Source organism: Variovorax palleresanus, from assembly GCF_051144945.1.
GTDB lineage: Bacteria > Pseudomonadota > Gammaproteobacteria > Burkholderiales > Burkholderiaceae_C > Variovorax > Variovorax paradoxus_S.
In genome coordinates this window covers 2843756-2900113 of sequence record NZ_JBJNVP010000002.1, presented here as the reverse complement: position 1 = coordinate 2900113, position 56358 = coordinate 2843756, and the positions used below count along the sequence as shown (strand labels likewise).

Annotated in this window: 54 protein-coding genes and 2 pseudogenes (2 of these 56 only partly in view); 28 read left to right on the top strand and 28 right to left on the bottom strand. The window is 62.3% G+C overall.

From position 1 onward, the window contains the following. The 11 genes from ACJ7Z0_RS17585 to ACJ7Z0_RS17535 all read left to right on the top strand — a co-directional run. Positions 1-512, top strand: the 3' portion of a protein-coding gene (locus tag ACJ7Z0_RS17585) for a Bug family tripartite tricarboxylate transporter substrate binding protein (RefSeq protein WP_434790855.1). 472 nt of this gene lie to the left of the window's left edge; 512 of the gene's 984 nt are visible here — the last part of the coding sequence; the start codon falls outside the window, past its left edge; it ends in the stop codon at positions 510-512. Between the two features lie 15 nt (positions 513-527). Continuing rightward, a complete protein-coding gene (gene hpaE, locus ACJ7Z0_RS17580; RefSeq protein WP_434790854.1) occupies positions 528-1991 on the top strand; it encodes a 5-carboxymethyl-2-hydroxymuconate semialdehyde dehydrogenase in 1464 nt (487 codons plus the stop codon). A gap of 327 nt (positions 1992-2318) precedes the next feature. After that, positions 2319-2654, top strand: a complete 336-nt coding sequence (locus tag ACJ7Z0_RS17575) for an aromatic ring-opening dioxygenase subunit LigA (RefSeq protein WP_434790853.1) — start codon at positions 2319-2321, stop codon at positions 2652-2654. Further along, entirely contained in the window at positions 2651-3478 is an 828-nt protein-coding gene (locus ACJ7Z0_RS17570; RefSeq protein ID WP_434790852.1) for a DODA-type extradiol aromatic ring-opening family dioxygenase, read from the top strand. The genes ACJ7Z0_RS17575 and ACJ7Z0_RS17570 overlap by 4 nt, the downstream gene beginning before the upstream one ends. 13 nt (positions 3479-3491) lie before the next feature. Next, positions 3492-3899 (top strand): 5-carboxymethyl-2-hydroxymuconate Delta-isomerase, encoded by a 408-nt coding sequence (locus tag ACJ7Z0_RS17565; protein ID WP_434790851.1) that lies wholly within the window; start codon positions 3492-3494, stop codon positions 3897-3899. A 10-nt stretch (positions 3900-3909) separates the two neighbouring features. After that, positions 3910-4713, top strand: a complete 804-nt coding sequence (gene hpaH, locus ACJ7Z0_RS17560; protein WP_434790850.1) for a 2-oxo-hept-4-ene-1,7-dioate hydratase — start codon at positions 3910-3912, stop codon at positions 4711-4713. A 10-nt stretch (positions 4714-4723) separates the two neighbouring features. Continuing rightward, entirely contained in the window at positions 4724-5545 is an 822-nt protein-coding gene (hpaI, locus tag ACJ7Z0_RS17555; RefSeq protein WP_434790849.1) for a 4-hydroxy-2-oxoheptanedioate aldolase, read from the top strand. A 20-nt stretch (positions 5546-5565) separates the two neighbouring features. Beyond that, complete coding sequence (ilvD, locus tag ACJ7Z0_RS17550) at positions 5566-7302, top strand: dihydroxy-acid dehydratase (RefSeq protein WP_434790848.1); 1737 nt, start codon at positions 5566-5568, stop codon at positions 7300-7302. A gap of 34 nt (positions 7303-7336) precedes the next feature. Continuing rightward, positions 7337-8326, top strand: a complete 990-nt coding sequence (locus ACJ7Z0_RS17545; protein ID WP_434790847.1) for a Bug family tripartite tricarboxylate transporter substrate binding protein — start codon at positions 7337-7339, stop codon at positions 8324-8326. Between the two features lie 18 nt (positions 8327-8344). Next, entirely contained in the window at positions 8345-9139 is a 795-nt protein-coding gene (locus ACJ7Z0_RS17540; RefSeq protein WP_434790846.1) for a class II aldolase/adducin family protein, read from the top strand. Positions 9140-9152: 13 nt separating this feature from the next. Beyond that, entirely contained in the window at positions 9153-10130 is a 978-nt protein-coding gene (locus tag ACJ7Z0_RS17535) for a 2-dehydropantoate 2-reductase (protein ID WP_434790845.1), read from the top strand. A 21-nt stretch (positions 10131-10151) separates the two neighbouring features. Here ACJ7Z0_RS17535 and ACJ7Z0_RS17530 read toward each other — a convergent pair whose 3' ends face one another. Next, positions 10152-11090, bottom strand: a complete 939-nt coding sequence (locus tag ACJ7Z0_RS17530) for a DMT family transporter (RefSeq protein WP_434790844.1) — start codon at positions 11088-11090, stop codon at positions 10152-10154. A 94-nt stretch (positions 11091-11184) separates the two neighbouring features. Here ACJ7Z0_RS17530 and ACJ7Z0_RS17525 point away from each other — a divergent pair, with 94 nt between their 5' ends. After that, positions 11185-12165, top strand: a complete 981-nt coding sequence (locus ACJ7Z0_RS17525; protein WP_434790843.1) for a LysR family transcriptional regulator — start codon at positions 11185-11187, stop codon at positions 12163-12165. On the opposite strand, the gene ACJ7Z0_RS17520 is transcribed toward ACJ7Z0_RS17525, so the two are convergent. After that, on the bottom strand, positions 12119-12856 hold the full coding sequence (locus tag ACJ7Z0_RS17520) for a hypothetical protein (protein ID WP_434790842.1): 738 nt from the start codon (positions 12854-12856) through the stop codon (positions 12119-12121). The two genes, ACJ7Z0_RS17525 and ACJ7Z0_RS17520, sit on opposite strands and share 47 nt — an antisense overlap. Continuing rightward, positions 12853-13953: an alanine racemase gene (gene alr, locus ACJ7Z0_RS17515; protein ID WP_434790841.1), complete on the bottom strand. Its 1101-nt coding sequence runs from the start codon at positions 13951-13953 to the stop codon at positions 12853-12855. Before alr ends, ACJ7Z0_RS17520 begins: the two co-directional genes overlap by 4 nt. 170 nt (positions 13954-14123) lie before the next feature. Here alr and lplT point away from each other — a divergent pair, with 170 nt between their 5' ends. The 3 genes from lplT (at position 14124) to ACJ7Z0_RS17500 (ending at position 16929) form a co-directional block, all read left to right on the top strand. Then, the gene (gene lplT / locus ACJ7Z0_RS17510; RefSeq protein ID WP_431125794.1) at positions 14124-15428 is read left to right on the top strand and encodes a lysophospholipid transporter LplT; all 1305 of its coding nucleotides are present in this window, start codon (positions 14124-14126) and stop codon (positions 15426-15428) included. Between the two features lie 112 nt (positions 15429-15540). Next, a complete protein-coding gene (locus tag ACJ7Z0_RS17505) occupies positions 15541-16431 on the top strand; it encodes a DMT family transporter (protein ID WP_434790840.1) in 891 nt (296 codons plus the stop codon). A gap of 9 nt (positions 16432-16440) precedes the next feature. Continuing rightward, the gene (locus tag ACJ7Z0_RS17500) at positions 16441-16929 is read left to right on the top strand and encodes a glutathione peroxidase (protein WP_434790839.1); all 489 of its coding nucleotides are present in this window, start codon (positions 16441-16443) and stop codon (positions 16927-16929) included. 9 nt (positions 16930-16938) lie between these two features. Here the strand turns inward: ACJ7Z0_RS17500 and ACJ7Z0_RS17495 are convergent, their stop codons facing one another. The 9 genes from ACJ7Z0_RS17495 to ACJ7Z0_RS17455 form a co-directional block, all read right to left on the bottom strand. Next, positions 16939-17370, bottom strand: a complete 432-nt coding sequence (locus tag ACJ7Z0_RS17495; protein ID WP_434790838.1) for a carboxypeptidase regulatory-like domain-containing protein — start codon at positions 17368-17370, stop codon at positions 16939-16941. Between the two features lie 89 nt (positions 17371-17459). Beyond that, positions 17460-18707 (bottom strand): glycolate oxidase subunit GlcF, encoded by a 1248-nt coding sequence (glcF, locus tag ACJ7Z0_RS17490; RefSeq protein ID WP_434790837.1) that lies wholly within the window; start codon positions 18705-18707, stop codon positions 17460-17462. A gap of 31 nt (positions 18708-18738) precedes the next feature. Beyond that, a complete protein-coding gene (gene glcE / locus ACJ7Z0_RS17485) occupies positions 18739-19863 on the bottom strand; it encodes a glycolate oxidase subunit GlcE (protein WP_434790836.1) in 1125 nt (374 codons plus the stop codon). Positions 19864-19875: 12 nt separating this feature from the next. Further along, the gene (locus tag ACJ7Z0_RS17480) at positions 19876-21378 is read right to left on the bottom strand and encodes an FAD-linked oxidase C-terminal domain-containing protein (protein ID WP_434790835.1); all 1503 of its coding nucleotides are present in this window, start codon (positions 21376-21378) and stop codon (positions 19876-19878) included. A gap of 117 nt (positions 21379-21495) precedes the next feature. Continuing rightward, positions 21496-22383: a LysR substrate-binding domain-containing protein gene (locus tag ACJ7Z0_RS17475; RefSeq protein ID WP_434792681.1), complete on the bottom strand. Its 888-nt coding sequence runs from the start codon at positions 22381-22383 to the stop codon at positions 21496-21498. Between the two features lie 362 nt (positions 22384-22745). Further along, complete coding sequence (locus tag ACJ7Z0_RS17470) at positions 22746-23678, bottom strand: SMP-30/gluconolactonase/LRE family protein (protein WP_434790834.1); 933 nt, start codon at positions 23676-23678, stop codon at positions 22746-22748. Positions 23679-23941: 263 nt separating this feature from the next. Continuing rightward, positions 23942-25474, bottom strand: a complete 1533-nt coding sequence (locus ACJ7Z0_RS17465) for an ammonium transporter (RefSeq protein WP_434790833.1) — start codon at positions 25472-25474, stop codon at positions 23942-23944. Positions 25475-25502: 28 nt separating this feature from the next. Next, positions 25503-25841: a P-II family nitrogen regulator gene (gene glnK, locus ACJ7Z0_RS17460; protein ID WP_007833403.1), complete on the bottom strand. Its 339-nt coding sequence runs from the start codon at positions 25839-25841 to the stop codon at positions 25503-25505. A 67-nt stretch (positions 25842-25908) separates the two neighbouring features. Next, positions 25909-26733, bottom strand: a complete 825-nt coding sequence (locus ACJ7Z0_RS17455; RefSeq protein ID WP_434790832.1) for a TorF family putative porin — start codon at positions 26731-26733, stop codon at positions 25909-25911. 214 nt (positions 26734-26947) lie between these two features. Between ACJ7Z0_RS17455 and ACJ7Z0_RS17450 the strand changes: the two are divergent. Next, positions 26948-27160: pseudogene (locus tag ACJ7Z0_RS17450) on the top strand (magnesium chelatase domain-containing protein); the annotation flags it as partial. A 100-nt stretch (positions 27161-27260) separates the two neighbouring features. On the opposite strand, the gene ACJ7Z0_RS17445 reads toward ACJ7Z0_RS17450, so the two are convergent. Then, positions 27261-27749 carry a hypothetical protein gene (locus ACJ7Z0_RS17445; RefSeq protein WP_434790831.1) on the bottom strand — a complete coding sequence of 163 codons (489 nt, stop codon included), beginning with the start codon at positions 27747-27749 and terminating at the stop codon, positions 27261-27263. Between the two features lie 41 nt (positions 27750-27790). On the opposite strand from ACJ7Z0_RS17445, the gene ACJ7Z0_RS17440 reads away from it, so the two are divergent. After that, positions 27791-28060 (top strand): helix-turn-helix domain-containing protein, encoded by a 270-nt coding sequence (locus ACJ7Z0_RS17440; protein ID WP_434792680.1) that lies wholly within the window; start codon positions 27791-27793, stop codon positions 28058-28060. 402 nt (positions 28061-28462) lie between these two features. Here the strand turns inward: ACJ7Z0_RS17440 and ACJ7Z0_RS17435 are convergent, their stop codons facing one another. The 6 genes from ACJ7Z0_RS17435 to ACJ7Z0_RS17410 form a co-directional block, all read right to left on the bottom strand. Continuing rightward, on the bottom strand, positions 28463-28627 hold the full coding sequence (locus ACJ7Z0_RS17435) for a hypothetical protein (protein WP_434790830.1): 165 nt from the start codon (positions 28625-28627) through the stop codon (positions 28463-28465). 353 nt (positions 28628-28980) lie between these two features. Further along, positions 28981-29457 (bottom strand): hypothetical protein, encoded by a 477-nt coding sequence (locus tag ACJ7Z0_RS17430; protein WP_434790829.1) that lies wholly within the window; start codon positions 29455-29457, stop codon positions 28981-28983. Between the two features lie 2 nt (positions 29458-29459). After that, on the bottom strand, positions 29460-30227 hold the full coding sequence (locus ACJ7Z0_RS17425) for a TIGR04255 family protein (protein ID WP_434790828.1): 768 nt from the start codon (positions 30225-30227) through the stop codon (positions 29460-29462). Positions 30228-30536: 309 nt separating this feature from the next. Further along, complete coding sequence (locus ACJ7Z0_RS17420) at positions 30537-31880, bottom strand: phospholipase D-like domain-containing protein (protein WP_434790827.1); 1344 nt, start codon at positions 31878-31880, stop codon at positions 30537-30539. Positions 31881-31916: 36 nt separating this feature from the next. Next, positions 31917-32156, bottom strand: coding sequence for a hypothetical protein (locus ACJ7Z0_RS17415; protein ID WP_434790826.1), 240 nt, complete (start codon positions 32154-32156; stop codon positions 31917-31919). Continuing rightward, a complete protein-coding gene (locus ACJ7Z0_RS17410) occupies positions 32156-33154 on the bottom strand; it encodes a chymotrypsin family serine protease (RefSeq protein ID WP_434790825.1) in 999 nt (332 codons plus the stop codon). The genes ACJ7Z0_RS17415 and ACJ7Z0_RS17410 overlap by 1 nt, the downstream gene beginning before the upstream one ends. A 402-nt stretch (positions 33155-33556) precedes the next feature. On the opposite strand from ACJ7Z0_RS17410, the gene ACJ7Z0_RS17405 reads away from it, so the two are divergent. Then, entirely contained in the window at positions 33557-33790 is a 234-nt protein-coding gene (locus tag ACJ7Z0_RS17405; protein WP_434790824.1) for a hypothetical protein, read from the top strand. A 323-nt stretch (positions 33791-34113) separates the two neighbouring features. On the opposite strand, the gene ACJ7Z0_RS17400 is transcribed toward ACJ7Z0_RS17405, so the two are convergent. The 9 genes from ACJ7Z0_RS17400 to ACJ7Z0_RS17360 all read right to left on the bottom strand — a co-directional run bounded on the left by ACJ7Z0_RS17400 (position 34114) and on the right by ACJ7Z0_RS17360 (position 43865). Next, the gene (locus ACJ7Z0_RS17400; protein WP_434790823.1) at positions 34114-34455 is read right to left on the bottom strand and encodes a hypothetical protein; all 342 of its coding nucleotides are present in this window, start codon (positions 34453-34455) and stop codon (positions 34114-34116) included. Positions 34456-34540: 85 nt separating this feature from the next. Beyond that, a complete protein-coding gene (locus ACJ7Z0_RS17395) occupies positions 34541-35479 on the bottom strand; it encodes a hypothetical protein (RefSeq protein WP_434790822.1) in 939 nt (312 codons plus the stop codon). A gap of 252 nt (positions 35480-35731) precedes the next feature. Beyond that, on the bottom strand, positions 35732-36049 hold the full coding sequence (locus ACJ7Z0_RS17390; protein ID WP_434790821.1) for a hypothetical protein: 318 nt from the start codon (positions 36047-36049) through the stop codon (positions 35732-35734). 157 nt (positions 36050-36206) lie between these two features. After that, positions 36207-37094 carry a DUF4238 domain-containing protein gene (locus ACJ7Z0_RS17385; RefSeq protein WP_434790820.1) on the bottom strand — a complete coding sequence of 296 codons (888 nt, stop codon included), beginning with the start codon at positions 37092-37094 and terminating at the stop codon, positions 36207-36209. Between the two features lie 150 nt (positions 37095-37244). Further along, positions 37245-38411 (bottom strand): hypothetical protein, encoded by a 1167-nt coding sequence (locus ACJ7Z0_RS17380; RefSeq protein ID WP_434790819.1) that lies wholly within the window; start codon positions 38409-38411, stop codon positions 37245-37247. A gap of 96 nt (positions 38412-38507) precedes the next feature. Then, positions 38508-39329 carry a hypothetical protein gene (locus tag ACJ7Z0_RS17375; RefSeq protein ID WP_434790818.1) on the bottom strand — a complete coding sequence of 274 codons (822 nt, stop codon included), beginning with the start codon at positions 39327-39329 and terminating at the stop codon, positions 38508-38510. A 47-nt stretch (positions 39330-39376) separates the two neighbouring features. Next, entirely contained in the window at positions 39377-41014 is a 1638-nt protein-coding gene (locus ACJ7Z0_RS17370; RefSeq protein WP_434790817.1) for an AAA family ATPase, read from the bottom strand. 92 nt (positions 41015-41106) lie between these two features. Beyond that, positions 41107-43353, bottom strand: a complete 2247-nt coding sequence (locus tag ACJ7Z0_RS17365) for an AAA family ATPase (RefSeq protein ID WP_434790816.1) — start codon at positions 43351-43353, stop codon at positions 41107-41109. A gap of 71 nt (positions 43354-43424) precedes the next feature. Beyond that, positions 43425-43865, bottom strand: a complete 441-nt coding sequence (locus ACJ7Z0_RS17360; RefSeq protein ID WP_434792679.1) for a helix-turn-helix domain-containing protein — start codon at positions 43863-43865, stop codon at positions 43425-43427. Positions 43866-44025: 160 nt separating this feature from the next. Between ACJ7Z0_RS17360 and ACJ7Z0_RS17355 the strand changes: the two genes are divergently transcribed. The 10 genes and pseudogenes from ACJ7Z0_RS17355 to ACJ7Z0_RS17310 form a co-directional block, all read left to right on the top strand. Further along, positions 44026-44412, top strand: a complete 387-nt coding sequence (locus ACJ7Z0_RS17355) for a hypothetical protein (RefSeq protein ID WP_434790815.1) — start codon at positions 44026-44028, stop codon at positions 44410-44412. Continuing rightward, positions 44409-45023 carry a BRCT domain-containing protein gene (locus ACJ7Z0_RS17350; RefSeq protein ID WP_434790814.1) on the top strand — a complete coding sequence of 205 codons (615 nt, stop codon included), beginning with the start codon at positions 44409-44411 and terminating at the stop codon, positions 45021-45023. The genes ACJ7Z0_RS17355 and ACJ7Z0_RS17350 overlap by 4 nt, the downstream gene beginning before the upstream one ends. A 275-nt stretch (positions 45024-45298) precedes the next feature. Continuing rightward, positions 45299-45640 carry a hypothetical protein gene (locus tag ACJ7Z0_RS17345; RefSeq protein WP_434790813.1) on the top strand — a complete coding sequence of 114 codons (342 nt, stop codon included), beginning with the start codon at positions 45299-45301 and terminating at the stop codon, positions 45638-45640. Positions 45641-45693: 53 nt separating this feature from the next. Next, a complete protein-coding gene (locus tag ACJ7Z0_RS17340; protein WP_434790812.1) occupies positions 45694-46725 on the top strand; it encodes a hypothetical protein in 1032 nt (343 codons plus the stop codon). A gap of 8 nt (positions 46726-46733) precedes the next feature. Continuing rightward, the gene (gene xseA / locus ACJ7Z0_RS17335) at positions 46734-48467 is read left to right on the top strand and encodes an exodeoxyribonuclease VII large subunit (protein WP_434790811.1); all 1734 of its coding nucleotides are present in this window, start codon (positions 46734-46736) and stop codon (positions 48465-48467) included. Positions 48468-48469: 2 nt separating this feature from the next. Further along, positions 48470-48805: an exodeoxyribonuclease VII small subunit gene (gene xseB / locus ACJ7Z0_RS17330; RefSeq protein WP_434790810.1), complete on the top strand. Its 336-nt coding sequence runs from the start codon at positions 48470-48472 to the stop codon at positions 48803-48805. Positions 48806-49048: 243 nt separating this feature from the next. Continuing rightward, positions 49049-51373 carry a CHAT domain-containing protein gene (locus tag ACJ7Z0_RS17325; RefSeq protein WP_434790809.1) on the top strand — a complete coding sequence of 775 codons (2325 nt, stop codon included), beginning with the start codon at positions 49049-49051 and terminating at the stop codon, positions 51371-51373. A 38-nt stretch (positions 51374-51411) separates the two neighbouring features. Next, positions 51412-55455 carry an AAA family ATPase gene (locus ACJ7Z0_RS17320; protein ID WP_434790808.1) on the top strand — a complete coding sequence of 1348 codons (4044 nt, stop codon included), beginning with the start codon at positions 51412-51414 and terminating at the stop codon, positions 55453-55455. Between the two features lie 367 nt (positions 55456-55822). Then, a pseudogene (locus ACJ7Z0_RS17315) lies at positions 55823-56053 on the top strand (phage tail protein); the annotation flags it as partial. Between the two features lie 150 nt (positions 56054-56203). Then, positions 56204-56358, top strand: partial view of a hypothetical protein gene (locus ACJ7Z0_RS17310; RefSeq protein ID WP_434792744.1) — the 5' portion only. The gene runs 4 nt beyond the window's last position; the window shows 155 of its 159 coding nt (coding positions 1-155); the start codon lies at positions 56204-56206; its stop codon lies off the right edge, out of view.

The window sequence follows — 56358 nt, the reverse complement described above, 5'->3', positions numbered from 1 at the left end:
GCATCGCCACGCCGGGCACCGGCAGCCCGCATCACCTGGCGCTCGAATTGTTCCAGCGCGAAGCCGGCGTCTCGATGCTGCACGTGCCCTACAAGGGTGGCGCGCCCGCGCTGCAAGACCTGATGGGCGGGCAGGTGCCGCTGATGATGCTCGACCTGCCCAGCGGCGTGAGCGCGGTCAAGGCCGGCAAGGTGGTGCCGCTCATGACCATGGGCGCCGAACGCATCCCGCAGCTGCCCAACGTGCCGACCGCGAAGGAGCTGGGCTACGCGGGCGTCGAGGCCTACACCTGGCAAGGGCTCGTGGTGCCGGCTGCCACGCCGAAGGAGGTGCAGGCCCGGCTCGGCGCCGACCTGCAGAAGACCATGGCCGATGCCGGCGTGCGCCAGAAGCTCTACGACGCGGGCTGGGAGGCACGCCCCGCCGACGGCGCGGAGATGACGCGCTTCGTCGATGCGGAGCGCAAGAAGTGGCATGCCTTGATCAAGGCCCGCGACATCAAACTCGACTGACCCTCAGGGGACCCCATGCAACAGATTCATCACCTCATCGGCGGCAAGAGCGTCGCCGGTACCGACTACTTCGAGACCGTCAACCCCGCCACGCAAGAGGTGCTGGCCGAGGTGGCCTCCGGCGGCGAAGCCGAAGTGAACGCGGCCGTGGCCGCCGCCAAGGAGGCCTTTCCCAAGTGGGCCGGCATGCCCGCGACCGAACGCGCCAAGCTGGTCCGCAAGCTCGGCGAGCTGATCGCGAAGCACTTGCCCGAGATCGCGCGGACCGAGACCGACGACTGCGGCCAGGTGATCGCGCAGACCGGCAAGCAGCTGATTCCGCGCGCAGCCGACAACTTCTATTACTTCGCCGAGATGTGCACGCGCGTCGACGGCCACACCTACCCCACGCCCACGCACCTGAACTACACGCTGTTCCATCCGGTGGGCGTGTGCGCGCTGATCAGCCCGTGGAACGTGCCCTTCATGACTGCCACCTGGAAGGTCGCGCCCTGCCTCGCCTTCGGCAATACCGCGGTGCTGAAGATGAGCGAGCTCTCGCCGCTCACGGCCGCGCGCCTGGGCGAGCTCGCGCTCGAAGCGGGCATTCCGCCGGGCGTGCTGAACCTGGTGCACGGCTACGGCAAGGAGGCCGGCGAGCCGCTGGTTGCGCACCCCGACGTGCGCGCGATCTCGTTCACCGGCTCCACCGCCACGGGCAACCGCATCGTGAAGAGCGCGGGCCTGAAGAAGTTCAGCATGGAACTGGGCGGCAAGAGTCCGTTCGTGATCTTCGACGACGCCGACCTGGACCGTGCGCTCGACGCGGCGGTGTTCATGATCTTCAGCAACAACGGCGAGCGCTGCACCGCCGGCTCGCGCATCCTGGTGCAGCAGTCGATCTACGCGGACTTTGCAGCGAAGTTCGCCGAGCGCGCCAAGCGCATCACGGTGGGCGATCCGCTCGACGAGAAGACCATCGTCGGGCCGATGATTTCGCAGGCGCACCTGGCCAAGGTGCGCAGCTACATCGAGCTGGGCCCGAAGGAAGGCGCCACGCTGCTGTGCGGCGGACTCGAGGTTCCGGGCAACCTGCCCGAGCGCGTTCGGCGCGGCAACTACGTGATGCCGACGGTGTTCGCCGATGTCGACAACCGCATGCGGATTGCACAAGAGGAAATCTTCGGTCCGGTGGCCTGCCTGATTCCGTTCAAGGACGAGGCCGATGCGATCCGCCTTGCGAACGACATCGAGTACGGCCTCTCGAGTTACGTGTGGACCGAGAACATCGGCCGCGCGCACCGCGTGGCGGCCGCGGTGGAAGCTGGCATGTGCTTTGTCAACAGCCAGAACGTGCGGGACCTGCGTCAGCCCTTCGGCGGCACCAAAGCCTCGGGCACAGGTCGCGAAGGCGGCACTTGGAGCTACGAAGTGTTTTGCGAGCCGAAAAACGTTGCGGTTTCGATGGGTTCGCATCACATTCCGCATTGGGGGGTGTGAGATGAGTCCCCGGTTTTCTGTTCAACGCGCTGTGGATTCGGTGCTTTGTTCGTGGGGCGCTCCCGCCGACGGGGTACCTTGCTCCGCGAATGTCCCCCGGCCTGCGGCCTCCTCCTTTATTTCGCTGCGCAAGGCACCCCATCGACGGGATCGTTGGGCAGAGCGGTCGTTGATCAGCCAGCACAACGACAGCGCCCGGTGGGCACAGGGCGCCGGGTGCTCCCCGCAGCGAAATAAAGGAGGAGGCCGCAGGCCGGGGGACATTCGCGGAGGGGAGTACCCGGTGGCCTTTGCACGCGCCCTGAACAAAGATACAAGGTCACTGCAATGAGCCTCTACGCCATGCAGAAATTTCTGTTCGCCCTCAACCGCGATGCCAACGCGCAGCGCCGCTACGCCGAAGGCGGTGAAACACGTGTCGAGTTGCTGGCTGCCTATGACCTCAACGACGAAGAGCGCGAAGCCATCGACAAGGGCGACATCGGCAAGCTGTACGTACTGGGCTGCAACGGACAACTGCTGATGCACTTCGCACCACTGCTCGGCATCGCATGGGCCGACTACCTCGAAGCCATGCGCGAAGGCGTGCGCAAGTACGGTCCGGTGCGTGCAGGAATTTATGCCATGACAACGGGCACAGACGAAAAGGTGGCAGGCGTATGAGTCTCGTATTCGCAGGCGTTTGCAGCCACGCCCCCGGCATCACCGGCCGCGCCCACCTGGCCGATCCGGCGGTGAAGGACGAGTTCCACGCGCAGTTCCATCGCTTCGGCGAAGCAATGCGCGCCACGAAGCCCGATGCAGTGATCGTGGTCGCGGCCGAGCACTTCGCGAACTTCTTCATGAACAACATGCCGGCGTATGCAATGGGCATGGCCGACAGCTACGAAGGCCCGATCGAGGACCCGAAGTGGCTCGGCATTGAGAAGACGAAGGTGCCCGGTGATGCGGCGCTTTCGCAGCGCCTCATCCGCGAGGTGATGCAGACCGTGGACGTGGCCTACGCGGAAGAATGGAAATTCGACCACGGCATCATGGTGCCGCTCCACTTCTTGACGCCGAAGTTCGACACCACGGTCATCCCCGTGAACATCAACTGCCAGGGCCCGCCGCTCACGCCGCTGCACCGCGCCTGGGCCTTTGGCGAGGCATTGCGCCGCGCCTGCGACAAGGCGCCCGAACGCATTGCGCTGGTGGGCACGGGCGGCATCTCGCACTGGCCGGCCACGCCTGATTCGGGCAAGGTCAACGCCGAGTGGGACGCGGAGTTCATGCGCCGCTGGTGCGCCAACGACCGCGAGGCGCTGCTCTCGCAAGCCGACTACAACGACGAAGCCACCTACCGTGAAGCCGGCCAGGGCGGCTTCGAGATCCGCACCTTCCTGAGCGTGGCCGCGGCCGCGCGCGGCAAGGGCGAGATCCTGCACATGAAGGCCATACCGATCTTCGCGGTGACATGCACCGCCGCGACGATGTCGATCGAATGAACGGAACACGCACATGCCGCACCTCGTGATCCTCTACACGCCCAACATCGAAGCCGAAACCGACATGACGGCGCTTTGCCGCACGCTGGCCGACACCATGCTGAGGCAGCGCGACGAAGCCGGGCAGCCGGTGTTTCCCGTCGGCGGCACACGCGTGCTGGCCTACCCGGCCGCGCACCATGCGGTGGCCGACGGCAAGGCCGACTACGCCTTCGTGTACCTCAACATCCGCATGGCGGCCGGACGCTCCGAGGCCGTGAAGAAAAATGCCGGCGACGAACTGCTGGCGGACGTGCGCGCACATTTCGAGCCCATCTTCAGCAAACGCCATATCGGCATCACGCTGCAGATCGACGAAAGTCCGGGCCAGGTGTACGACGGCAAGCACAGCAACCTGCATCCCCTCTTCAACAAGCAGTAGTAAAGAAACCATGCTCACCGCCGACACCATTGCCAGGCTCGCGGCCGAGCTGCACGAAAGCGAAAAATCGCGCGTGCAGGTCGAGCACTTTTCCAAGCGCTTTCCCGAGATGACGCTGGAAGACGGCTATGCCATCTCGCGCGAATGGGTCAAGGCCAAGATCGCCGAGGGCCGCACCGTGAAAGGCCACAAGATCGGCCTCACCTCGCGCGCCATGCAGTTGTCCAGCCAGATCACCGAGCCCGACTACGGCACCTTGCTCGACGACATGTTCTTCGAGCAGGGCAGCGACATTCCGTTCAAGCGTTTCATCGCGCCGCGCATCGAGGTGGAGCTGGCCTTCATCCTCGGCAAGAAGCTACAGGGCCCGAACGTGACGATCTTCGACGTGCTGGCCGCCACCGACTACGTGGTGCCCGCCATCGAAATCATCGATGCGCGCATCGAACAGTTCGACCGCCACACCAAGGCGCCGCGCAAGGTGTTCGACACCATCGCCGACAACGCGGCCAACGCCGGCATCGTGATGGGCGGCCGGCCGGTGAAGCCCGACGCGGTCGACCTGCGCTGGGTGAGCGCGCTGCTCTACAAGAACGGCGTGATCGAGGAGTCGGGCGTGGCCGCGGCCGTGCTCAACCACCCCGCCACCGGCGTGGCCTGGCTCGCGAACAAGCTCGCGCCGTGGGACGAACACCTCGAAGCCGGCGAGGTGGTGCTCGGCGGCTCGTTCACCCGCCCGACTACCGCACTGCCGGGCGACACCTTCCATGCCGACTACGGCCCGCTCGGCAGCATTGCCTTCCGTTTTGTCTGAAAGACCTTCCATGCAAACACCGCTCAACACCTTCAAGCAGGCCATGCAGGCCGGCGAGCAGAAGATCGGCCTCTGGGTCGGCCTGGCCGACGGCTACGTGGCCGAGATTCTTGCCGGCACCGGCTACGACTGGCTGCTGATCGACGGCGAGCACGCGCCCAACGACGTGCGCTCGGTGCTCGCGCAGCTGCAGGGCATCTCCAGCGCATGGTCGGCACAGCCCGAGGCCGAGCGCTCACACCCCGTGGTGCGGGTTCCGGTGGGCGACACCACGCTGCTCAAGCAATACCTGGACATCGGTGCGCAGACCATCCTGGTGCCGATGGTCGACACCGCCGAACAGGCGGCGCGAATGGTGCAGGGCATGCGCTATCCGCCCGAAGGCATCCGCGGCATGGGCAGCGCTCTCGCGCGCGCCTCGCGCTGGCAGGCCTATCCCGGCTACCTGCACGAAGCCAATGCGCAGACCTGCCTGCTGGTGCAGGCCGAGACCGTCGAAGCAATGAAGAACCTCGATGCCATCGCGGCCACGCCGGGTGTGGACGGCGTGTTCATCGGGCCGGCCGACCTGTCGGCGTCGATGGGTTTCGTCGGCCAACCGAACCACCCCGAGGTGCAGGCCGTGATCGCCGACGCCATCGCACGCATCCGCAAGGCCGGCAAGGCGCCGGGCATTCTCTCGACCACCGAGGAGCAGGCGCGCAAATGGCTCGCGGCGGGCGCGCAGTTCGTGGCGGTGGGCGTCGACACCATCCTGCTCACGGCGGCGGCGAAGCAGCTGGCGGCGAAATACAAGAACGCCGCGGGCACCGTCACGCCCAACGGCTACTGAAATTCTTTTCGCACCGCGTCATGACCTCCCCGACCGATCCGAACAGCAAGCGCTTCCGCTCCGCCACCATCCGCGAAGGCACGATCCGCGCGACCACGCGCAGCTTTCTGCATGCGCTGGGCCAGGACGACGAGGACATCGCTCGGCCGCACATCGGCGTGTTCCACACCGGCGGCGAGATGAGCCCCTGCAACCTCAACCTGCGGGAGCAGGCGCAGCACGCCAAGACCGGCATCTATGCCGGAGGCGGCACGCCGCACGAATGCCCCGTGGTGTCGGTGAGCGACGGGCTCACCATGGCGCATTCGGGCATGCGCTTCTCGCTGATCTCGCGCGAGCTGATTGCCGACAGCGTCGAGGCCTCGACGCGCGGCCACCAATGGGATGGCATCTTTGCCATCGGCGCCTGCGACAAGAACCTGCCGGGTTTGATGATGGGCATGGTGCGCTGCAACGTGCCGAGCGTGTTCGTGCATGGCGGCTCGGCGCTGCCGGGGCAGATGCCCGGTCCCGACGGGCGCGACCTCAACGTGGTCGACACCTACGAGACCATCGGCAAGGTGCTGGCCGGCACCGCCACGCACGACGAACTCGACGCCATGAGCCGCGCCTGCCTGCCCACTGCCGGCGCCTGCGCGGGCCAGTTCACGGCCAACACCATGGGCATGGTGTCGGAGGCACTGGGCCTTGCGCCCATCGGCTCGAGCATGGTGCCCGCGGTGTTCAGCGAACGCGCGCCGCTGATGCGCCGCGCCGCGAAGAACCTCATGAAGGCGGTGATGGGCGACAGCCCCTTGCCGCGCGACATCGTGACGCGCAAGGCGCTTGAAAACGCCTGCGCCGTGGTGTCGGCCACGGGCGGCTCGACCAACGCCGCGCTGCACCTGCCGGCCATCGCGCACGAGGCGGGCATCAGGTTCCACCTGGACGACGTGGCCGAGATCTTCGCGCGCACGCCGCTCATTGCCGACCTGCGGCCGGGCGGGCAGTATCTGGCGCGCGACGTGTTCTACATCGGCGGCGCGGGCGTCATTCTTCGCACGCTGATGGAGCAGGGTTTTCTGCATGGCGACGCGCTCACCTTCACCGGCCGCACGATGGCCGAAGAGCTGGCCGGTGCCGCCGCGCCCGACGGCCGCGTGGTGCGCGCGGCCGGCAACCCGATCACGCGCGACGGCGGCCTGGCGGTGCTCAAGGGCAACCTCTGCCCGGACGGCGCGCTGCTCAAGACCGCAGGCCTCCAGACGCTGGTGCACCGCGGCCCGGCGCGCGTCTTCGAGTCCGAGGAAGAAGCCCAGGCGGCCGTGCAGAACCGCCGCTACGAAGCCGGCGACGTGATCGTGATCCGAAACGAAGGCCCGAAGGGAAGCCCCGGCATGCGCGAGATGCTGGGCATCACCGCCCTGCTCTACGGCCAGGGCATGGGCGACAAGGTGGCACTCCTGACCGACGGGCGTTTTTCGGGCGCCACGCGCGGCCTGTGCATCGGCTACGCGGGGCCCGAGGCAGCCGACGGCGGACCGATTGCGGCGCTGCGCGATGGCGACATCGTCGCCATCGACGCGCGGGCCGAGGCGCGCAGCATTTCGGTGGAACTGACGGCGGAAGACATCGCGCGCCGGCTCTCCGAACGTCAGGTAAACGCGGGGGCGCCCCACCGCGGCTTGCTGGAAAAATATGCCCTCACCGTGCGCCCCGCCTACCAGGGCGCAGTGACCCATTCGGGCGCAGTCACCTGGCTGCGCGACGAGTCATAGCCGTGAAATCACTATCAACACCCGGAGACAAACCATGACCTTCACCCGCCGCCAGTTGCTGCAGACCACCGGCGCCTCGGCGCTGCTCGCGAGCCTGGGCCAGCACGCCTTTGCGCAAGCCAGCATCGAAACCGCCACCATCGTCACCGGCTTTGCCGCCGGCGGCACCTCGGACACCACCTGCCGGCGCATCGCGCAGAAGCTCAGCCCCGAGTACGCGAAATCCGCCGTGGTCGAAAACCGCACCGGCGCGGGCGGGCAGATTGCCGTGAGCTACGTGAAAGGCCGTCCCGCCGATGGCACCACCATCCTGCAGACGCCGACCTCGATCCTCACGATCTACCCGCACATCTACAAGAAGCTGCCGTACGACCCGATGGTCGACCTCACGCCGGTCAGCATCGCGTGCATCTTCGACTTCGGCTTTGCGGTCGGGCCCTCGGTGCCGGCCAGCGTGAAGACGGTGCCCGAGTTCCTGGCCTGGGCCAAGGCCAACCCGGCCGGCGCCAACTTCGGTTCGCCCGCCGCGGGCTCCACGCCGCACCTCATCGGCGCGCTGCTGGGCAAGAAGGGCGGCGCCGAACTCAAGCACGCGGCCTACCGCGGCACGCAGCCGGCCATGCTCGACCTGCTGGGCGGCAACATCTCGGCCGTGTCGGGCCCCATCGGCGACATCACGCAGCATCTGGCCTCGGGCAAGGTGCGCATCCTGGGCGTTTCGGGCGCCAAGCGCAGCCGCTTCGCACCCGACGTGCCGACCTTCGGCGAGCAGGGCATCCACGACATGGCGCACAGCGAATGGTTCGCCTTCTTCCTGCCCGCCAAGGCATCGCCGGAACTGGTCGCGCGGCTGAACACCGCGATGAAGAACGCGCTCGCGCAGAAGGACGTGATCGACGGGCTCGGCACCTTCGGGCTGGAAGCCATGTCTTCCACGCCCGCGGAGCTGACCGAGCTGCTGAAGAAAGACACCGCCAAGTGGGCGCCGATCGTCAAGGAAGTCGGCTTCACCGCTGAAGGCTAACCGTATGAAGGAACTGCAATGAACACACTCGCCACTCCCGTGCCGCCATCGGCGCTGGTCCATCCCTCGATCCATCCGGACGAGCGCGCCGCGCGCGAACAGCTTGCGGCCTGCTACCGCGTGTTCGCGATGCTCGGCTGGACCGAGATGATCTACAACCACATCACGCTGCGGCTGCCCGACAGCGTGACGGGTGGAGCAAAGCAGTTCCTCATCAACCCTTTCGGGCTGCACTACAGCGAGGTCACGGCCAGCAACCTGGTGAAGATCGACCTGCAGGGCAAGGTGCTCGACGGTTCGAGCCATCCGGTGAACCCGGCCGGCTTCACCGTGCATGCGGCCATTCACGACGGCCTGCCCGGTGCCCACTGCGTGATGCACACGCACACCACGGCCGGCGTGGCCGTGGCCTGCCTGCAGGGCGGCCTGCAGCAGACCAATTTCTACACCGCGCAGCTGCACGGCATGGTGGCGTACCACGACTTCGAGGGCATCACCATCCATGCCGACGAAGGCCCGCGCCTGCTCAGGAGCATCGGCAACCGCAACGCCGTGATCCTGCGCAACCACGGCCTGCTGGCCTGGGGACAGACGCTGCCGCAGACCTTCGCGATTCTCTGGACGCTGCAACGCGCCTGCGAGATCCAGATGGCGACCTTCTCGATGGGTGCGGCCATTCCGGTGAGCGAGGACATCGCAGAGCGCTGCACGCGCGATGCGCTGCAGTTCAGCCCCGAGCATGGCGCGGGGCAGGATGTGTTCGATGCCCTGGTGCGCCAGGTGGACCGCATCGATCCGAGTTATTGCAACTGAGGCAGCCTCTTTCATGAAAATTTGCATCTACGGCGCCGGTGCCATCGGCGGTTGGATCGGCGCCGGCCTTGCGCGGGCCGGTGAACGCCTCAACGTGGTGGCGCGCGGCGCCACGCTCGACGCGCTGCAGCGCGATGGCCTTTCGCTCATGCGCGGCGACGTACGCACGCGCGTGCCCGTCAACGCGCAGGCCGAGCCCGAGTCGCTGGGCGTGCAGGACCTCGTGGTCATTGCCGTGAAGGCGCCTGCGCTGGCCGGCGTGGCCGAGCGCATCGGGCCGCTGATCGGGCCCGACACCCTCGTGCTGGTCGCAATGAACGGCGTGCCGTGGTGGTTCCTCGAAGGCGGCTTCGGCGGCGCCATCACCGGCCATCGGCTGGCGGCGGTGGACCCCGATGGCGCGATCGCCAGGGCCATTCCCACCCGCAACGTGATCGGCTGCGTGGTGCACGCCAGCTGCTCGCTCGACGGGCCCGGCGTGATACGGCATCACTTCGGCAACGGGCTGATCGTGGGCGAGCCTTCAGGCGAGGCCACGCCGCGTGTGCAAAAGCTCGTCGAGCTGCTCAAGAGCGCCGGCTTCGACACCACGCTGTCGCCGCAGATCCAGAAGGACGTGTGGTTCAAGCTCTGGGGCAACATGACGGTGAACCCGATCAGCGCGCTGACCGGCGCCACCACCGACCTGATCATGGGCGACGACTACGTGCGCGGCTTCATCTCGGCCGTGATGCTGGAGGCGAAGGACATCGGACGGCGCATCGGCATCGAGATCACGCAGAGCCCGGAAGACCGGCATGCGGTGACGATGAAGCTCGGCGCGTTCAAGACCTCGATGCTGCAGGACGTGGAAGCCGGGCGATCGGTGGAGCTCGATGCGCTGGTGACCGTGGTGCGCGAGCTGGGCGAGCTGACCGGGGTGGCCACGCCGTTCACCGACGCGCTGCTGGGCCTTGCCCGCTTGAAGCTGCGGCAGCTTGGCCTGTATTGATTGGGCGCTTCACGTCCAACCTCAACCCATCACAGGTTTTCGCGGCATCGTCACCCACCAGGCCGCCACCACGATCAGCAACCCGCCGATCCAGCCCCAGGCCCCGACCGTCTCCCCGAACCCATACACCGCGATCAATGCCCCGAACACCGGCTCGCTCCCCATCAGCAGCGACACCCGGCTCGGGCTCGAACGCGAGGCCGCATGGTTCTGCGCGAAGAACGCGAAGACCGTGCACAGCAGCACGAGGTAGGCCATGCCCCACCAGAAGGAGGCCGTGGCAGGCGGTACGTGCCACGCGCCCTTCGACACGGCGAGCGACAGCACCGCCGCGCCGAGCGCCATCACGCCCGACTGCACTGCCGTCAGCGTCAGCGCTGGCATCGAATGGCGGCCGGCGAGCCGTCGCGTCATGCAGACCATCACGGCGCGCAGGAAAGCGGCGATCACCATCAGGCCGTCGCCCCACCCCACCGAGATGTCCGCGGGCGAGGTGGCCGACAGCATTGCGGCGCCTGCCGCCGACAGGCCCGCTGCCCAGAACACGCGCTGTTCCGGCCGCTGCCCGAGCAGCCACCATTCGACCAAAGGCGTGAGCGCCACGCACAGGCTGATCAGGAACGCGGCGTTGCTCGCCGTGGTGAGCGACACGCCGAACGTCTCGCAGACGAAGATCGCCAGCAGGTTGGCGCCGAGCAGACCGCCCACCGCAACGCCTTGCCGCCATTGCACGTTGAAGAGCGGCTTGAGCGCCGGCAGCAGCACGACGAAGGTCAACCCGAAGCGCAGCGCGATGAACTCCAGCACGGGCAGCTGCTGCGTGGCCTGCTTGGCCACCGCATAGCTGCCACCCCACACGGCCGCCACGAGCAGCAGCATGATCTCGGCGGCGCCGATGCCGGCCCACTTTCTCTCGCCCCACGCGACCGGGGCGATGCCGCACACCTGCTTTGAATCCATACTGTCGGCCCACCGTCCTGAACAACTAAAGAAAGAATTGTTCCGGGCATCACACGGGCCGAACAGCCTTCGGCCGGAACAGGACCCTTGCGCCGTGGGAACGAATTCATTTCTCAAAGTGCTGCCGGAGATGGTGACCTTCCTGCGGGTCGCCGAGCTGGGCAGCTTCTCCGCGGCGGCTGATCTGCTGGGCATGACGCCCTCTGCCGCGAGCCGGCAGGTGAAGCGCCTGGAAAAGGAAATCGGCGTGCAGCTGATCCAGCGCACCACGCGCCAGCTGCGGCTGACCGAGCCCGGCGTCGAGGCCTTCGCGCGGTGCCGCGAACTGGTGCTGGCGGCGCAAGGCACGATGGACATTGCGCAGCAGTTCTCGAAGAAGCCGAGCGGGCTGGTGCGCGTCAGCGCGCCGAAGGCCTTCGCGCGGCGCGTGCTGCATCCGCACATCCTCGACTTCCTGCAGCGCCATCCCGAGGTCGACGTGCAGCTCATCGTGGACGACCGCGACATCGATCCAATCCGCGAAGGCGTGGACCTGGTGGTGCGGTTGACGACGAAGCCACCCGAAGGGCTGGTGGCACGGCAGCTGATGCCGGTCGCGCACATCCTGTGCGCCTCGCCGCGCTACCTGGCAGAGGGCAACGCCATCGAACACCCGCGCGACCTGCTCGCGCACAGCTGCCTCTCGCTCGGCGAGCACGAGCGCGACAACCATTGGCGCTTCAGGAAGGGCGACGAAGACGAAGCCGAGGTGGTGGTGCGGGGCCGCTATGTCTCCAACCACAGCGAGGTGCGGCTCGAAGCCGCGCTCGCGGGACTGGGCGTGGCCTGCGTGCCGGCCTTCATGGCACAGGAGGCCTTGGAGGACGGCCGCGTCGTGCGGGTGCTGGCCGGCTGGGAGTTCCAGGGCAACTACCGCGGGCACGCCTACATCCTCTATCCGCCCAGCCGCTTCACCGTGCCCAAGTGCCGGGTGCTGATCGACCATCTGCTGGATGCGCTGGCTGCCCAGGACGGCGGCCGGAAGAAGCTCAGTGCTTCTTCAGCAGGGCCCGCACGGCCTCGGGCAAGGAGTTGACCTGGGGCATGAAGTGGTCGAGCGCGGCGCCCAGAGCCACGGCGCAGACCACCGCGCCGAGCAGCGGCTTCCAGGTCAGCCGCACGGCGGCCATCAGCCAGCCCTCGCGCGCCACGCGCACCGCGGCGCGGGCCGACACGTACGAGAACGCCACTTCGACGGCCACGGCCAGCAGCGCGTCCCAGCTGAAGTAAAGCAGCACGAGCGAGCCGGCGCCGAGCACGATGGCGGTGCAGATCAGGAAGATGGCAACCACCGGCACCACGATGACCGCGCCTTCGTCGGCGCCGCCCGCGATGTCGAGTGCGCCGCTGGCGGCGTCGGACAGCGCGCTTCCCTCGGCGCTGCTTGCCGGGCTGCTGCCGCCCGCATCGAGCGCGAAGTCAGCCGCATCGGCGATGTCGCCCCCGTCGACGTTGAAGTCGGACCGGTTCTCGACCAGACGCCTGGCCCACCAGCGCAGCACCAGCAGGTAGCCGAGGTATCCCACGCCCAGCGTGAGGAAATAGCGCACCGCCAGCGACTGCACGTCGAGCACATGCATCTGCAATGCAGAGGCACCCCACATCAGCAGCAGCGTGAAGCTGCCGATGAGGATGCCATGCGTGCGCAGGCTGTAGTTGCGGTGCAGGTCGCGCTCGAGCTGCGTCTCCCACAGGCGCACCGAGCGCCAGTTGGAGAGCACCTTCATTCGTGGTCGGCGGGAGCGAAGGGCACGCGCGGCGCCACCGCGCACATGAGTTCGTAGCCGATGGTGCCGGCCGCCTGCGCGACCTCGTCGATGGGCAGCACCGCGCCGGTCACGGCCGAGCGGCCCCACAGCGTGACCTCGGCGCCGAACTTCGCGTCGGGCACGGGCGTGAGGTCGACGGTGACCATGTCCATGCTCACGCGGCCCAGCATGCGGGTGCGAACGCCGTTCACCAGCACCGGTGTGCCGGTGTTGCAGTGGCGCGGATAGCCGTCGGCATAGCCGACCGCGGCCACGCCGATGGAAAGCGGCCCGTCGGCCGTGAAGTTGGAGCCGTAGCCGATGGTGTCGCCGGCCTGGAGCGTCTGCACGCCGATCAATTTGGTCGACAGCGTCATGGTGGGCTGCAGCTGCCAGTGCGCGCTGTCGTGCTGAGGAAAGTCGGGCGCGCTGCCATACAGCAGGATGCCGGGGCGCACCCAGTCGCCCCGGGTCTGTTCGGCGTGGCGGAGGGTGGCGGCGCTGTTGGCAATGGAGCGCTCGCCCGGCAGGTCGTGCGTGACGCGCTCGAACACCGCCAGCTGGTGTGCGATGCCGCGCGCGCCGTCGGCGTCGCTGAAATGCGTCATCAGCGAAATCTCGTCGACTTGCGGCAGTGCGTTCAGGCGCGTCCAGGCGGAACCGAAGCGCTCGGGCGCGAAGCCCAGGCGGTTCATGCCGGAGTTCATCTTGAGGAACACGCGCTGCGGCTTGAGCGTCTTGTGGGCCGCGAGCATGTCGATCTGCTCGTCGCAGTGCACGGTGTGCCACAGGTCCAGCCGCGAGCACAGCTCCAGGTCGCGCGCATCGAACACGCCCTCGAGCAGCAGCACCGGGCCGCGCCAGCCAAGTGCGCGCACCCGTTCGGCCTCGGCCAGGTCGAGCAGGGCAAAGCCGTCGGCACCGCGCAGGCCCTCGTAGACGCGCTCGATGCCATGGCCGTAGGCATTGGCCTTGACCACGGCCCAGACGCGGGCATCGAGCGCGGCGCGGCGTGCCCGATCGAGGTTGTGGCGAAGCGCTGCGGTGTGAACAGTGGCGAGAATGGGACGCGGCATGGCAAATGTCGGATGGTGAAGACGGGGTTTTAGCATCTTCGCAAGCAGGGCTGTCCAGGTTGGCAACGCTGATTTCGCCGTCGTACCCCCATGCTATAACCGCCCATTCGCCAAACGTCGCAACACTTTCTCACTACTGCCAGCAACCTTCCTGGCCAGCCAGCCCATCGATGAAGCGCGGTTTCTACACGATCATGTCGGCCCAGTTCTTTTCGTCGCTGGCCGACAACGCGATCTTCGTCGTGGCTGTCGAGCTCATGCGAAGCACGGGAGCGGCCGAATGGCAGCGCGCGGCGCTGGTGCCGATCTTCGCTGTCTTCTACGTGGTGCTGGCGCCGCTGGTGGGCGCGTTCGCAGACGCCTTGCCCAAGGGGCGGGTGATGTTCATCAGCAACGCGATCAAGGTTGTCGGCTGCCTGATGATGCTGTTTGGCTCGCATCCGCTTCTGGCCTATTCGATCGTGGGGCTTGGCGCCGCGGCCTATTCGCCCGCCAAGTACGGCATCCTGACCGAGCTGCTGCCGGCTTCGCAGTTGGTAAAAGCCAACGGCTGGATCGAAGGCCTGACGATCGCTTCGATTCTCCTGGGCATCGTGCTCGGCGGTTCGCTGGTGGGCCATGCGGTCTCGACCCAGCTGCTGTCCATCGACCTGCCGCTGATCAACACCGGGGTCGATTCGCCGGCCGAGGCGGCCATCTCGGTGCTGATCTTCGTCTATGCACTGGCGGCCTGGTTCAACACGCGCATTCCGCACACCGGCGTCGAGATGCGGCCGCTGCGGGCCGATCCGGCGCACGGCCTGGGGCGCAACATGCTCTCGCTGCTGCCCGATTTCTGGCACTGCAACGCGCGCCTGTGGCGCGACAAGCTGGGCCAGATCTCGCTGTCCACCACCACGCTTTTCTGGGGCGCGGGCGCCAATCTCAAGTACATCGTGCTGGCCTGGGCCGCGCTCGCGCTCAACTACAACACCACGCAGGCCACGGCGCTCACCGGCGTGGTCACCATCGGCATGGCGGTGGGCGCCATCGTCGCCTCGATGCGCATGCGGCTGGACATGGCCACGCGCGTGATCCCCATGGGCATCGGCATGGGCCTGCTGGTGATCAGCATGAACCTGATCAGCAATGTCTGGATCGCCGTGCCCTTCCTCATCCTTCTGGGCGGGCTGGGCGGCTTCCTGGTGGTGCCGATGAACGCGCTGCTGCAGCACCGCGGCCACAACCTGATGGGCGCGGGCCGCTCGATTGCCGTGCAGAACTTCAACGAGCAGGCCTGCATCCTGCTGCTCGGCGGCTTCTACAGCGCCTGCACCGGCCTGGGCCTGTCGGCCTTCACGGCCATCGGCGCCTTCGGCGGCGTGGTGGCCGGCTGCATGTGGCTCATCCAGCGCTGGCATCATCACAACCTGCGCAAGTACCCCGAAGAAGTCGAGCACCTGCTCGCCATCGCCCGTAGCGACAAGCATCATTGACCTCCCCCAGGCTGCGCGCACTTCGTGTCGCTTCGCCCACCCCCTCACCGGGGGCAACACCGGTGGCCCGGCAAAGCCGGTTCCACGGTGTTCCACGAAAAGTCCGCCTCCCATGCCTGCTTTAGCACTGATTTTTAATGCCTTTGTCTGGGGCGTTTCCTGGTTCCCGTTCCGGCACATCGAAAGCCACGGGCTGCATCCCGTGTGGACCACTTGCCTGATCTACGTGGCGATCTCGCTCGTGATGGGGTTCTTTCGCCGGCATGCCTGGCGCGGCTTCGCGGCGTTTCCGATGCTGGTGGCGCTGGGCCTGGCGGCGGGTTTCACCAACCTCGGTTTCAACTGGGCCGTGACGCAGGGCGACGTGGTGCGCGTGGTGCTGCTGTTCTACCTGATGCCGCTGTGGAGCGTGCTGCTGGGCTGGGCGGTGCTGGGCGAGCGGCCCACGGCGGGTGCGCTCGCGCGGGTGGCGCTGGCGCTCACCGGCGTGGTCGTGGTGCTGAAGGCGCCGGGTGTCGACTGGCCGGTGCCTTCGAGCCTGCCGGACTGGCTGGGCGTGGCGGCCGGCTTCAGCTTTGCCGTGACCAACATCCTGCTGCGCCACTTGCACGGCGCGCCCGGCGAATCGCGTGCGCTGGCGATGTTCTGCGGCTGCGCGCTGGTGGCGGGCATCGCCGCGGCGAGCGGCACCCTGCTCGGTGCCTTCGCCTCGCCCCTGTCGGCCACGCCGGGCTGGATCGCGTGGGCCGCCTTGCTGGGCGTCGGCTTCGTGGTGGCCAATGTCTGCCTGCAATACGGCGCGGCCCGGCTGGCGGCCAGCGCCACGGCGGTGATCATGCTGTCGGAGGTGCTGTTCGCCAGCGTCTCTTCCGTGGCGCTCGGCGCGGCCCAGATGGATCCGCGCATCCTGGCCGGCGGCGCACTGATCGTGCTGGCGGCCGTGTGGTCGGCGTTTGCGCGAACGCCGGCAGAGGGCGATGATCGCCTTTCGTCTCCCACTTGAGGTACTTCCATGGCCAGCATCTACGACTTCGAAGCCAACCGTATCGACGGCAAGAACGTGAAGCTTTCCGCCTTCAAGGGCAAGGTGCTGCTGATCGTCAACACGGCCAGCCAATGCGGCTTCACGCCGCAGTTCGCGGGGCTCGAGGAACTGCACGAAAAGTACGCCGACAAGGGGCTCGTGGTGCTGGGCTTTCCGTCGAACCAGTTCGGCTCGCAGGACCCGGGCACCAACGAGGAAATCGGCGCCTTCTGCACCACCAACTACGGCGTGAGTTTTCCGATGATGGAAAAGATCGACGTCAACGGCAGCAATGCCACGCCGCTCTACCAGTGGCTCACCAAGGAGAAGCCCGGGCTCCTGGGCAGCACCGCCATCAAGTGGAACTTCACCAAGTTCCTGGTCGGGCGCGACGGGCAGGTGCTCCGGCGCTATGCGCCGCTCGACACGCCCGCCTCGCTCACGCGGGACATCGAGGCCGCGCTGGCGGCCGGCTGAGACGCTCGCTCAGAAGCGGAAGCTGGCGGTCTTGGAGCCGCCGCCCACCGTCACCGATTGGCTCTTGGCGTCGCCGCCGGTCGTGGTGGCGCTGATGGTGTAGCGGCCGGCCGGAATGTCGACCAGGCAGACCGGCCCGCTGGCGCGCCAGGTCAATGAAGGCGCACCGTCGGCACCCTTGATGTCGACCTGCACGTCCGCCAGATAGGCGCCGTCGGCGCGCGCGAAAAGCAGTGCCAGCGGATGGTCCTTCATGGCGGCGCGAATGGCGTTCGATTCGTCCGAGCCGATACCGCCGCAGACATAGCGCACCGCACCCTCGCCCTTCCACTGCGGCATGGCCGACTGTGCCTGTGCCCCGAAGGCGCCGGCCGCGCAGGCGCAGGCCAGCAAGGCACGCCGCAAGTTCTTCGAAACGATGAAAGCTTGAACGGAAGACATGGGGCTGACTCCTGGGAAAAACGGTGCAGCCATGATGCCGTGCGAGCGGCCCCCGCGCGAGTCGGACCAGGGCGCTCTTCGGTGTGCGATCAGGCCGTCGCCAGCAGCGCAGCGTCCAGCAATTCGACCCAGTGGCGCACAGGCGTCTCCTGGCTGCCGCTTTGCAGATGCGTGATGCAGCCGATGTTGGCCGAAGCGATGACGCTCGGCTGCAGTTGCTTCAGATGCCCGAGCTTGCGGTCGCGCAGCGGGTAGGCCAGTTCGGGCTGCAACACCGAGTAGGTGCCGGCCGAGCCGCAGCACAGGTGCGATTCGTTCATGGCCACGCGCACGTCGAAGCCCAGCGCGCGCAGATGCGTCTCGACCCCGCCGCGCAGCTTCTGGCCGTGCTGCAGCGTGCACGGCGGATGGTAGGCCACCACGCCGGCCGGCGCACGCACGCGAGCCTTCAGCGCAGGAACGAGGTCGGGCAGCAGTTCGCTCAAATCGCGCGTCATCTCGCTGATGCGCGCCGCCTTGGCGGCGTAGGCCGGGTCGTGCCGGAGGATGTGGCCGTACTCGCGCACCGTGACGCCGCAGCCCGAGGCGTTCATCACGATGGCTTCGACGCCGCCGCCTTCCGGGCCGCGCTCGACCTCCGGCCACCAGGCGTCGATGTTGGCGCGCATCTGCGCCTTGCCGCCCTCCTGGTCGTTGAGGTGGAACTTCACGGCGCCGCAGCAGCCGGCCTCCTTCGCGATCACCGTCTGGATGCCTGCCGCATCGAGCACGCGCGCGGTCGCGCTGTTGATGTTGGGCATCATCGACGGCTGCACGCAGCCCGCGAGCATCAGCACCTTGCGCGCATGTGTGGCGGTGGGCCAGGCGCCGGCCTCCTGCTTCGCGGGCACCTTGGCCTTGAGCGCCTCGGGCAACAGCCCGCGCACCGATTGGCCGAGCGCCATCGCGGGGCCGAAGAGCGGCGACGGCAGCCCTTCCTTCAGCAACCAGCGGGTGGCCGATTCCATGGCCGGGCGCGGCACTTTCTCGTCGACGATCTTGCGGCCGATGTCGACCAGGTGCCCGTACTGCACGCCGCTCGGGCAGGTGCTTTCGCAGTTGCGGCAGGTCAGGCAGCGGTCCAGGTGCAGCTGGGTGCTGCGCGTCGGCGCCTTGCCTTCGAGCACCTGCTTGATCAGGTAGATGCGGCCACGCGGCCCATCGAGCTCGTCGCCGAGCAGCTGGTAGGTGGGACAGGTGGCGGTGCAGAAGCCGCAGTGCACGCACTTGCGCAGGATGGCTTCGGCCTCGCGGCCGTCGTCGGTGTCGCGGAATTCGGGGGCGAGCTCGGTTTGCATGGCGAGAAATGAGGTGTCGAGTCGCTGGGGCTCAGGCGTCCGCGAGAAGCCGGGCGCGGTCGAAGAGGCCGTGGGGATCGAACTCACGCATCAGGGCATGGTGGATGCGCGCGATGGGGGCGCTCAAGGCGTCGAAGCGCCGGGCGCCGGCGCTAGCTGCCGCGACGGAAGCAGGGGGCATCCTGAACAGCGTCGCATGCCCACCTGCCGCATGCGCCGCTTCGCGGATGAGCGAAGCCTGTTCGGGCGGGGCCTTGTACCAGCGCTGTCCGCCGTGCCATTCGATCAGGGGCGCGCCGCCATTGCCCAGGGCGAGCACTGGCGCGGTCTGCGGCACCGACAGGCGCCAGAGCGCGGCGCCTGCGTCATCGGCAGTGAACCAGGGATGCTGCTGGTCGCGCAGCGATTGCCACCCGGCAGCGGCGGCGGCGTTGTCCACGCGCTCGCCGCCCAGTTGCGCGCAGGCGGCTTCCACCGCCGCGGCGGCGCCACGCAGGCGCAGCCACAACGTGCCGCTGCGCGCATCCTCGAACCAGCAGCTCGCATTCAATGGCAACGGCCGGCCGCCCCACTCGTTGAGCAGGCGCAGCGCATCGGCCTGGCTGCAGGAAAAGGCCAGCGTGGCCTCGGCGGGCGCAACGGGGAGCACCTTGAGACTCACTTCGGCAATCACGCCCAGCGTGCCGAGCGAGCCCGCGAGCACGCGCGAGACGTCGTAGCCCGCCACGTTCTTCATCACCTGGCCGCCGAAGCCGAGCACCTCGCCGCGGCCGTTGACCAGCGTGGCGCCCAGCACGTAGTCGCGCACCGCGCCCACGCTGGCGCGCGCGGGGCCGCTGAGACCGGCCGCCACCATGCCGCCCACGGTGCCTGCGCCACCAGCCGCGCCGAAATGCGGCGGCTCGAAAGACAGGCATTGCCCTTTCCCGGCCAGTGCGGCCTCGAGTTCGGCGAGCGGCGTGCCGGCACGCGCGGTGATGACCAGTTCGCTCGGTTCATAGCTCGTGATGCCGGTGAGCCCGGCAGTGCTCAAAGCCTCGCCCTGCGGCGGCTCGCCGTAAAAATCCTTGGTGCCGCCGCCGCGGATGCGAAGCGCCGTGGCATCGGCGGCCGCGGCGCGAATGCGCTCGACGATCTGGCTGAGTGCGGGTTCCATGTCTTTTTTTGCTCAGAAGCGCGGCAGATCGGGGTGCGGCAGCCTGCCGCCGCGCACCACCTGCTTGCCGTATTCGGCGCAGCGCTGCAGCGTGGGAATCGCCTTGCCGGGGTTCAGCAGCCCGGCCGGATCGAAGGCGCGCTTGACGCCGAACATCTGCTCGTTCTCGGCCGCGGTGAACTGCACGCACATGCTGTTGAGCTTTTCCACGCCCACGCCGTGCTCGCCCGACACGGTGCCGCCCATGGCCACGCTGGTCTCCAGAATGTCGGCGCCGAAGAGCTCGCAGCGATGCAGCTCGTCGGGGTCGTTGGCATCGAACAGCACCAGCGGGTGCAGGTTGCCGTCACCGGCATGGAACACGTTGCAGCAGCGCAGCTTGTATTTTTTTTCCATCTCCTGGATGGCCAGCAGGATGTCGGCCAGGCGCTTGCGCGGAATGGTGGAGTCCAGGCACATGTAGTCGGGGCTGATGCGGCCCGATGCCGGAAAGGCGTTCTTGCGGCCGCTCCAGAACTTCATGCGCTCGTCTTCGCTGGTGCTCACCGCAATGGCGGTGGCGCCGGAGGAGCGCAGCACGGCAGTCATGCGGCCGATTTCTTCTTCGACTTCTTCGGCCGTGCCGTCGGATTCGCACAGCAGGATCGCGGCCGCATCGAGGTCGTAGCCAGCGCGCACGAAGTCTTCGACCGCGGCGGTCATGGGCTTGTCCATCATCTCCAGGCCCGCCGGGATGATGCCGGCCGCAATCACCGCGGCCACCGCGTCGCCGGCTTTGCGCACGTCGTCGAAGCTGGCCATGATGCAGCGCGCGAGCTGCGGCTTGGGCACGAGCTTGACGGTGACCTCGGTGGTCACGGCCAGCATGCCTTCGCTGCCGATGACCAGCGCGAGCAGGTCGAGCCCCGGGGCGTCGAGCGCCTCGCCGCCGAATTCGACGGGCTCGCCCTCGGCTGTGAAGCCGCGCACGCGCAGCACGTTGTGCAGCGTGAGGCCGTACTTGAGGCAGTGCACGCCGCCCGAGTTCTCGGCCACGTTGCCGCCGATGGTGCAGGCGATCTGGCTCGACGGATCGGGTGCGTAGTAGAGGTTGAAGGGCGCGGCCGCTTCGCTGATGGCGAGGTTGCGCACGCCGCACTGCACAACGGCCGTGCGGCCCACGGGGTCGATCTTCAAGATGCGGTTGAACTTGGCGAGCGAGAGCGTCACGCCCAGCGCGTGCGGCATCGCGCCGCCCGAGAGCCCGGTGCCCGCGCCGCGCGCCACCACGGGCACGCCGAGCCCGTGGCAGGTCTTGAGCACCGCCGCCACCTGGGCCTCGGTTTCGGGCAGCGCCACCACCAGCGGCCGCTGCCGGTAGGCGGTGAGGCCGTCGCATTCATAGGGCGTGGTGTCCTCGGCATGCCAGATGAGCGCATGCGCCGGCAGGTGGGCCTGCAGGGCGCGCACGATCTGCGACTGGCGATCGCTTTTCTGCGGCGAGTCGTGCTGGACGGCGGTGAGCGGCGCGTTCATGTGTTGTATGTCTCGTGGTGCTTCGCACTCTACGCAAATGCGACGGCGCCGGGTTGAAGCTTTTTCGCGTCGGGCTTGAGAGAACTTCGCCGTGCGGCACGGGCCCACACCTTCTTCTCAGCGCAGGCTCTGCGCCAGCCAGTCGACAAAGGCGGCGCACTCCCACCGATCGAGCGTGCCGGGCTGCCAGCAGATGGTGTGGCGGTGTGGCGAAGGCACGGGCCGGTCGGAGAGCGGCACCAGGCGGCCCGATTCAAACCAGGCGGCGCCCATCTTCAGGCGCACCAGCGCCACGCCGAAGCCGCTCGCGGCTGCGTCGTAGACAAGGCCAAGATCGTTGAACTGGGAGCCGACGTGCGGCTCGGGCTGGTCGATGCCGCAGCTCGAGAACCAGGTGCCCCAGGGCTCGAGCGGGCTGCGGATCAGCCGTGCGCTCGCAATCTCGGCCGCGGTGCGGAAACCATTGAACGGGCCGAACTCGTTGAGGTAGCTCGGGCTGCAGGCGGGCACCACTTCTTCCTCGAGCAGCAGGCGGTGTTCGCAGTCGGCGTACGCGCCGCTGCCATAGCGCACTTCGAGATCGGCTTGCTCGGCCGTGACGTCGAGCAGCGGGATCGACACCTGCAGCACCAGTTCGATGTCGGGGTAGATGTTGCGGAACAATTCGAGCCGAGGCATCAGGAACACGCGGCTGAAGGTGGGCGTGACGGCGATGCGCAGGCGTGTCGCGCGCTGCTGCTTCGCCGCGTTGCCTCCGGGCGTGGCCTGCAGCGCTGCAAGGCCGGTGCGCACGTTGGCAAGGTAGGCCGCGCCGTCGGCAGTGAGACTGAAGTCGCTGCGTCCAAAGAGCTTGAAGCCCACATGCGATTCGAGCTGGCGGATGCGGTGGCTCACGGCGCTGGGCGTGACACACAGTTCGTCCGCGGCGCGGCTTGCATTGCGCAGCCGGGCCACGGCTTCGAAGGTCAGGAGGCACTGGATGGGTGGGATGTGCTGGAGGGCCATGTCTTTACCCTCTTCTGTCTTGTTCTTGGCGCTGTTGTTCTTGGCGCTGTTGTTCAGGGCGCTGTTGTTCAGGGCGCGTGCACAGGCCACCGGGTACTCCCCTCCGCGAATGTCCCCCGCCTTCGGCTCCTCCTTTATTTCGCTGCGGGGAGCACCCGGCGCCCTGTGCACACCGGGCGCTGCCGTTGTGCTGGCTGATCAACCACCGCTCTGACCAACGCTCCCGCTGGCGGGGTGCCTTGCGCAGCGAAATAAAGGAGGAGGCCGCAGGCCGGGGGACATTCGCGGAGCAAGGTACCCCGTCGGCGGGAGCGCCCCACGAATCATCCCCAACGCAACAGGCAGAAAGACAAGGTTTCAACCTAGTCCTCGAAGAAGTTGACAGGTAACCCGGGCGTTGCGACGCGCGTCGATATCACTCTGCCCGAGGCCGGGAGCCGCTCGATCTCGCTGGCAGGCCGACCCTTGCGCCCGCTGGTGACGAAGAGCGTCTTCAGGTCGTCGCCGCCGAAGCAGGGCATGGTCGGACACTGAACGGGGACGGGCACCGAGGCGACGATCTCGCCCGACGGCGCGAAGCGCAGCAGCTGTGCGCCTTCGAACATCGCAACCCAGTAGTGGCCCTCCGCATCGACGGTGGCGCCATCGGGCCGGCCTTCATAGCGCACGGGCGATTCAGGCGTCCAGCTTTCGGGCTTGGCCTCGAACTGGTGGAACACGCGCGCATGCGAGAGCGAATTGGCCTCGGCGTCCCAGTTCCAGGCGCACACCACGTGCGCGGCGGTGTCGGCCCAGTAGAGGGTGCGGGCATCGGGCGAGAACGCGAGCCCGTTGGCGGTGGTGGCCTCGTTGGCCATCTGCGTCAATGTGGGGGCCACGCCGGTGTCGGTACGGGCATCGAAGCAATAGAGCGCGGCGTTGGCGCGGTCCTTGGCCTCGTTGAGCGAACCGCCCCAGAAACGGCCCAGCGCATCGCATTTGCCGTCGTTGAAGCGCATGGTGCGCACGTCGTGTTCGACACGCGCCATCGCGACCAGCTCACCGCCCCATTCGCGGGCCCGGTAGATGCCGTCGCGCAGCGCGATCACGAGGCCGCCGCTCCTGGCCGGCGCCATGCAGCCGGGTTCGGTGGCCAAGCCCCAGCGCTCCACCCTGGCCGACGGCGTGCCGATGTCGCCGCGCGTGCGCAGCACCGCGCGCCCCGGGATATCGAGCCAGTAAAGCGCGCGTTCGTGCGGGTGCCAGAACGGCGATTCGCCGAGTTCGCAGAGGCTGTCTTCGAGGGTGGTCCACATGATCTCCGGATTGTGCATCCGCTGCCCCGAAGACAAAAAAAAGCCCGCTGGCGCCGAAGCGCTCGCGGGCTGAACATCCAAAGGAGACCTTGCTGAAAAAGGATTGCTTCTTGTGGTTCTTATAACCAGCCTTTGCGTCGTATGCCTTCTTCGTGGAACACCGAGGAACCGGCTTTGCCGGGCCTCTGGTGTTGCCCCCAGCAGGGGGGTTGGCGAAGCGACACGAAGTGCGCGAAGACTGGGGGGTTGCCTATTGCTTGGGGTTACCTGTTGTATGCGGTCTCGCCGTGCGAGGAGATGTCGAGGCCTTCGCGCTCTTCTTCTTCCGACACACGCAGACCGATGGTGAGGTCGGCGATCTTGAAGGCGATGAACGCCACCACGCCAGACCAGACGATGGTCAGCAGCACGCCCTTGAGCTGGATCCAGACCTGCGCGCCGATGCCGTTGGACACCACGCTGGCCGTGACCCAGTCGCCCACGAGGCCGGGGCCGCCGAGAGCCTGGGTGTTGAACACGCCGGTGAGCAGCGCGCCGACGATACCGCCGACACCGTGCACGCCGAACACGTCGAGCGAGTCGTCCGCGCCCAGCAGCTTCTTGAGGCCGTTGACGCCCCAGAGGCAGGCGAAGCCGGCGATGAAGCCGATGATGATGGCGCCCATCAGGCCGACGTTGCCGGCGGCCGGGGTGATGGCCACGAGGCCTGCAACGGCGCCCGAAGCGGCACCCAGCATCGAGGCCTTGCCGCGCATCAGTGCTTCACCGATGCACCATGCGAGCACCGCGGCTGCGGTGGCGGTGAAGGTGTTCATGAAGGCGAGTACGGCGCTGGTGCCGGCTTCGAGGGCCGAACCTGCATTGAAGCCGAACCAGCCAACCCACAGCAGCGAAGCGCCGACCATGGTGAGCGTGAGCGAATGCGGCGTGAAGGCTTCCTTGCCGTAGCCGACGCGCTTGCCGATCACAAAGGCACCGACCAGGCCGGCGACAGCGGCGTTGATGTGCACCACGGTACCGCCTGCGAAGTCGAGAGCGCCCCATTGCCAGATCAGGCCGGCCTTGGCGTTCTGTGCATCCACCACGTTGGCGGCGGTGTAGGCGTCCGGGCCCATCCAGAACCAGACCATGTGCGCGAGCGGCGCATAGCTGAAGGTGAACCAGATCACCATGAACAGCAGCACGGCCGAGAACTTGGCGCGCTCGGCGAAAGCACCCACGATCAGGCAGCAGGTGATGCCGGCGAAGGTGGCCTGGAAGGCGGCGAACAGCAGCTCGGGGATGTAGACGCCCTTGCTGAAGGTGGCGGCGGGCGCGAACACGCCAGTGGCCGGATCGAAGATCCCCTTCATGAAGAGCCGGTCGAATCCGCCGAAGAAGGCATTCCCCTCGGTGAACGCAAGGCTGTAGCCATAGATGAGCCACAGCACCACGATCATCGAGAAGGTGACCATCACCTGCATGAGCACCGACAGCATGTTCTTGCTGCGCACCAGGCCGCCGTAGAACAGGGCCAGGCCGGGGACGGTCATCATGATGACGAGCAGCGTGGACAGCATCATCCAGCTGGTGTCACCCTTGTTGAAAGAAGGAGCGGGAGCCGCGGCGGGCGCTGCCTCGGCGGCGGCAGGGGCTGCTGCAGCCGGGGCGGCAGCAGCAGGCGCGGCCGCGGGTGCCGGAGCAGCGGCAGCCGGTGCCGATGCAGCCGGCGCTTCCGCGGCGGGCGCGGGCGCCTGTGCGAAAGCGGCAGTGAGCACGCTCAAGCCGAGCGCAAGAGAGACAAGCAGTTTTTTCATAGTCGTTGTTCTTTCGAGCCTGGGCTGGTCAGAGGGCTTCGCGGCCCGTTTCGCCGGTGCGGATGCGCACGACCTGCTCGAGGTTGTAGACAAAAATCTTTCCATCGCCGATCTTGCCGGTGCGCGCCGCACCCTCGACGGCTTCGATCACGCGGTCGACGAGGTCGTCGGACACCGCCGCTTCGATCTTGACCTTGGGCAGGAAGTCGACCACGTACTCGGCGCCACGGTACAGCTCGGTGTGGCCCTTCTGGCGGCCAAAACCCTTGACTTCCGTGACCGTGATGCCTTGCACGCCGATGGCCGACAGTGCTTCGCGCACCTCGTCGAGCTTGAACGGTTTGATGATGGCTGTGACCAGCTTCATGACTTTCTCCTTCTTGGATGGAATGAATGGTGCGGCAGCTTGGGCCGCACCTTGTTCTTGTGCTTGTTTACAGCGTCTTGCTGAGCGTGACGATGAAGCGCGCCTTGTTCGGCGAGTAGGTCTGCTGGCCGAAGGTGCCGAAGCCGAAGTCGACGCCCGGGTTGCTCACCGCCAGGTAGGAGCTCTTCTTGTTGGCGCCCTGCACCGAGCCGGCCAGTGCCAGGCCGTTGCCGAAGTCATACGACACGCCCACGTTGTAGTCCACGTAGCTCTTGTAGCCCAGGCTGCGGATGTCGCTGGACATGCGGGTGTAGCCCACGGCGGCCTTCAGCGTGAGCTTGGGCACGATTTCCTTGCTGTAGGCCAGGTTCAGGTAGCCGGTGTTGCGGCCCTTCAGGCCCGAACCCGACTTGTAGCCGGCGTAGCCGAAGTAGTCCTTCGACACCGTGTGCGAGTACTTCAGGGTGAACGAGCCGACGGCTTCGTCGGCCCAGGTGCCCGCGCCGTACAGCTCGGTGGTGTTGCCGATGGAGTTGCCCGGGTAGATGTAGGTGAGTGCGCCCACGTCCAGGTCGAACGGGCCGGCCTTGAACTTGTAGCCGCCGTAGAGGTCGCTCTCGATGCTGTTGCCCTGCAGCCAGTTGACGCTGGAGTTCCAGTTGCCGACGTAGAAGCCGCTTTCGCCGAACGCGTAGTCGAAGCCGCCCTGGATGGCGGGCTTGAAGCCCTTGGTCTTCGCGTAATCGTTCTTCCCGATCATGTCCTGGTCCTGCCCGCGGAACTTGTAGTTGCTGGTCAGGGCCACGTTGCCCGTAAGTTGGGCGCTCGCCAGCATCGGCAGGGCGGCAAGGGCGGCCACGGCCATTGCCTGGGCGAATTTACGGTGCATCATCGAGACTCCTCGGGGTTGGTTGGAAGTTGGGGGGACACCGTTTCGTAGCAGGGAGCGTGCCAAAGTGCTCGTTCACCCTTCGAAGCGCCTGTGGCCCGCCGATCCACAAACCCCGATGAAAAATTACAAACGTTTCATGTGCGGGGCTTCCAGGCCCCGGCGGTGCACGAGCCCAACCCAAAATGGGAGCACCACAATGGGGAGAGTAATAAAAATGAGCCTGTCTTTGGTGCAAAGCCGTGCTTTGCTTGGGCTGGAAGCGGCCAGTGTCACGGTTGAGGTGCATTTGGCCAACGGCCTGCCGAGCTTCACGCTCGTCGGGCTGGCGGAAACCGAAGTCAAGGAAGCCCGCGAGCGCGTGCGGTCGGCCATCCAGAATGCCGGCCTCGAATTTCCGAACAACAAGCGCATCAGATGTAGTCAAGCGCTTTTTTTCTCAGCTGAGCAAGGTAGCGTCGTGACTACGCTTTCCCTCCCGTTTTGGGGTACGGAAAAACTTGGCCAATCGAATGTGGATAACTCTTGACCTAGGCGCGCTTGCTTTGCGCATGTAAATCCACGCCGGCAATCTCCGAATCCCTCCATCTAACTGCGGTTCTCTGCACGTTGGCCGTTTCGATCACCTCGAACTCCGGGTCGACGAATGACCCCAGGCTTGTATCGAACATCAGAGCAGCTGAGTTGCTCTGACCGTTAACCCTGCACTCCCAAAGCGCGCTGCACCTAGCCAGGGCGATCGAGTCCGTGCGGATCAGGTATTGCGGTAGGACAACATGGAGCTTGCTGCTCTCCCATCGCTGTCCCAGCAAGATACCCAGCGCGTCGCTGGCGCGCGTCGCCAAATAGCAGTTCCATCGCTGGAAGTCATCCTCGCCGACCGCCCTTGGAAGTACTTGGATATGCCACAACGGCACATTGAAGCACTGCTCGACGAAATGAAACTGCTGCACCTTCTGACCTTGATCCCCAGGAAACGGAGGAATGTGGATCTCAAAACGACTGTCGACACGAAACATTGGGAGGCCCTTATGTGGAAGATCGTCCGTGGTGCGATCGTATGCATTCGCGGACGATTTTGTCCATGCCGACCCCTTCGCCCCAACACGCGCTGGATCCTGCGCTGGTGGCGCTGGGAATGGCTATTCGCGCGACCCGCCAAGCGCGCGGACTCACGCAGGAGGAGTTAGCTCATAGGAGCAAGGTCGATAGGTCTTACATGAGCAGCATTGAGCGAGGGACTCAGAACCCCGGCGTCATGGTTGTGGTTCGCATTGCTGCCGGAATCGGGATTTCCGTGGCAGAACTGGCCGCAGAAGCCGGGCTGTAGAACAACCGCGGTCAGCCGGGCGCCTTAGCTCTTGAATTAGAGAAACGTGATCTCCCATGCGTTAGTCACCATCAGCGCCCGCGAGAAATCCGGGGCGAACGGCATAGCTTCCGCAGTCCTGGCCTCTGGTGGGAAAAAGCGGCCACAGTCAACCAGCGTCCTGTCGCTTGGCGATGCGGTCTCGCAAGAATGACCACGTGTGCTTTTCCGGCCCGCGAACCGGACTCCTTTGGGACTGTCACGGACTTCAAGCCACTTCAGCGCCGCGGCGGTCGGTGACAGGATACCGGTGGAAGGCGGCCCCTCTTCGCCAGTCAACGCCTTGCTTTGAGAGGGCACCGATTCAGTGATCTGCGAAACCCGCCGCGCAACGGCACGTCATCGATGACGCGCACTTCTTCCTCAGGCGCGACCGGCATCCTGCCAGTAGAGCCCGTTCTGGTCTTTGCTAGCGACCAGCCTCGAAATGGCAAACGGCCTGAAAGAGGAACTGCTGAACGGCAAGTCGGCCCGGCGCATCTTCTTGGCGGGGCCACGTTTCAACACCAGGCTGAGGCCGAATTCCACTGTGGGGATCGCCTTCGTGACGAGGCTCGTGCGCGCAGTCAAGACTGCCGTTGGCCGCGGATAGTGGCATTCCTTGGACGGCTTGGACAGGAAGGACGGCCAGCACACCATTCTTTGAAGGGGCAATCACTTCGCCCTTCGGCCGAGCCAGCAACCATTCCCGAAGCACTTGCAGCTTGGTCTGGTAGTCGGCAGCCCCCTGATGAAGGAATTCAAGCCAGTTCACAGAAACATAGGCTTCGTGGCCCGCCTCTGTGTAGCGCAATTCGAATGCCGCCGGAGTCGGCCTTCCCCCATCAACCTGAGCTGCACGGCATGTGCGAGCGACCGAATCAGTGAGTGGCAACGGCACTTCAGCGCGAGATGATTCTTGCTGCCTGCGTATGCTCCGCAATGAAGAAAGCAATCTGGCTCTTTCCCCAATGCCTCTGTGCACCTTCACCAGTACCAACGGAGATCGCAAAGTCTATTTCGTACCGGTTAGCAAAGCGAATGGTCAAACATGCACCATCCCTTTCCCAGGTGGCGATCAAACTTCCATCGGATTCGGCGCCCAGCAACGGGAGACTGGCCCATGGCTGGTGGCGCATGAATACTGAAAATGCCTCTCTGGAGAAATCATTCAGCGACTTTGAATAGTCCTCGAAGAACGCGTAATCCAGGGCAAGCAGCTTCCGTTCGACCGCTTGGAATCGATCCAACTCCTCCAAACCATTTCCGATCACGGCACCCGATGGCGGCACGCCGAACGCGCGAGGATCTTGAAAGGGCTGTCCAAAATTGGAGAGGCCACGTGAGGCAGGGTTGGGGAGCACCGCTTCGTATGTCATTTCTACTCCTGGAGTTCCCAAATCTTATGCATTTGACTGGATGTCAGGTCCTTGAACGCAGCAACCAAGAAATCATGGGCCACATTGATCCAGTCTTCGTACGACTCACCTTCGACCAACGCCGCGTGGGCAGTCAGCTCCAGCCTGATGGCATCATTGCCCGTTTGCACGTTTTTCGCGATTCCCAGTTGGACATCAAGTACCCCCTTTGCCTCTGGCAGAGGAAAATTCAGCATCCTGGAAAAGCCACTCGGCGGAGGCAAAAAACGTTCGTTTTTATTCCAGAAGAAGTCACACAACGATTGTTGCGCAATTTCCGTTGGCGAAGCTTCCTTTATTTCGATGAAATTGACATACGTGATTTCACCACCCGTCGTCTGGAAAGGACGACCCGTGAGCTCGACGGCGACCTCATTCAACAGCTCCCAGATGTCCAAACTCTCACGAAGCAAGGCCGGAAATCGGCCATATTGCACTCCGGCCGGCCGTTGCCGCCAGTTGTAATAGAAGCGATTTTGTTGGAGCTGAACCAGCATCGCCTGGTCGGCCGACACATACCAAACCCGTGGCTGCACGGTGCCTGGGTCCAGGAAAACAATCTCTTGGGGCGAGAACACCGGTTGGGTTTGCTCAACTTTCGGGAATCGATCACGGATCTTGCTCCAGAACGTTCCAAAGTAGGGCGCGACGAAGTCAGGCCGCTGGAGGAAGTGCCTTCCGAGCACAACTTCATTGACCGGCGGTTTTCCGAAAGTGATTTGGTCGGCCACGAGTGTCCCCATGCGGGCAACTGTAGCAAGAATTTTCGCGGAAGCTGAGAGTGCTTTAGAGCGAGGGCTGAGCGACCACCCCTCAATGCGCCTCGGCACATGCCGAACGGATCGCCCGAACATGGCCAAACCGATTCCATCCTCCATCGAGACCAATCGGATCCGGCTGGCTGTACCGCCCCGATGCGGCTGTTCAGGGGTGCGTGGAAAGGCGCGTGAGCGCAATCCAGCGTTTGAAGCTGGAGTCGGTCTCCTTGGCTGTCGCAGAACCAGTTCAGGACAGGCTCCTGAGCGATACCTGTAGAAAGCTCAGACTTCGCGATAGTCGGCAGCGGCGACCTGGATGTAGCCGCCCTTGCGCACCGTCTCCGGACCGATGGTCTTCGCGCCTGGAGACGGCACCTTGGACGCGGCGGTCGCCCAGTCGGACTCAAAGATCTTGGTGAAATAGTTCGCGATCGGCTTGTTGGTAAGCAAGATTCCGGCCTCTCGGTTCTTGCTTACTGCCGAATCCGACCAGTTCTGCGAGCTCACGAGCACGGTGGCGCCATCGACGATGATCATCTTGTTGTGGCAGTGGACGAACCGGTCCTCGTTGATAAACCGGATGTTGGCGCCGAGCATCAAGTTATACGTGTCTTTCAGGTGCTTGAGATTCAACTTCTCCTTGGGCACGTCTTTGGCGTCGAACAGCTTGCCCAGCACGATGCGGATGTCGAGGTCAGGATTGGCCTCGACAGCCTCGGCCACGGCGTCCAGCAGGATGGTGATGTCGGCCTGCGCGCCGCGGATGTACTGCTGCTCGATGAGGATGGATTTCCTGGCTGTGCGCAGGACGTCCGGCATCACGTCCATGTAGTTGTCGGGACTGAGCACGGGAAGGATCGGCAGGGGCTTATCCGCGCTGAACTGGAAACTCTTGCTCTTGAACAGGTCCTTGGGGATCTTCGTGGGCGCGGCCTCAACGAGGAACATCGGCTCCTCCGCACGGACCGCGCCTAGGGCTTCCGGGCCACTCAGCTCGAGCTCGATGTCCGAGCGCAGCACCTTCGTGAAGAAAGTGGCGAGCTTGCGTGACTTGATGGCCAAGCCCGTATCTCGGTTACCAGTGCGGAAGTTGTCCGGGTCTCCGCCGTCGAGCTCATTGAGAGGAATGCTGTGGTCGGAGTAATTGCCGCTTTGCACGAGCGTCCAGACGTCATCGATCACTATGAATTTCTGGTGACACGACGAGAAATACTTGGACCGCTGGCTGGAGCAGGCGGGTGCGGGCACACACTCAGCGCCCATTTCCTCCAGGGATTGCACAACTCGCTCTTCCTTCTGGCCGTCCAGGTCCAGCATGAGCGTGACCTCCACGCCACGTCCCAGGGCGTCGAGCACCAGCTTTTTCATGTACGTCGACGAAAAGTCGTAGATGCCGATGCGGATCGACTTCTTAGCAGCGTCGAAGAACTTCTTCGTCACCGCGTATGTGGAGTCCGGGGAAGCGTACGCGATGACTTCGTCGGTGACGTTCACCGGGCGTATGTTTGCGAGCCGCTCGTACTGCGACAACCTGCAGTTGCGCGGCACCAGTTCCAGTTCGAACTCCGCGGCCCTCACGGCCTGGGGGCCATCTTGCGGGAGCTTGCGTTCTACGAATGCGGGCATGTTCATCCTCTTCCTGCCATTGGCGGGTAAAAAGCGTCACTCCGGCTTGAAGGGTTCTGACTCCCGGACGACGAGCGGTACTTCTACTTCCTTGGTGCCCAGACTGACCTTCAGCTGGTTGGGCAAGCTTTTTCCGAACTTCTGCGGAACGTGAGCGATGAGGCAGAAGGCCTTGCCACCCTCCAGCGCGTCGACCTGCAGCGCATGCACGCCCTGGTCGAAGAGTTCTTGAGCGAACTGCTCGCGCGCCTTGTTGGCAGCCTTCTCGGTAGCCATCAGATCGGAGCTACGAATCGGAACCCCAGTGCCTTCTTCACGACACCGATGGGGTTGAACACGCTTCCATTGTTCGCACCCGCGAAGTGCAGGCCGACGATCTTTCCCGTGTCCTTGTCCACGACAAGCGATCCGGAGTCGCCCCCGCCCGTGTACCGGGTACACAGAACCTGATCGAGGAAGCCGATCTTGCCTACGCCCGGATACGTCAGCAGCACGCGGAAGTTGACGTCGATCACATTTCCTTCGGACTTACCCGTTGTTCGTCCTGACTTGACTACCGTCATTCCGCGTTTGGCGACCGCCATCTTCAGAGGGTAGGCCGCGCGATGGATCGCGAGGTCAAGATTCGGTACCTGCGCTTCATCGATCTCGGCGAGCGCAGCGTCCATCTGATTCCCGTAGCTGCCGCTCTTGTCGAACGGGAAAAACTCCGCAAGCCGTGCCACTTGGCTGTGGGCGAGTGTTCCGCCGTCATCGGGGCCTGGATATAGGACCGCGTCGCCGGCGGAGCCTTTGCCGCTATCGGCGAGCACGTGCGAGTTGCTCAGAATGTGGTACCTGCCGCCCTTGCGCACGATGGCGCCCACGGTGCCTGCGGTGATCTTGAAATGGCCAACACTGAAACCGCTCTGGATCGGCTTTTTTTTTCTTTGGGGAAGCGCCATCTCCGGCACCACCTCGCCGAGTTCCTTGACATCTGTGAACACAGCTTCGTCGCCAGGCATGTTGATGACGCCAGGAATAGCCTTGTCGACAGAGACCCGACTGGGCGGTTGCTTCTTCTTCACGTAGAAGCAAAGCGTGAGCTCTCCGGATGCGCGGTTCTCGACGAACTTCTCGCTAATGCCGATGGCGACGACGTTGTCGTCTTCGGCGGCGTGATTGACCTTCCTGAAGTGCGACGCGCGAACCGAACCCAACGTCTCGATCTGTGGGCCGCTCCCCATGGTGACGTAGTCGAGCGCCTGCAGAAGTTTTCGTTGAGTCGCAGCCATCGTTGCCCCTCCTGTCATTCTGCAGAGAATAGTACGAGCAGCGCGACCTGCTGTCTATCGCACGGCCGCACCCAGCTTTGTTGCCTGCGGTGATCCGTTTCAGCCGAAGGAGCATGGAGTTCCACGGCTCCCGCTCCACCAACGTGAGAAGCAAGGGCTGCAAGCGTTCAGCACCTCTACGCGGGCCGCATCTCTATCGACGAACCTCTGTGTTGGGGTGACTGGACGTGGACAAAATGGTTCCACCCTGAGTACGATCAGCCCACGGACGTTCTTTCACACCACAAGTCCAATGTGCCTTTACCTTGTTGCCTTGTGCAGGCTGGTCGTTTTCGCGGTGTTGGCGATAGCTATCGGCATGGTCGGGTACACCGTGGCTGATAACAACTAGCAGGAACAGTCATGCCCCCACGCACGAGCAAAACACTTCCGCCTCCACCAGGGGGATATGACAACTGGCTTGAGTACGCAATTGCGACGTTCGACGGGCACCGCGCTTCGCTGAATTTCATGTTTGACGATGAGCCGACCACAAAACAGGAGATCGAGGCGGCGGTCATCGAGGAATTCAATCTGCTGCGGCTTCGCGCAAACCTCCCCGCATTTGATTCTGCCGGTTCAAGCCGTGGCAAATGAAGGCTGCCTAACTAAGGGCGAAACTCTCGCCTCCCACACACCGTTTTCCGACGAGAAGCTACAGATCGCTGCCAACACACCTGGCGCGACTCGGCGAGCTGCTGCCCCATCGCTGGGCGCCAGGCAGCTGAAGACTGGGCGCTTCGACGTCAACACGCGTTCGCTACTATCCGGCACCAACGTTCCAGCAGAACGATCATTCCGCACGTCAGGGGCTGCAGAGTTACCCTCACGAAGCATCACGCAGTGATCAAAACGCAATTTGCACCGAAGCTGCGCGCCGATCTTCGGGAAGCCTCCAGGGAAGAGACTCGAGCGACAGGTTATTTCGGCGGCTTTGGCGACCCGTTTGTTTGTTCATCACCAAAGTACGCCGCTAGTTCGCGAGGTGTCAAGATCCTGCCATATTCGCTAATGACGAAGCGAGCCAACCAGTTCGTTTGGCCATACAGCCAGCTCGGAGCGAGTTTGCCCGCAATCCGTCCGACGAGGAACTTCAACCTACGCTTCTCGACCTGCCGCTGCACCCGCCATAGCTGCTCGCGGCGCTCCTTCGGAAACTCGATCCCCAAACGGTAGTCGATTGTGAGATCCAACTCTCGGCGCTCGATCACCTCTTCATCCAACGTCCCCCCCTCAAGTCGCGCACGGCTGTGCAGATCCACCACAGCCAATTCGTACTGTCGCTGTGTGAGACGCCGGCCATATGGGCCATGTTCCCCTGCCATGCACAACTTTCTACCAAAGAACTCAGCGAGTCCCATAGACTTTCGCTGCGGTACCCACGCCAAATGCTGCGTCGACAGCGTCTGGGTCCGCAAGTACTAGGCGCTCATCACGTCGGACGGCAAACATAGTTTCATAGGCGCCCTCGCTTAACGTGTTCGCGCAGTTATCCTGAAACCTCATGGTCATCTCGTTGAACGCAAGGACGAAGTCATGCGCTTTGAGCAGGCCGCGCAAGAACGCCCGCGACATCTGATAGTGGTCCATCTCAACTTCCACTTTCGCAGCCTTTAACTTAGCCATCGTCCCAGAATCTAATTTTTCTCTAAACTGAAGCGAAACCTCTCGTTCAAAGAGCCGGACATTGGCTTTCATCCAATCCAGCACAGCAACAGGGTCAGCCGGACGTTGTGAAGGACTGAGGCGATCATGGCTCCTGCTGGTGTTTTTCAACAGCAAGATGTCCTGTTTGCTCATCGCTTGAGCTGCAGACAGTCCGCCAGATTGACCACCCTTCTGCGGGACCCCGAGGCACGCCGGCAGATCCCCACTTACGTGGGCATGGTGGTTGAATAGCGAAGGTTTTCCGTAGGAGCCGAAGATCGATCGAGACAGAAAGTAGCCTCGGGCATTGCTCACTTGAATTTTTGCAGGGAATAGGATGCGGTTTGCCGCTTGATGGCAGACACCATTCACTAGGTAAGTTGTAATGCCTGCTCGCTCATTGGGTTCGGCAATCGCATCAGCGCGCTTGGTACTGCCTGTTCCGGTATTGAAAGGGGTTCCTCCTGCTTTCCCCCCCCAACAGGACCACCCCGTTGCGCCCGCCCCGCACTCGACATAGGTGTGATCTGCAGCTTTCAGGAACAACCTTGTCGGATATTTACTGGCGACCAAAGCTCCCATTGCATCCTCCGCTTGATGATCGGGGTGATATTGCACCAGATCCGGTATCAAATCCATCACAGACTGATTGATGGCACGGGCCCTCACCAAGGGTGAACCCACGGTTCGCCGCCGCCACGCTCCGGAATCGCCGCGGCGATCTTCCCCATTGCAAGATAAGCGCGGCCTCAAGGCCCTCCTGACACGAACGGCTTGAAAAGATCGATGGCGCTCAGACGTCAAGCACATGGCGCAGCGCATAGAACGGTATCCGACAAGTTGCGCCATCGCCTGTGCCGAGTTGGCCGGGCGTTGGTTTATGCCACACGATCACGTCACGCCAGTTGTGACTATCTCGGTCGTGAACGTCACGGTGCCTCCGCGTTGCAGCTCGCGCGTATGGGTTATCGCCCGGGCGGGTCCTGGTGGCGGCTCATAGGAAGCTTGCTCATCGTGCTGTTCCGCACGGTGATAGCCCTGCAGCGCCAGCCAGGGGATGCCTTCTTCCAGCGCCGTCGCCTGCATGCCCCTCATGGCGATGATCTTGCCGCGGCGCGCTTGACAGTCGTGGAAGTCCACGAAGTGCGCAGGCTGGCCAAGATTGAGTTTCGCGGGAGCGGCAATGCAACGATGGCGGTCGACCAGCATGCTCTCGATCAATGCCTTGAGCTGGAGAACTTGGGGGGCTGCTCGTGCCCTCGAGGGTTTCGATCAGCCGCGGGTCAGCGACCCTCCCTCGATCGACTGGTGCCCATGCGGCACACGGCGCCCAGCCTATGTCGCGTTGCTCCAAGCGTCTAACTCTTTAAGACAAACCCGCTCCCTTAGAGTGTTGTTCATTCAGAAGTCGACGCCCTCTCCCCAGATGCCTTTCAATTAGTGGCCTATGAGCTTGATCGACGGCGTACACATAATCGGCCGCGTGCTGCACCATCCTCTTGTTCGTCGCCTTGAGGAGTGCCTTTGGCGTCATCCCTTCGAGGAGCGAGTGGTAATGGGCGTTGCTGGTGCAGGAAAAAAGATGCCTTGGAGATATGGGTGCGACTAGGGCAAATGCGTTTTCCATCAGCTCACCGAAGTAGGAGACGGGTGCATCGCCAATGATGGTGCTCTCAACTTTCGCAGGCAGGGTAACAAGCGACCAGGCTGCCTCGTTAACCCACCGAACGTATTTCTCCGACCGAATTGCTTTGACGAATGTTTCCATTCCGTGGTCATCAAGCACATCCTTGAAGCGCGGTTGCAGCATCGTTTTGGCAGCTTCAGGTCGACCTGCGTGAGTGGCCATGCTCTCAAACTGAGTCAACAATTCACGACGTCCGATGTCACGGAACTGCTCGATCATCCAAGGTATGCGAACCAGTCCGGCCACCAAGAATCTCGCCCAGTCGTCACGCTGCTCTGCAGTTAGGGATGCCAGACCGCTCTTCAGCATCTGAGCATGTGCAATGGCTGCCGGGCCATCAACCAATTTCGCCAAAAACTCATTTTCGATCCTCGTATCAGGGTCGCTCTCGGAACGGCGCAAGGAGTAAAGATGCGCTTCGTGTGCCACTGCCCTTGAGCCAAGCCGATCATGTCGAAGACGCCCATCAGGCAAGATTTTGAAGACGCTTAACTTCTTGTCGGGGCCGCTGAGCCAAGTCTTGAGAAGAAAATCTGGAATGTAATGATGGTTGACATGGGTGGCCATGCAGCAATCCTAGCTTCACGCGCGATTGCGGACAGAAAGTTCATGAGCAATCAATCAGCCAAGCATGAAGGTAGATCGGGGTAATTACATGCCGAATCTCCGCCCGCCGCTGAAAAGACTTTAGCAACCGGGCATCAACATCAATGGTGACTACTTCACGCGGGAATAGTACTTTCCGCGCAAGATGTCTCGAACTTGTCGTGCGCTTGCACCCGACAGACTAGCGATCACCTCGGGAGCTCCGTTCCAGTTAAGGCCGTATTGGCGAATGCTAAGGATCTGTTCTCGACTGAGAGTTTTTGATCGATTGAGCACAACCCTCTCGTAGTACTCATCCGTTTGCCATCGGTCAGAGATCCAAGGTGCCGGGCTGCTTATCCGCTTTTTCTGAAGGACGTAATTCGTCGCTGCAAGGTTTCTCTCCTCAGCGGTTGCCGTAGATCGCTTTAAGAAGCCGAGTTTGTGAAGCAACTTGATGCCCGCAAACCCTCCTGGGATCATGTTCAGTCCCGCAGGATTGAGTGTCCGCTCGACAAGTTGCTCTTCAACCTGCATGGCTTCCCCGTATGTCAGATTTACATACTCAAGCTCGGAAGTAAGGCACAACCCGCATCGGACAATTTCAAACGATCCCATGCCCGCCTGGGCGATGCCTCCCTCGGGAAAGACAGATGCCAACGTGGTGTGAAAGAGCAACTCACTTCCTGTCAAAGCGTCACGTTGATGCTCTCGATAACGGGTTTGCCAGTTTCGTGAAGTTAGACCAATGTATCTCGCAGACTTGAACCTCTCACGTAGTTCTGAACCTGCGTGGTCCATCGGTGATATGTCATGTTCATAAATCATGTGCCCCTTCGTTGGATCACCCCAATGCTTCAGCACACACTGCAGCGGTAGGGAGATAACGCGACGGGAGAGCACATAGGTGTTTCCCGGTTCGGCCAAGCTCGTTGGTCGTGCGCCCGAGCAGCGGTCAAAGCTAACCAACAGCATTGGAGCCTGCGTGGACGTGTGACAGAAAGCGCAAAATGAGACCACGTGGTCTGCGGGGTCTGCTTCTTCATCGAAAGTTATGAACGAATAGGAAACAGCAGTTTTCACGGACGCGCCCTGCTTCAATCGACCCCACGACTTTGTATTGAAGCGAGTCGCCTTGTTGATGCGCGTCAGTCTTTCAATCGACCCGGCGATTCCTCCATTCTCACCTTGGTTGAGCCTATGAAGCGCAGCATCAATTTTCTCGACGCTAGTTGAAGGAACAGGCAGCAGGGCTAGCGCATTTTCACGCGATAAGAACTTGAGATTTGGGAGGATCACGCGCGGACTACCGGATGGAGTACTTGCAAAAGGCACGACGATTCCCGTTCTGGCGAATGAAAAGAATCACCGCAGATCCTCCCATTGACGATGGGTTTACGCATCGATCAGAGGCCCAGAGACTAGCCGCCCGGGTCGATTCAATGCCGTGTAAAGCCATGCGATCACATGACTGTCAAGCAATCCAGCAACGAACACTGATTTCCAGTTGTTGCGTCCCTCATGCTCTTCATCAAGCTCGCGCAGTTCGAGGACAAGTGTCCTACGCAAAGCCTTCGGAGAAGGCGGGCGCACTCTGAAATCTCGGATGATCGATGCGGGACGTCGGCACATCTTGGTCCATCGGGTCGCCAAGAAGCCCTGTATGTCCGTCTTGCTGATCACTGTCTCCAAGTGAAAGGCTACCGCGGCGTGCTCGGGTCTGGCCACTGGCAAGCGCAGCCTAACCGTCACTTTTGGCACACGGCCCAAATCATCAAATCGCGCCGCTATCAACCGTGATGCCAAGCACTTGTCGTAATAGGGATGTAGTACACGCTGCCCCGCGAGAGGACCAACCGTGTTCGTAGCGCGCTTCGTATTGCAGTTGCAAGCAGGAACCAGATTGCGCGAAAAGACAGCGAACTCTGGAGAACCGTCCTTTGGAAGCAAGTGATCTAGAGTGCCGCGATGTGTCGACCCGCACATCGGACAGATTTTGTGGGAATTCTCAGCTCTCAGCGTCTTGATAAATCCAAGCGCCGTTGGCGGGCTCTTGTAGTGCGCGCGCAAAAAGTCCTTCTGCTGATTCGTGAGACCAATCTGCTGGACAAAGTGGGCATTGCCCGACACAGCCTCATACTGTGCATACGCAGCAAGGAGTGCTGGTAGCGCCGGTAGGAGCTCAGGATAGCTCTTTACCTGGGTGTTGTTTGCCACGGCCGTCAAGGCACCGAAATCGTCTACTGCTGGTAGAGGTACAGAATTCACGAACCACCTCGCTCTTCGTTCGTCGCCCTGAGAACGTTCAGGAACTCCGAAGAGAGTTCGTTGCGGTAGCGTTCGTAGATCTCCTGCCACTGCATGTTCTGCGAGAGCAGCCGTTCTCGCAGGTCCGCGGCATGATCTGATTGGTCTTCTTCACCGAAGACGAAGACTGAGATCTCGCCGACATCGGCACCAAACGTCCGAAGCCTCGGCTTCTCCGCGGTGACGAATCGGCTCTCGTCAACCCTAAGCACAGTGACCTGCTCCGCGAACACTTCACGAACGAAATACGCTGAGTGAGTAGCGATGATTGCCGCCGACCCTGTCCGCTCCAACAACCCGTCGAGCAGCTTCACAAATCGGCTTATGAAGTTTGGGTGCAGATGCGTTTCCGGCTCGTCAAGCAGGATCAGCGATCCGTTCTCAATGTGGAGACTGACTTGAGCTGCAAACTTTATGAACGATATCTCGCCGCTGCTGAGCGGCAGGCCTTTCGCGCCGATCAAGCGCACCGGCTCCTTGCGTGGGTCGATGGACGCGAAACGCCTCAAGACCGTTGACTCGTTCCCGTTGCGGAATCCAGAGACGGGTTCAAAGGGTTGTTCTCCGCTGCGTGTAGGCAAGCAGATTTCCTCAGGCTTCGCCAACGCCTTGAGTGAGTCGAGAAAGATCATCCACCGGTCGAAGCCCTTTATGGACTCATCGGAGCGGGCGAGTTGAATCACGAGATCGCCGGCGTATTCGTTTCGCCTTGATCGTCTGGATCGATTGAGCGAAAAGCGTTGGTACTGAATCCTCGCGTGCTTCAGACGGTCAGAGGGAAACACCGACTCTGCCTCATTCGTCGGCGCGAAAGCAAGCAAGCGACTAACAGTGGGTCGCCCTCCATTTTTCTCTGTGAGTTCAGGTCCGCCCTTCAACGCCGCGCGAGCAAGACGTCCTAACGTTTGGCTCTTTCCAACGCCGTTCTTTCCGATTACAACAGCCATGCGCTTCGGCAATACTCCGCTATGGTCGAAACTGAACTCCAATTGATGCTCATTTTCATGCCCAGGCAACTGGAATCGCACGAATAACTCCTCTGACAGCCGCCCCAGTGTTTCAGCTTCCAAGCCTCGAAGAATGGAGCCCGCATTCTTGAAAGCGAAGAATGATTCGGCGTCTCGAACAAACGAGATTGCGAACACTTCAGTTGCGGCGGCCAACTCAAGGATCTGTGCGGTTGGATCGAACTCCCCGATCGCCACTAGATCTCTTACAGCTCGCAAGGCCTCCGAGCCATCTTCTGGACCAAAGGTCTGAACGACGGTCCGATAGGCTTGACTGTCTCGAAGCATGGTGAAGAATCGATGCTTGTCAGGGTCTGCGGGAACGACCAAGCGCGGCGTGCGAGCAAGTAGGTCTTTGAGGGTATCCGCCCCACTCGCTGCACCGCTGAGAAACCCAACAAAACCCGCCACGACCGCTTTCGCAGAGCCCTTTTTGCCCCGAATGGTGATGGTGACGTGAGACTGGTGCCCAAAGTCGTTCCATTCCTGCTGACTTGGAACTATGGAAATAGAGTAGGCAGGGCCGTCGTCATCCGGCCTGCCACTGAAGACAACACTGAATCGCCCTTCGCTCCCGGAACTAGCCACCTCGTCCTCCTCAAAAATCTAGCGGTTGTTGCAGCAGCAATGAAACTCGCAACCGTGACCTGAGTCGGCCATTGTCGTGGAATGTGCCATGCCTACAGCGCAGCTTTCAGGGCTTCGAAGTGCAGCGGGTCTTTCGATTCGATTAGCGATATTAGCTCGTCAACCGCGGCCTCGATGTCGCAGATCAAGTCCGTGTTGGTCGCGATGCGCTCAATGTTGTTGGCATGCGAGAAGTAGTGCAGCACTTTCAAAATGCGCTTGGCTTTCTCGATTCCGAATAGCTTCTCGGCTCGTTGATCCACGGTTCCACCGATGCCGTCGGGATACTTGGAATAGGTATAGAGCTCCACGAAGCGCCGCACGGCGTTGGGAATGTGCATCAGCACCTTGTAGTCCGACTTGTCCGTCGCGTTCCTGAATTCGTCGAGAACGGAGAACAAGAAGTGATATTCGGACGCATACTTGGACATTGAAACAGGCATGTTCTCAAAGGTCGACGCATCGGGCGAGATCCGCTTGACCAGATAGTTCGACGTTTTCTTTGGATTGATTGGTAGCTCGCGAAGTAGTCCGAAGAACTCAAAGTTGTGGGTCGAAAAGAAGACCTGTCGGCACTTTGTCTTCCACTCCCCGCCGGGGCCTCCAGCCTGCTCGAAGAACACCTCCCGTATCGTGGCAGCCACCTGGAAGATGTGGTTGCTGTCCAAGCTTGAGATCGGATCGTCGATGTAGACGATCGCCTTGTCGAAGTCCTTGAGTTCTTGGAGCTTGGTGAGGAAGAACGAAAAGGCGATGGCCGTCTTTTCCCCCTCGCTCAGATGCTTGGCGACGCTGCCGTCGCGACGCACGAGCTGAAACCGCTCCTCGCCTTGGAGCTCTATGACCTTGATCTGCACGCTGTCCGAGCCCAGCAGGTTATCGATGCGTCTGTTGATCTCCTCCCGGCCTTTCTGCGATTGACTAATCGTGGCTTCGAGCTCTTGCTTTTGCTTTTCCACCGCTTCGCCAAATGCTTTCAGCTTTCGCGCGCGTGCGTCGAAGCGCGCTCGCTTCCTCGCCCGGTCTTCCAGACTTTCTTTCTCGTGGAGTACCTGCGCGTAATGCAGCCTGGCGCGCTTGATTGCGTTGCGCTTCTCCTCCGGGAAATGACTCGCGAGTTGGTTGTGCTCGTGGATAATCTCATCTAGTGATGCGCCCGCGTTGATCCAAGCCTCCACGGCGGTTTGGTCAAGCGCCGCGTGTTCGCGGGACACGAAGAGCGCCGAGATCTTTTCTTGAAGTTCTTGTACAAGTCGAGCGGCGAGCTTGTCGTGGTCTTCGCTTGCTGCAAGGGCCGCATCGACCGCCGCCGCGTAACGATCGCGGAACTGAGCATTGAGAGCCAGGGAACTAGGCGGCGCAAACGCAACCCGCTGCTCGGAAACCCGCAGCATGAGCGACTCGAGTTTGCTTTTGAAGTCCGCCTGGTCCTTGGAGAAGTGATCCCGAAGCACCTTTACTCGCGCGGGATCCAACGGGTTGCCGCAGAACTCGCAGTTCTGCTTGTGCTCATGAAAAGGAAGCCCCGTCTCGATCCAGCGAGCAATCGCTGGATGCTGCGTCAGATATTCGATAGCGTTGGCCATCTCCGGCTTCTGCGCGAGCAGCTCTCCTGCTTCCTTCCACAGTTCAGGCAACATGCTCTTCGCGTCGAGAATGGCCAGCTCAGGCAATGCGTCGTGCTCCGAAGTCCGGACAAGCTTCGTGTCGGCCTCCAACTGCTCGTTCGACAGTTTGCAGTCGATGCCGAGGTTTACTACTGCCAGATCCCGTTCGAGTTGCGTCGCCGTGTAGATCTCCGTGAGCTGCAGCACCTCCTTGGTCACCGCCGCGGCTTTCTTCTTCAAGTCGGCCAATGCCTTGTCGTCCGCCGCGGCCTTGTTCTCCTGCTTTGCAGTCGCCTGATGGACCCGCTTCCGCAACTCGGCCAGATCGACGATCTTTTTCTGAGCCTCTTCAGACTCGGCCCCCAGAAGCAGGATAGGGCGGGCCATCGAGCCGCCGAAATTTAGATTGTCGTGGACGAAGTCCGAGTTAAAAACTCGAACGACGAGGCCACTCGTCTTCGCGTTGGTTTCGGTGACTTGCCCGACATCAGTGTCGACGCCGAATGCATAACCGCCGAGATCAAGCGGAAAGTCGCCCCGCTCTAAGTGAGAGAACACGCGCGACAGTGTCGTCTTGCCGGAGTAGTTCCATCCGTAGATGATGTTTTTAACCCCGAAGTCAGCAGTCCCCGAGGGCTGGGAATAATCGCCAAAAACTCCTAGCCGCTTGATCCTCTTAATGCCTTTGAACATCTCACTCCCTCCGCTTCGATAGGAAGCCGTTGAGCGCATGGCCCCGCATTGGCTTCGAGAATGCTTGCCTTCTATAAGCCTTCGAGCCTCTCAGAGACTTCCCTAGCTTTCAGTTCTCGCACAGACGCAAGGCTCTCAAGTTGTGCTGCACGCGGGCGGGCCTTCCCTTGCTCCCAGTGATAGATCGTCTGCCCCGAGACTCCCACCAGCTTGCCGTAGATTGCTGCCGATAGCCCGAGCCTGCTCCGGTGGGTGGCTAAACGCCCGGCGCTGAACCGACGCGCTATGGGGGCTGCAGACTCCTCGATGACCTCTTTTTTCAAAGCGCGCCACGCAGAGCCTTTGACGGTGAGTCGCAATTCTTTCTCCAGTGCCTCCACCCGTCGACGCAACGCGGCGATTGACGAGCGATAGTTCGCTGAGGCCTTCTTGAGTGCTTCGATTTCCGCGCGAACTTCTTTCCGGGCAACGCGCGAGATTTCGGCTTTGAGGATGGTCGCAATATTTGGCATGCCGGCATTGTGCATGCCTCATACTCGCAGCCTCGGCGTCGCATATGTCTCGTTCAAATGGACCCGGGGGCATCTGAGGGTTCACGCGCATGATTGCCTGCGAGTCGAGCGTTAGGATGCGCCCTGCATATTCCTCGTACGCCTCTCGAATGGAGCCAGCATGATCGTTGAATGCAGTTGCAATGCTGCCTTACCTCAGGGCGAGTCTTGGGCGGAACGATGGAACGGCCCCGACAAAGGCCTCATTTGCTCATGGCTCAGGGGAATCGAGAAGGCGAACGAATCTCCCGAAATGGCCGCACAGGCTTCGCGTGGTGAATTGCCAAGCCTCCCGTGGGTAGGCGGAGGAAAAGCCATCAAGGCGGGCAAGCGTGTAGGGACGCTGCACTACCTGGCCATGTGGCAAGGGCTACGTGGCGAGGACCTTTCCATCGATCTTGTTGCTGGAGACACGCGCACATGCACCTTGACCGGGATGGCGGTCACATTCACTGGCGATACCTCTGTAATCTGGAAGGCAGCAAGCGAACCCGGGGGCATCGAGTGATCAACATCTATCAGCGCCAGGCGACAGCCTTCCGAAACGAGATGCGCACCTCATGTGCGGCGCTGGTCGGCATCGTCCAGGGCATCATGTCTGACGGACATCTCAACGATGCGGAAATCGAGTTCCTCAAGTCATGGCTTAGCGGCGCGGAAACAGTTGCCCTGACGTGGCCAGGCACGGTGATCAAAGCCCAGGTCGAAAGCATCCTGGCGGACGGGCTTGTGACCGAGGAAGAACGCAGCCATCTCGCCGAGACCTTGCGTCAGCTTGTCGGCGGCAAGCTGGACGAGATTGCGGATGCGGGCTTCGTGACCGAGTTGCCAATCGATCGCTTGGAAGGGATCGAGGTTCCCAACAAGCTTTTTTGCTTTACCGGCGACTTCGTTTTCGGGCCGCGCAAGCTCTGTGAGCAGGCCATCGAGACGCGCGGCGGGACGATTGCAGGCGTCAGCAAGAAGCTGCACTACCTTGTGGTCGGTGGCCTCGGCAGTGCGGAATGGAAGCACGGTAGCTTCGGCACCAAGATCGAGAAAGCCATTCAGCACAAGGAAGCCGGCGTGCCCCTGTTCATCGTGCATGAAGACACTTGGGCCGCTTCATTGCGCGGCTGACAGCTGTATCAAGAAGCCAGCCTTGAGTCGGTACTGAATATCGACTGGATTCTCAACCCCGGTGGCAGTTCAGCGACATGGCCAGAGGCAAGGTGGTCGCCCGCGAGCTCACGTCTGTCACCCACTGTCCAATCCCCCTCCGAGTGAAAAAGCGAATGCTGCTCGGGTGACTGCGGGAGACCTGGCCCGGCCCAGTCGAGGACCGGCAGCGGCTGGCGGCGGGTTCGCGAGATCACGTGCCAAGAGCGCACTTCGACCCAAGGGAATCCCGCCGCATGAAAGGCCGCCTTCTTTTTCGCGCTGACTGTGTGGGTATGCCATATCTCGACCACCAGCAGGATCCGATGGGTGCGCATGCATCTCACGACAAGGTCGGGCACGAACCGGCTGCTTCCGATCCTGAGAGACTTCTCGGTCTCCACGGCAACCGCAGTGCTCAGATTCACAAGACAGGCAAAGGCTCGCCACGTGACCCCGGCATGGAACAGACCCATCAATCCTTCGCGCGCCTTCAACTCCATTGCAAGACGTTGGATCGCGCGCTCGTGCGGGGTACCACGCGGATCACGTGGGCGGGGATTTTGCTGCGTGCGCCGTGCCCGGTGCCGTTGGCGTGAATGTCTGAAGATTCGCGATGCCATGAGAAATCCTTGAGGTGCTGGAGGGCCTTATGCTCGGCACCATGACGATCGCTATGCAGTCCGAAACCCTCCCGGGACCCTCTCCGGAGGTCGTGCTTGACCCACAGGCGCAGGCTGCAACGGTAGTGCTCGCTTACCTCACGAACACGCAGTTGCCGCTTCGGCACAAGGCGTTCGAGGTCCTCAGAGAACTGGCAATCCAGACCATCGCGCGTGTGCAGGAAGGCAAATCGACCGATATCACGACACTGAATCTCAAGAGCGGTGTTGCACCTGAGGCCGCAAAGGAAGCCAGCGCATGGCTGAGCCCTCACTGGGCACGCCTGGTCAAAGAGGAAAAAGGCTGGACCGAGGGCATGATCGAGGCTGCTCGACGCAAGGGGTTGCAGTACATCCCGCGGCTCGAAAAGGTCCAAGGCAGCCCTTCGGTCTACCGAATCCAAGCTGATCCGGTCCCCCACGATGCGGCGCCGGAGCCGGTGCCGGCGATCCCCGAAGGCGGCATCTACTACACGACAGAAGCCGTCGCGGCGCCAGGCGCATTTCTTAGCAAGGCGCTGCGGACCGGCTTTGTTCGCTGGTCCGCTCCGATCCGGTGGTCGATCATGATTGTCATCATGTCGGCATTGATCAGCGTCCTGCTCCTGGCTTGGCTGTTGCTCTATGTCGGCGTTCGGATCTCTCGCCCTCTCAGTCCGGCCGACCTGACGAGCGTGGCTAGCGTTCTGCTGCTGGGACTGGGCGTCGTCTCACTGTTTCGCTTCTTCGGCGAGCTTTTCGAGCTGAGGATCGTGATGGCGCCCACATTGTTGATTCCCCTATCGAAGGACAACGTGACGCTGGAACTTCGGCGATCGGCCGACGGCGGCGTCGGCGGACTGATGTTCGCTCGCTATTCGTCTTCGTGCCCTGCCTGCAATGCTAGCGTCGAACTGTTCGATGGTGGCAAAGACTTCCCAGGGCGGATCGTGGGTCGTTGCAGACGTTCGGCGCGCGAGCACGTCTACAGCTTTGATCACGTCAGCAAGATCGGCCGTCCGTTGCGCGAAACAGCAATCTGAGCACCGCCATGTCCCGCCAGTACCTCGACGTCCCCTACCGTTCCAAGGATGCGGCCAAGGCCTTGGGCGCGCGTTTCGATGGCGCGGTCAAGCGCTGGTACGTCGAAGCCGGCGTCGACCTGGTTGCGTTCAGCGCCTGGCTGCCCCCGGGCATCACGCCCGATGCCAGCAGTTCCATGGGCGTGGCGCTCACGGACACGGCGACTACCGGCCTGGCCACCATCAAGAAGGGCATCCCGCTCTCCCGCCTGCTCAACGGCGTCGCGGCCGCGGTGACACAGGCGTTTGCCAGCGGCGTCTGGACCTTGGTCGAGGTCAATGAAGCCAGTGTGCGCAACGGGCATGTCTACCTGGAGCTTTCGGAGCGCGACGGCGCCGGCCAGCCGATCGCCAGGGCGCGCGCCATGATCTGGGCCGGCACCGCCTCCCGGATCCTTCCCGATTTCGAGAATGCCACTGGGGCGGTGATTGGCGCCGGCATCAAGCTGTTGGTGCGGGCGAAGCCTGTTTTCAAGGCGCGGTACGGACTCAGCCTCGAGATCGATGCCATCGACTCCGAGTACACCCTGGGCGACCTGGAAGCGCGCAAGAAGGAAATTCGTACCCGGCTGCAGCAGGAAGGCGTGTTCGACCGCAATCGCCGACTCCCGCCGCCCTGGGACTACGGCGTCGTCTTGGTCGTCGCGCCGCGGGAAGCGGCTGGCTTGGGCGATTTCAGGAAGGAAGCCGAACGACTGGAGCGGTTCGGTATCTGCCGCTTCGTCTACGCGCACAGCCGTTTTCAGGGCGAGGGCGCGGCCCGCGAGGTGGTCGCGGCCGCCTCGACGGCACTTCGCGAGTTGGGGGACGGCGAGCGGCCGGACGCCATCGTCATCATTCGCGGCGGCGGCGCGGTGAACGACCTCGCATGGCTGAACGACTACGAGCTTGCACGCTTCATCTGCGTTCAGGACGTCCCGGTGCTGACTGGCATCGGCCATGAACGCGATAGTACGTTGCCTGATGAGGTGGCCCATGCCCGCTTCGACACGCCCAGCAAGGTCATCGGTGGCATTGAACAACAGATCTTGCGCCGCGTGCGCGAAGCGCGGTCAGCCTGGGACACCATCCTTGCCGCCGGGACGCAAAGCGCTCGCACCGTCCGACTGACCATCGAACGTCACGAAGCGGGGATTAGAGCCGATGCCCGCGATCACCTGGCCCGCGCCAAGCAAGACAGCACGGCAAGCCTGAGCACGATCGCGGTGGGTTCCGTGCGGCGCGTTCATGACGCCTCCCGGCAAAGCCTGGCGCTGCTGAACGAGGTGCGGACCAATGCAATACGGGCGGTAGCGACGGCAAAGCAGGAGCTGCCCGTCCTGATGACCTCGATCCGCATCGATGCGCTGGCGAGCTTGAGCGCGGGAAGATCGGAGACCAGCGTGGCACTCAACACCGTCGTTGATCGCACAGCAGCGGCGACGCGCACGACAGCACAGGCGCTGGCCAACCGCATACAGCGCGTGGCGGAGCGGGCCGGTGGCGTTGTGCAGCAGGCCCGCAGCAGTGCCCAGGCCCTGATGCGCGAGATCACCGGACAAGGCCCCGAGAAGACGCTGGGTCGTGGTTTCGCGATCGTGCGCACCGACGAAGGCAAGACGGTGACGTCTAACATCCAGGCCCAAGAATCGCAGATGCTCACCATTCAGTTCAGGGATGGTTCGACCGAAGTTCGGACCAAGCCCTGCAAAGAAGGACAGTAGTCATGACCCAGAGAACCTTCAAAGACGCCTACGGGGTGTTGCAGAAACATGCCGAGACGCTGCGTGATCAGGCCGAACCGAATATCGATGATCTGCTGACAATCGTCACGGAATCGGTCGATGCCTACAAGGTGTGCCAAGAGCGCATTGATGCGGTCGAAGCCGCGCTGAAGGCCGCGCTGGACGGTGCAGGCGTAGGCGCAACGATGCAGGGCAGCGCTGCGGCAGCCAAGCCCGCAGAGGTCAACGCGGCCAGGGCGCCTTCCACCGCCCCAGCTGCGCGGAGCGCGCCCCCTCCAATGGGGATCGAACCGGACAATGACGACATACCGTTCTGAAAGCCGTCGATCGCGGAATGCTACGCGCTGGCTATCGATCCAACGCAGCTAATTGACGACACAGGCGCTGCCAAGATCCGACGTCTGGACCTTTTTGGTTGGCTTCTTTCCATGTTGGTTGCGCCTCTGCTGGACTAAATTATTTCAGTGCAGCAAGAGGATTTCGAGGCATCCCTGAGTATCCTTATCGCCTCGCGTGCTGAGCCCGATTCTCTCTGTACTCAATCAACTAGGCGAAAGAGTTTGAAAGAAGAACCCCAGAACCGCCATCAGAGTGCCACAGAAAAGGGAAAAGCGACGACCTTCGAAGCGCTGCTCCCGAAGCATCAAAAGGCCTACGCCGGCCTAGCGGTCGCAGATCAGCGGTTTAAGATTCTCTACATCATCCCCCACGGGGAGCAAGACTTGGCCGAAGCCAGTCCTTTCGGGATGTATACAGATGGGTTGCACAAGGCTGCAGGGCCGTTGCGATTGGCAGCAACACTGCCCGCCGACATACGCGAACCCTACTCCGGCTTGGACGTCGTGCTGCGCATGCGTCTATTCAAACTGATCTGGCCGTCGATTATTCCACTCGAGCTCGATGCGCTCTCCCTTTCGCTACCGATACTGCCGAGTCCATTTCAAGTTTTCTTGACCAACACGGCCGAGGTGGCGGCGGCTGTCGATGCGCTGATCGTAGGTTCACCAATTCCACGGCTGCACATCTCGGAAGTTTCCGGATCCCATCGTGTTTCAATGGCAGGCGCCGATCCACCCCGCTTGGATAGGTTTGTTCGGGACGTTCTGGAAGCACTTTCGAACGATCCGAAGAACGCCTTGTTTGCGCGCCAGGCGCGAGAAGCCATTAATGGAACACAGCGGCGTCGACAAAACTTCATTTCCCTCCGCCAAGGAGCCCACAACGTTGTCATTCCGAACGAACTCGCACTCGTCGCGTTCGGTCGAAAATTCAAAAAGATCGATCAAATTAGCGAGGGGATCGAGAAGCAAGAAAGGGATCCGCAACGCTATATCAGCCGGATATGCCTCGCTGCCGATGCAGTGGCCGAAGAACGCCGTTCACTGACGTTTGACCTACACCCTGATTTGATCGACTACAGGTTCGCGCTGGTCCTGCCTGGGGTCTACTGGGGGTTCCATCAAAACTGGCGCACATTTATACAGAAGTCCACCCCTGCAGATCGTGCGATGTTTCGGCAGTCGCTCACGGCGTTTCTTCATGCAGAGACGTATTTTGATGCTCCAGTTCAGATGAAAAAGGATGAGCCTGAAGCGGCTAGGTTCCATATGAGCACGATGATGATGCGGAGTCGCGACATGCAGAGCTTTACAGCTGGGCTGTCAGCAGTCGCATGTCAAACGTTGACGCCAATACTGCGAATAGAACCAAAGCTCAACAAGATTCGGGGAGAAGTGAAGCTGCTCGCACACTGCGTTCGCATGGAACCGCGTCATCACCAAGGTTGGAAAGAGTCGAGGCTGCTCCGTGCCTTAGGGAAAAAAATGCGAAGTCTGATCGCCCCAGACTTCCTCGAACGCCTGGACCGCGAATCCAAGCATGGCCGCATCGAAGGACTGAAACTCATTGCAGACTTGCCGCTTGAACTTCTCCCAACGAGGGGGCTACCAGTGAGTCTGCGCTTTGATGTTTCGCGCACCCCACCGATGCCAGGAAACCTCTTCATCCAGCATTGTCTTCGACCACCAATCACACTCCCATTCGCCGCATTCGACGAGATCTTGGTCGTGCGCTCTTTCGAGCCAACTGACCATTTGAAGACGCTGTTGGAATCGGCGATATCGCTTGTCGCGAGCGCAAGCGAGAGTAAACGGGTGAGTTACCGCTTCGTTGACGTCTCGACGCCGAACGAGTTTGCAGATGCGGTTCGGCACTTCGAGGGAGCAATGATGGTTTTCGACGGCCATGGCACCTACGACGCCGAGCTTGGAATGGGCTCACTGGTGGTGGGCGGCGAACCTCTCGATATGTGGGCACTCAGAGCGAAGTGCACTTTGCCACCGATCATCATGTTCAGCGCATGCGATACCCTGCCGATTGACGGAAGCCATAGCTCGGTCGCAAATGCGGTGTTCACGCTAGGAGCCCATACGGCGCTTGCCACGCTGTTTCCGATCGACGGAAGAAAAGCTGCCATGTTCAACGCCCGATTTCTTTATCGGCTCGAAGAGTTTCTCCCCGCCGCAATCGAAATTTCCCCTCGACTCACATGGCGAGAAGTTGTATCCGGAATGCTGCGCATGAGCCACTGCACGGACATCCTCTTCAGCATGCAGAAGCGCCTGTCCCTGGATCGTGCTGGGCGAGACAAAGCCCAACTCGAAGCAAACATGGCGATCAATGCACGACGTTCTGACTGGTACGAAGCATTTCTTAAAGAGCTTTCGAAGCAATGCTCTTGGTCCGTCGAGGCGCTGCACACTGATATCTCTGAAAATTTCGCTTTGACGGATGCAATGAAATATGTTCAGGTGGGAAACCCAGAGAACATCACGATTGTTAAGGAAGCGCATCTTTCAGTGCTTGATCGGTTGAATCAACACTGATTGATTCCTCTGATTGATGCGCAGCACATCTAGAACTCATGAGCATTTTTTCCGCGGGTCCAAGGTTAGATGCCGAACCGATTGGTGATCCCCGACGGCAAGCAGTTGCCTCGCTCCGCGGCTATGCATACCAGCTGCACGTCAGCGCGCTGGCCTGGATCGGACTGAAGACTGGGCAACAACTTTTTCTCGAGGTCGCCGAGGACTATGCAGTGGTCGCGGCCGACGCACTTAACGGTGTCCAAGTAAAGGACACTGCCGAGTCCGGTGCGCTGACCATCAACAACCAAGATGCCCTTGATGCACTGAACAGCTACGTCGATCTAGTCCATCGAAATCCAGATACCAAGGTAAGTCTTCGTTTTCTGACAACCGCAAGTCTGGGCCGAGAGCGCGATCGCGCTGACCGCGTGGGCGACGAAGGCGTCCTCGAGTATTGGAGGCAAGCCGCAGCGGGCTGCGACATAGGACCCCTGAGGCAGGCTTTGCTCAAGGCGCCAATCTCGGAGGCGGTCCGTAGGTTCATCGAAGCTCGCGAGGACACTCAATTGAGAGAGGAGCTTCTCAAACGCATCCATTGGGACTACAAGCAAAGCGGCCTGACGGAAGTGGCTGCTCAGCTCGAATCATCCCTGATCGAATTCGCATCGGAGAGGCTGCAGCTCTCGCCGACAGACTGTGCCGGTCTTGCCCAAGTCGTCGTCGCCGAGGTTCTCGAGGCAATCGTCAAGCCTGGATCTCGGCGAAGACTGGTGCTCGCCGACCTGCTAAGGGTATGCGAAGCGCACTCGAAGACAGCTATCTCGACCTCAACGCTGGCCCGTCTGCAACTTGCCGCGCAACTGCCGACTCAATCTACGACGGATCTCCGGTTCGCGCCGCTGCTGGAGTCCATAGAAGAAGTACCGCTTCCGGCGAGCATCGCCCCTCGACGACAACTGATCGCGAAGGCGCTGGCACAGCTGCGCCAGCAAGGGCTTCTATTTCTCGTCGGCGGAAGCGGGTTGGGCAAAACTCTTGCCGCGCGCTTGACCGCGACGGAGTACGGCGGGCGATGGCTCATCGTCGACTTCCGGGATGTTTCGATCTCGGAAGCGCAACGACGCCTGGCGGTGGTTTTCGCTCAGATCGCAATCAGCCAGGCAGATGGGATCATCTTTGACGATCTCAATGAGCTCGAAGATCCGGGTGTAAGTCACCAAATGGCGAGGGTCGTTGCCGCAATCAAGCGTCATGATGCCGTTTGCATCGTCACCAGCTACCGGCAGCCATCCACCGCGGTAGCAGATCGTCTGGGACAGACTTCTTTGGAGATGGCTCCTGTTGAGACACTTGGCTTCGAAGAAGTCAGAGATCTCGTCCAGCAAGCTGGCGGGGCATCAGAAAGATCCGCTGTACTCGCCTTCCTGTACAGCGGACGCGGACATCCTCAGCTTGTCCGAGCGTTCATCTCGATCGCACGGCGCGTAGGTTGGGCGACGCTGGAAAGCGATCCCGTGCCGGTCACGAAGGACATTCGCTCAGACCTCCAGTCCGAGCAGCGCCGTCTCCGCCAAACTCTTCTCGCGAAGTTCGACACAAGCACCCGAACCCTCCTTTACAGAATGACTCTGCTGATAGGTCGGTTTGACAGGTCACTTGCTCTACAGATGGCGGATGTTGCGCCACCCATCGCTCTTGCTGGTGAAAACCTCGAACAGCTCATCGGCCCATGGATCGACGAATTGGGTGCAAACCGTCTGCGCATATCCCCGTTGATGGACGGAGCGGGTGAAGAGGCCTTGGGCACAGCCGAACAGAAGGCGGTGCATCACCGCGCAGCCCAAGTCCTTGGGCAAGGCGATGCATTGGACGTAAGCAATGCCGAAGCCTTGTACGTCCATTCTCTCAAAGGCGAAGTGGACTACATGCTTCTGAAGGCGGGCCTTGCAATCGTGAGAGCGAACTCCCACAAGCTCAAGATGATTGCGGATTGGATGCCCAGCCTTTGCGGGGAATCTTTTCAGCGGCTCATCTGCCCTCGGAACGCCTATGTCTCGTCGACCTTGAGATTCGCTCAGGTCCTTCTGCTTTCAGCGCTTGAGGATGCCCCGCGCAGGCTTTCAGCGTGGAACACTCTTTGCCGCGAGATACTCGAACTTCGAGGAAGCAAAGCAGCGGACCTGCTTGAGTACATGGTGCTCAGCAAGGTCCTGATATTGCCTGGTCTCGCGCAAGTATTTCCCAATCCCGTGGAGCTGTTGGAACGCCACCAGGAGTTGACGCGATCTGATCCTCGATTCATCGCGCTGGAGTCCGATCTTCAAGAACAAAGACTGTCCGCCGACGGTACGTCGTTTAGTCTTCCCGGTCTTCTCTTTGTCACCCAGGCGATGGCGGTACCAACTGTGTCAAGGCAGCGATCGCTGTTTGTTGAATTGGGAAAGATCAACAAGGCCTCTCGCACCAGATACCTCGACGGACCACGCAAATCACCAGGTGGGCTGCGCACCATCGTCAATGCCGCCTGGCTCGCTGAAGCGAAGGCCCAGACCCTTGATTGGGCAGCCGCGGCGGATGCGTTCCAGGAACTTGCGACGCTCGCTGCCGCCTGGGAGTGCCGAGACCTTGCGCTGTCTTTTCACGTAGCGCGCTGCGTCATGCTTGATGAATACGGTAGCCAACCCGAACGTGCGCTCGAGGTCTTGGCGGAAGTTGAAGATTTGCTGGGGGCGGATCCGCTCCTCTCGAGGGCGCGGGCAAAGATCCACTTCAGAAATCGACGCTACGCGGATGCACTCTCCACCATTGAATACGCCCGCTCCGATCTGAACAAGCACGATCCACTGGAGCGCCTTTTTGTGTGCCGTGAGACTGCAATCAGCGCTGCGAACGTTGGAGACTGGATCAAGTGTGGCACTTGGCTGAGCGCAGCGCTGACTGCAGCGTCTGAACTCCAAAGCGAGAGCCTGAGGCCCATGTTGATCGGTCTGAGAGCCGATAACGCACTGTGCGCCTACAAGACAGGCGACCACGCGTTTGCGCTATCCGAGATGGCGGAAGTTCTGGTGCTATTGGGTGAGATCGAAAAGGACACGTCGACGCAGGCCATTTACTGCCATCGAGTGATTCACCATGGCATTCTCTGGATGTATTCGCAGGCTTTTGGCGGTCGCGGCGGCATCGAAGTTGACGGCCGACCTCCTCACATGGAGGCAGGAATGTGCAGCAATCCCGAGCCTCCCGAGGCTATTCGAGATCAACCTCGAGCGAGCAAGGTCACCGCATGGCACCTCATCGCAGCGATCGAGTCCCTCCATCTGGGCAGCAAGAAGGCGCGGGGGAATTTGGACAGAAGGCTTGATGGACGCGTCTATCCGAGCCTGGAGTTCATGACTCGTGTGAGCTTCGTGGAAAGCTCGATTCGACGACTGGAGTCTGTTGACTTCGCGCTGCTGATCTCATCGTGGCTTGCCGCATGCGCGCGGCTGTACAGCCATAGCGAAGAAATGCACAACAATTCCCCAGCCGCTCCGGTAGAAGGAGATCTGCCCAAAGTTTCGGAGGAACAGCTGAAGGACCGCAGGCTATCTGAGCACGCGCGAGATGCTGTCCTGTGCTTCGCGGTGAGGGCTGCCGTCGGCGGACACAGCGAGGCATTGAGTAGCCTCCGGGCCGAAGTGGGAAACGCGACAGGGGAAGTCGCGCCACTGCTGAATCTGATGTTCGAGGCAAAGGCGGATTCACCCGATAGAACGCAAGCGGCCTATATCTTGTCGGCGGTGCGCGACGTGGCCAGTGGACGCACGCTGTCTCATGATCAACTTTTTGCGGCGACGCTTCGGTTTATTCAGGCTTTAAGCGTCTCCAACTTTCGGCACGCGATCGAACCGCAAGTAGTCGAATGGGCTCAGCAGCGGTGGAAGGCCGCGTTAAGCGCTCGATTTGCCTTCAAGAACCCGAATGCGACTCTTCCTGCAGTGACGGCTGCGCTCCAACAAGAAGGCCTTGCAGCCATTGCTGGGACTCTTCTTGCAGCAGAGCCCGCACTCAATGTTCGCCTTCCCCCGGATTTCCGGCAATGGTTGCGCACCGTTTCTTAGCCGAACCATCAGTAGGCTGAACATGCATGGCGCCGTCGGAGCCCGAACGATGAAAATATCTTCTGAAGTCCAGTGAACAGCGATCCTCTTCCCCCGAATCGCCCGGATTGGAGTTTCGACATGCCATCGTCGGAGGAAGACTGACAGTCGAGAGATGCCGAGATGGGACGCGCCAGATGCGCTGATTTGGCCCTGGGCCCGTGAAAACTGCTGGGCGACGATCCGCCCCCCCCCGTTCATGGGATGTCAGAGCTGCCAGCTGCGATCTAGGCTTCCGTCCGCGAGTTGACTGATCTATGAAATCAGGCGGCGCTTGAGATCTATTCGCTCGCCAAATCCTCAATGTCCTTCACGGCGGGCGAATTACATGACAACACTTTTACCCCAGGCGATTCAAGTGCAGTTTCCTCTTGGCAGTGTGATCCCCTATGCGGGTCAAGTGGACGAGGCGAGCCGAAGAATCTTGGCAGACGCAGGATGGCTTGTCTGCGACGGTGCAGCGATTAGTCGCGTGGCGTACAAGGCCTTGTACGCGACCATCGGTGACATACACGGCCGTGGGGACGCAGTCTCGACGTTCAACCTACCCGACTATAGGGGGCGGTTCCTGCGAGGTGTGGATGACGGCGCTGCCCGTGACCCTGATGCCAATCAAAGGTTCGCAGCCAATCCAGGAGGCCTGCCAGGCAATGCTGTCGGATCTGTGCAAACTGACGCATTTCGCGCACATTCGCACGGAGTTATACAGATGATCGGTGACAACAATGTCGATGGTGTCGACAGTACGACTCGAAGAAGCGGCGATCATCACAATGAACCCCGTCAAAGTAACTTCGAAGGCGGCAATGAGACGCGGCCTATCAACGCCTATGTTCACTGGCTGATTCTTGTGGGGCCTCGCGC

Bases quoted from the DNA above. Each gene is read 5' to 3' on its own strand.
- glnK (WP_007833403.1), bottom strand. From the start codon at position 25,841: ATGAAGCTGGTCACAGCCATCATCAAACCGTTCAAGCTCGACGAGGTG.
- ACJ7Z0_RS17470 (WP_434790834.1), bottom strand. From the start codon at position 23,678: ATGTGGACCACCCTCGAAGACAGCCTCTGCGAACTCGGCGAATCGCCG.
- ACJ7Z0_RS17465 (WP_434790833.1), bottom strand. From the start codon at position 25,474: ATGAAAAAACTGCTTGTCTCTCTTGCGCTCGGCTTGAGCGTGCTCACT.
- ACJ7Z0_RS17390 (WP_434790821.1), bottom strand. From the start codon at position 36,049: ATGCTGGTCGACCGCCATCGTTGCATTGCCGCTCCCGCGAAACTCAAT.
- hpaI (WP_434790849.1), top strand. From the start codon at position 4,724: ATGCAAACACCGCTCAACACCTTCAAGCAGGCCATGCAGGCCGGCGAG.
- ACJ7Z0_RS17535 (WP_434790845.1), top strand. From the start codon at position 9,153: ATGAAAATTTGCATCTACGGCGCCGGTGCCATCGGCGGTTGGATCGGC.
- ACJ7Z0_RS17475 (WP_434792681.1), bottom strand. From the start codon at position 22,383: ATGGCCCTCCAGCACATCCCACCCATCCAGTGCCTCCTGACCTTCGAA.
- xseA (WP_434790811.1), top strand. From the start codon at position 46,734: ATGTCCCGCCAGTACCTCGACGTCCCCTACCGTTCCAAGGATGCGGCC.
- ACJ7Z0_RS17495 (WP_434790838.1), bottom strand. From the start codon at position 17,370: ATGTCTTCCGTTCAAGCTTTCATCGTTTCGAAGAACTTGCGGCGTGCC.
- ACJ7Z0_RS17385 (WP_434790820.1), bottom strand. From the start codon at position 37,094: ATGGCCACCCATGTCAACCATCATTACATTCCAGATTTTCTTCTCAAG.
- lplT (WP_431125794.1), top strand. From the start codon at position 14,124: ATGAAGCGCGGTTTCTACACGATCATGTCGGCCCAGTTCTTTTCGTCG.
- ACJ7Z0_RS17360 (WP_434792679.1), bottom strand. From the start codon at position 43,865: ATGCCAAATATTGCGACCATCCTCAAAGCCGAAATCTCGCGCGTTGCC.
- ACJ7Z0_RS17500 (WP_434790839.1), top strand. From the start codon at position 16,441: ATGGCCAGCATCTACGACTTCGAAGCCAACCGTATCGACGGCAAGAAC.
- ACJ7Z0_RS17420 (WP_434790827.1), bottom strand. From the start codon at position 31,880: ATGCCCGCATTCGTAGAACGCAAGCTCCCGCAAGATGGCCCCCAGGCC.
- ACJ7Z0_RS17405 (WP_434790824.1), top strand. From the start codon at position 33,557: ATGCCCCCACGCACGAGCAAAACACTTCCGCCTCCACCAGGGGGATAT.
- ilvD (WP_434790848.1), top strand. From the start codon at position 5,566: ATGACCTCCCCGACCGATCCGAACAGCAAGCGCTTCCGCTCCGCCACC.
- ACJ7Z0_RS17345 (WP_434790813.1), top strand. From the start codon at position 45,299: ATGAAAGGCCGCCTTCTTTTTCGCGCTGACTGTGTGGGTATGCCATAT.
- glcE (WP_434790836.1), bottom strand. From the start codon at position 19,863: ATGGAACCCGCACTCAGCCAGATCGTCGAGCGCATTCGCGCCGCGGCC.
- hpaE (WP_434790854.1), top strand. From the start codon at position 528: ATGCAACAGATTCATCACCTCATCGGCGGCAAGAGCGTCGCCGGTACC.
- ACJ7Z0_RS17440 (WP_434792680.1), top strand. From the start codon at position 27,791: ATGCATTCGCGGACGATTTTGTCCATGCCGACCCCTTCGCCCCAACAC.
- ACJ7Z0_RS17540 (WP_434790846.1), top strand. From the start codon at position 8,345: ATGAACACACTCGCCACTCCCGTGCCGCCATCGGCGCTGGTCCATCCC.
- ACJ7Z0_RS17395 (WP_434790822.1), bottom strand. From the start codon at position 35,479: ATGGATTTGATACCGGATCTGGTGCAATATCACCCCGATCATCAAGCG.
- ACJ7Z0_RS17570 (WP_434790852.1), top strand. From the start codon at position 2,651: ATGAGTCTCGTATTCGCAGGCGTTTGCAGCCACGCCCCCGGCATCACC.
- ACJ7Z0_RS17565 (WP_434790851.1), top strand. From the start codon at position 3,492: ATGCCGCACCTCGTGATCCTCTACACGCCCAACATCGAAGCCGAAACC.
- ACJ7Z0_RS17520 (WP_434790842.1), bottom strand. From the start codon at position 12,856: ATGAAGGTGCTCTCCAACTGGCGCTCGGTGCGCCTGTGGGAGACGCAG.
- ACJ7Z0_RS17480 (WP_434790835.1), bottom strand. From the start codon at position 21,378: ATGAACGCGCCGCTCACCGCCGTCCAGCACGACTCGCCGCAGAAAAGC.
- ACJ7Z0_RS17530 (WP_434790844.1), bottom strand. From the start codon at position 11,090: ATGGATTCAAAGCAGGTGTGCGGCATCGCCCCGGTCGCGTGGGGCGAG.
- ACJ7Z0_RS17455 (WP_434790832.1), bottom strand. From the start codon at position 26,733: ATGATGCACCGTAAATTCGCCCAGGCAATGGCCGTGGCCGCCCTTGCC.
- glcF (WP_434790837.1), bottom strand. From the start codon at position 18,707: ATGCAAACCGAGCTCGCCCCCGAATTCCGCGACACCGACGACGGCCGC.
- ACJ7Z0_RS17355 (WP_434790815.1), top strand. From the start codon at position 44,026: ATGATCGTTGAATGCAGTTGCAATGCTGCCTTACCTCAGGGCGAGTCT.
- ACJ7Z0_RS17365 (WP_434790816.1), bottom strand. From the start codon at position 43,353: ATGTTCAAAGGCATTAAGAGGATCAAGCGGCTAGGAGTTTTTGGCGAT.
- ACJ7Z0_RS17430 (WP_434790829.1), bottom strand. From the start codon at position 29,457: ATGACATACGAAGCGGTGCTCCCCAACCCTGCCTCACGTGGCCTCTCC.
- xseB (WP_434790810.1), top strand. From the start codon at position 48,470: ATGACCCAGAGAACCTTCAAAGACGCCTACGGGGTGTTGCAGAAACAT.
- ACJ7Z0_RS17410 (WP_434790825.1), bottom strand. From the start codon at position 33,154: ATGGCTGCGACTCAACGAAAACTTCTGCAGGCGCTCGACTACGTCACC.
- ACJ7Z0_RS17415 (WP_434790826.1), bottom strand. From the start codon at position 32,156: ATGGCTACCGAGAAGGCTGCCAACAAGGCGCGCGAGCAGTTCGCTCAA.
- ACJ7Z0_RS17320 (WP_434790808.1), top strand. From the start codon at position 51,412: ATGAGCATTTTTTCCGCGGGTCCAAGGTTAGATGCCGAACCGATTGGT.
- ACJ7Z0_RS17545 (WP_434790847.1), top strand. From the start codon at position 7,337: ATGACCTTCACCCGCCGCCAGTTGCTGCAGACCACCGGCGCCTCGGCG.
- ACJ7Z0_RS17505 (WP_434790840.1), top strand. From the start codon at position 15,541: ATGCCTGCTTTAGCACTGATTTTTAATGCCTTTGTCTGGGGCGTTTCC.
- hpaH (WP_434790850.1), top strand. From the start codon at position 3,910: ATGCTCACCGCCGACACCATTGCCAGGCTCGCGGCCGAGCTGCACGAA.
- ACJ7Z0_RS17575 (WP_434790853.1), top strand. From the start codon at position 2,319: ATGAGCCTCTACGCCATGCAGAAATTTCTGTTCGCCCTCAACCGCGAT.
- ACJ7Z0_RS17340 (WP_434790812.1), top strand. From the start codon at position 45,694: ATGCTCGGCACCATGACGATCGCTATGCAGTCCGAAACCCTCCCGGGA.
- ACJ7Z0_RS17445 (WP_434790831.1), bottom strand. From the start codon at position 27,749: ATGTTTCGTGTCGACAGTCGTTTTGAGATCCACATTCCTCCGTTTCCT.
- alr (WP_434790841.1), bottom strand. From the start codon at position 13,953: ATGCCGCGTCCCATTCTCGCCACTGTTCACACCGCAGCGCTTCGCCAC.